Origin of the sequence: Serinicoccus marinus DSM 15273 (assembly GCF_008386315.1) — a bacterium.
GTDB classification, from domain to species: Bacteria; Actinomycetota; Actinomycetes; order Actinomycetales; family Dermatophilaceae; genus Ornithinicoccus; species Ornithinicoccus marinus.
Window position 1 is genome coordinate 618418 of record NZ_CP043808.1, and the last position, 57422, is coordinate 675839.

The following is a 57422-nucleotide window of genomic DNA, read 5'->3' on the forward strand; positions in this document are numbered from 1 at the left end:
GTGCAGGCTCAGCCACGCGCACGCATCTCCTTGGGCATCCCGGACCATCTCGTGCCGGTGCGTGCTCGCCCCGCGTCCGCTGACCTCGGCCCGGACGGTGTCGCTCTGCGCGCCCGGCCAGCCGCGGGCCTCGCGCTCGTGCCGCCGGAGCAGCCGCACCAGGTCGTCGAGATCCTCCTCGCCCGGGGTCGACGCCGTCAGGCCGTCCGGGAGAGCGACGGGGCCGGTGGCGGTCCCGCTCATGCGCGACCGGAGAAGGCCTCGTCGTGCAGGGCTGCCTGCTCGACGGCGTGCACCTTGGCCGACCCGGTGGCCGGGGAGGCCGAGGCCGGGCGGCTGACGACGCGCAGCGGGCGGTCCTCGCCGTGCTGCTGCAGCGCCTCGGTCAGGTTGAGCGCCATGAACGGCCAGGCGCCCTGGTTCTTCGGCTCGTTCTGCACCCACACCAGCTCGGCCTCGGGGTACTGCGAGGTGAGATCGGCGAGCTGCTTGCCGGGCACCGGGTAGAGCTGCTCCACCCGCAGGATCGCGGTCCGCTCGTCCTCGCGCTTGGTGCGCTCGTCCTCGAGGTCGTAGACGAGCTTGCTCGAGGCGAGCAGCACCCGCTCGACCTTGCTCTTGTCCAGCTCCACGCGGTCGGGCAGCACCGGCTCGAAGGTGCCCTCGGTGAAGTCCTGCACCGAGCTGGCGGCGGCCTTGAGCCGCAGCATCGCCTTCGGGGTGAAGACGATGAGCGGGCGCCGCGGCCGTGCCATCGAGTGGGCGCGCAGCAGGTGGAAGTAGGACGCCGGGGTGGAGGGGTAGGCCACCTTCATGTTGTCCTCGGCGCACTGCTGCAGGAAGCGCTCGATCCGGGCCGAGGAGTGGTCCGGCCCCTGACCCTCGTAGCCGTGCGGCAGCAGCAGGACCACCGAGCTGCGCTGGTCCCACTTCTGCTCCGAGGTGCTGATGAACTCGTCGACGACGACCTGTGCGCCGTTGACGAAGTCGCCGAACTGCGCCTCCCACAGCACCAGGGCGTCGGTCTTCTCCACCGAGTAGCCGTACTCGAAGCCCATGGCCGCGAACTCCGAGAGCAGCGAGTCGTAGACCTCGAAGGTGGCCTGGTCCTCCGCGAGGGAGTGCAGCGGTGTCCAGGTCGAGGCGGTGTCGTTGGCGGTGAGGACGGCGTGCCGCTGCACGAAGGTGCCGCGGCGGCTGTCCTGCCCGGCGAGCCGGACCGGCGTCCCGTCCAGGACCAGGGAGCCGAAGGCCAGCAGCTCGGCCATGCCCCAGTCGATCCCACCCTCGCGGGTCATCTCCTGGCGCGAGGTCAGCAGCTTGGCCAGCTTGGGGTGGACCGTGAAGCCCTCCGGTGGGCTGCCGAAGGCGTCGCCGATGGCCTCGACCGTGCTCTTCTCGATCGCGGTCGGGCGCTGCGGTGCCGCCTGGTCGCCCTCGTCCTGCGCGTGCGGGCGCTCCAGGCCCCCGCCGCCCTCGTCCTCCTTGAGCGCCTTCTTGGTCTCGGTGAAGACGTTCTCGAGCTGCTTCTGGTAGTCGCGCAGCGCCGCCTCGGCCTCGTCGACCGTGATGTCGCCACGACCGATGAGCGACTCGGTGTAGAGCTTGCGGACCGAGCGCTTGGCCTCGATGAGGTCGTACATCAACGGCTGGGTCATCGAGGGGTCGTCGCCCTCGTTGTGGCCCCGGCGGCGGTAGCAGACGAGGTCGATCACGACGTCGATGCCGAACTCCTGGCGGAACTCGTAGGCCAGCTCCGCGACCCGCACCACGGCCTCGGGGTCGTCCCCGTTGACGTGGAAGATCGGGGCCTGCACGGTCCGCGCGAGGTCGGTGCAGTAGACCGAGGAGCGGGAGTGCTGCGGCGCCGTGGTGAACCCGACCTGGTTGTTGATGACCACGTGCAGGGTCCCACCGGTCCGGTATGCCGGGAGCTGGGACATCTGCATCGTCTCCAGCACCACGCCCTGGCCGGCGAAGGCGGCGTCCCCGTGCATGAGCACCGGCATCACCGTGCTGGGGTCCGCGCCGGTCCCCCGGCTGAGGCGGTCCTGCTTGGCCCGGGTGATGCCCTCCAGGACGGGGTTGACCGCCTCCAGGTGGGAGGGGTTGGCCGCGAGGTAGACCCGGGTGGTCTTGCCGTCCTCGGTGGTGAACTCGCCCTCGGTGCCGAGGTGGTACTTCACGTCACCGGAGCCCTGCACCGAGCCGGGGGACTGCTTGCCCTCGAACTCGCGGAAGATCTGGCCGTAGGACTTGCCGGCGAGGTTGGCGAGCACATTGAGGCGGCCGCGGTGGGGCATACCGATCGTCACCTCGGTCAGCCCGTCGTCCGCGGCGCGGTTGAGCACCTTGTCGAGCAGCGCGATCACCGACTCGCCACCCTCGAGGCTGAACCGCTTCTGACCGACGAACTTGGTCTGCAGGAAGGTCTCGAAGGCCTCCGCCGCGTTGAGTCGGCGCAGGATCCGCAGCTGCTCGGCCGGAGCCGGCTTCTCGAAGGGCACCTCGAGCTTCTTCTGGAACCACCGGCGCTGGTCGGGGTCCTGGATGTGCATGTACTCCACGCCGACGGTGCGGCAGTAGGTGTCGCGCAGGATGCCCAGGATGCGCCGCAGGCTGAGCCGCGGCTTGCCGCCGAAGCCGCCGGTCGGCACCTCGCGGTCCAGGTCCCAGAGCGTGAGCCCGTGGTTCTCGATCGCCAGGTCCGGGTGGCGGCGCTGGCGGTACTCCAGCGGGTCGGTGTCGGCCATGAGGTGGCCGCGGACCCGGTAGGCGTGGATGAGCTCCTGGATGCGGCTCGGCTTGGAGATGTCGTCGTCGTGCGTGGCCGCGATGTCGGGGTTCCAGCGGATCGGCTCGTAGGGGATCCGCAACGAGGTGAAGATGTCGTCGTAGAAGCCGTCCTGCCCCAGCAGGAGCTGGTGCATGATCTTGAGGAACTCACCGGACTGCGCACCCTGGATGATGCGGTGGTCGTAGGTCGAGGTCAGGGTGAGGATCTTGCTCACGGCGTTGGCGACGATCCGCTCGCTCGCCGCGCCCTGCCACTCCGCGGGGTAGTCCAGCGACCCGACGCCGATGATGGCGCCCTGCCCCTTCATGAGCCGGGGCACGGAGTGCAGCGTGCCGATGCCGCCGGGGTTGGTGAGGCTGATCGTCGTGCCCTGGAAGTCCTCGATGGTGAGCTTGCCGTCGCGCGCCTTGCGCACGACGTTCTCGTAGGCGCTCCAGAAGTCGTAGAAGCTCATCGCCTCCGCGCTCTTGATGCTCGGCACGAGCAGCTGGCGGGTGCCGTCGGACTTGGGCACGTCGATGGCCAGGCCGAGGTTGACGTGCGCGGGCTCGACGAGGGTCGGCTTGCCGTTCTCCACGGAGAAGCCGTTGTTCATCGCCGGCATCGACTTCAGCGCCCGGACCATGGCGTAGCCGATGAGGTGGGTGAAGCTGACCTTGCCGCCGCGGCTGCGCGCGAGGTGGTTGTTGATGACCGTGCGGTTGTCGATGAGCAGCTTGGCGGGCAGGTTGCGCGCGCTCGTGGCGGTCGGACCTCCAGCGAGCTGTCCATGTTGGACACCACCCGCGCCGCCGCCCCGCGCAGCGGGACGAGGGTGACGTCCTCCTGCGGGCCGCTCTTCTTCGGGGCCGGGGCCTCGCGAGCCATCGGTGCCTTCGCCGCCTTCTCCTTCGTGCCGGACGTCTCGGACGACTGCGCGTCCTTTGCCGACGCCGGCTTCTCGTCCTTCTTCTCCTGCGTCGTCTTCGTCTGGGCCGTGCCCGCGCTGCTCTGCTGCGGGGTGGTCGTGTCGGAGGACTGCGTCGCCGCGCTCTCCTTCGCCGACGTCTTCTCCTGGGGCGCCGGCGCGTCGGAGGCCTGCTTCTGACTCGCCTCGCGGGGCGGGGCAGGGGCGACCTTGGGACCGCTGGCGGGCGCTGTCCGCGGCGCGGCTGCGCCGTCACGGTCAGCGGTGCTGGAGGGCGAGGGCGCCGCGGCCTGCGGGGCGGAGCCGTTGCTCGCCGACGAGCCGTTCTCGAAGTACCGACGCCAGGCCGGGTCGACCGACGCTGGATCCTGGTCGAACTGCTCCCGCATGTCCTCCACGAGCCACTCGTTGGCTCCGAAGTCGACGGTGGTGTCGCTGCTCTGCGGGTTGGCCACGGGGTCTGCGCCTCATCTCACGTCCGGGGACTGCCGCACGCGCGCCGACAAGCGCACGCGCCGCCCTCAGCCTATCTCCTGCGTCACGGAAACGCAGGAGGTGGTCCGAGGGCGGCGCGGGCGCGTCAGGCGACGTCGCGACGGGTGGTGACGACCCACCCGATCACCGTCATGACCAGCGCGTAGCCGAGCAGCACCAGCGCGGCCACCCACCAGGTGAGCAGATCACCGCCGCCGAAGATGTCGGCGGCCTCGGCGTCCACCCCGGCATACAGGTCGAGGGCAGCCGTCGTGGCCTGGCTCGGGAAGTAGCGCGCGGCCTCGGCCACGGGGTCGAGGAACTGGATGAGGAAGCTCAGCAGCGGCTCGACGAGCAGGGCGATGGCGATGCCCGCGAAGAGGGCTATGACCTGGTTGGTGATGAGCACGCCGAGCCCGAACCCGATGAGGCCCCAGAGCACGAGGACGAGGAGCAGCCGCAGCAGCGTCAGCACCAGACCGCCTGCGTCGGGGAAGAGGGCGACGTCGCCGGAGAGCAGGATGAGCCCGCCGCCCACGAGGCTGCCCGCGATGAAGGCCAGCCCGTTGAGGGTGACGACGACCGCCAGGGCGAGCAGCTTGCCCAGGATGAGCCGGCCCCGCCGCGGGGTGCTCAGCAGCGTGCCGGTGATCGTCTGGTGCCGGAACTCCCCGCTCATCGACAGGATGCCGAGGACGAGGGCCAGCAGGTAGCCGAACTGGAAGCCGCCGGTGTAGACGAGCCGCGCGATCGCGGTCTCGCCGAAGGCCTCGACCGGGGCGATCGTCTGCCCGTCCGGCCCCGGGATCTCGCCGAAGCTCACGAGGGCGAAGCCCTGCAGCGCGGCGAAGAGACCACCGACGAGGAACATCGCCACCGGCATGGTCCAGGAGATGCGGGTGGTGCTGGTCTTGCGCAGCTCGGCGCGCACGAGCGTCATCATCAGGCGGCCTCCGTCCCGGTCGAGCGGTTGCGGTTGCGGTGCTCGGGCGACTCGGTCAGCTCCAGGAAGAGCCGCTCGAGGTCGGTCCGCAGCGGTCTGAGCTCGTGCACCGGCTGCCCCGCCGCCAGCGCGACGTCGCCCACGGCGGTCAGGTCGCCGGTGTGGACCCGCAGCGCGCCCTCGCCCTGGTCGGGCGCGAGCTCGACCTGCAGCCCGGCCTGCTCCAGGGCGTGGCCCAGGGTACCCGGATCGGCGGTGCGCGCCAGCACGGCCGGCTCGCCGTGCAGCTCGTCCATGGTGCCGCGGCGCACCAGCCGGCCGTTGGCGATGATGACGACGTCCTCGACGGTCTGCTCGACCTCCCCGAGGAGGTGGGAGCTGACGAGCACGGTCTTGCCCTGCTCCGCGGCCAGGTGGCGCATGAAGCCGCGCATCCACCGGATGCCCTCGGGGTCCAGGCCGTTGGCCGGCTCGTCGAGCAGCAGCACGTCGGGGTCCCCGAGCAGCGCCGCCGCGAGACCGAGCCGCTGGCGCATCCCCATCGAGTAGCCACCGGCCTTCTTGCGGGCGGCCGCCGGGATGCCGACCAGGTCGAGCAGCTCGTCGACCCGGGAGTCGGGGATGCCGTGCGTCGCGGCGAGGACCCGCAGGTGGTTGCGCCCGGTGCGCCCGGGGTGGAACCCGGTCGCCTCCAGGGCCGCCCCGACCGTGGTCATCGGCCGCGGCAGGTCGGCATACCGCCGCCCGCCGATCAGCGCCTCACCCGCCGTGGGGGAGATCAGCCCGAGCAGCATCCGCAGGGTCGTCGTCTTGCCGGCGCCGTTGGGTCCGAGGAAGCCGGTCACCCGCCCGGGGGCGACCTCGAAGGTCAGGTCGTCCACGGCGGTGAAGCTGCCGAAGCGTTTGGTCAGTCCCCGGACGCTGATCCCCGTCCCTGGCGCCTGCTGCGCATCTGGTGTCGTCATGCGTGCAGTCAACCAGCGCGCGGGGAGGTCGGGCATCAGACCCCGGTCGGATATCGGGCGGGCCCGCGTCCTCCCTGAGTCGGAGTCGGTCGGGCCCTCAGTCGATCAGGACCGCGACGGTCTTGGTCCGGGTGAAGCCGGCGAGCGCCTCGATCCCCTTCTCCCGGCCGTAGCCCGAGGCCTTGACCCCGCCGAAGGGCAGCTCCACCCCGCCTCCGGCGCCGAAGGTGTTGACGAAGACCTGGCCGGCCTCCAGCGCTCCCGCGAGGCGGTGCGCCCGGGACAGGTCGCGGGTCCACAGCGCCGCGATGAGCCCGTATGCCGTGCCGTTCGCGAGCGCCAGCGCCTGCGCCTCGTCCTCGAAGGGCGTGGTGACCAGCACCGGCCCGAAGACCTCCTCCTGGGCGATGGGCTCGCGCGGGTCGACGCCGTCGATGAGGGTCGGGAGCCAGAAGGCGCCCTGCGTCGCCCCGTCCGGGGCCGACCCGCCGACGACGAGCTCGCCGCTGCGGGCGCCCTCGACGTAGCCGCGGACCCGCTCCTGCTGCCGCAGCGAGACGAGCGGGCCGAGGTCCGGGTCGTCCAGCCCGCGGCCCAGCGTGGTGGCGCGGAAGCGCTCGGCGACGGCGTCGACGAGGTCGCGCCGGACCGAGGAGTGGACGACGAGCCGGGAGCCGGCCGAGCAGGTCTGTCCGGCGTTCTGCAGGATGCTGCGGGTGATGGCGTCGGCCGCCGCCTCGAGGTCGGCGTCGGCGAAGACGACGTGGGCGGACTTGCCGCCCAGCTCGAGCACGGCCGGCACCACCCGCTCGGCGGCGGCCCGGGCGACCGCGCGGCCGGTCTCCGTGGAGCCGACGAAGCCCAGGTGGGCCACCTGCGGGTGGGCGGTGAGGGCGGCCCGGCCTCCGCGCCCAGCCCCGGCACGACGCCCACGACACCGTCCGGCACGCCGGCCTCCGCCGCGAGCGCGGCGAGCGCGAGGGCGGTCCGGGGCGTCTCGTCCGCGGGCTTGAGGACGACGGCGTTGCCGGTCGCGGCGGCAGCCGCCATGGAGCGGGAGGCCAGCTGCAGCGGGTAGTTCCAGGCGACGACGCTACCCACGACGCCGTAGGGCTCGCGCCGGGTGTAGGCGTGCAGCTCCGGCCCCAGGGGGATCGCGTCGCCGTAGAAGGCCTCGACGACCCGGCCGTAGTAGCGCAGGTAGCGCGCCGCCACCGTCGCGTCGGCGCGGGCCTGGGACAGCGGCTTGCCGGTGTCCTCGGACTCGGTGCGGGCCAGCTGCTCCCGGTCGCGGTCGACCAGCGCGGCCCAGCGGGTCAGAGCGTCGGCGCGGTGCTCGGGGGAGGTCGCCGCCCACGCCGGCTGGGCCCGCGCCGCGGCCCGCACCGCCCGGTCGACCTCGTCCGGACCGGACCGCGCGACCTGCCCCAGGACCGAGCCGTCGGCGGGGTCGATGTTGTCGTAGGTCTGCGCGACCGAGAGCTCGGTGCCGTCGACGAGGGGGAGCGCGGTGGGCATACCGGTCACGGTAGGGCCCGGACCGGGTGGGCCCGAGCGGGCTCACCGCAGGTGCAGGGTCGGGCCTCCCCCCGCGGCCGGCACGGTCCGGCCGATCAGGGTGCCGACGCCGTCCGGCACCTCGCCGACGAGCAGCAGGCCGCCGCTGGTCTGGGCGTCGGCGAGGAGGAGCAGGTCGTCCTCATCGACGCCGGCGCCGGTCTCGAGGTGGGGCCGCACCCAGTCCAGGTTGCGCCGGCTCCCGCCGGGCAGGTAGCCCGCCGTCAGGCTCTCCCGCGCGCCGGGGATCGTGGGCACGGCGGCGACGTCGATCTCGGCCGCGACGCCGGAGGCGCGGCACAACTTCCACAGGTGCCCCAGCAGCCCGAACCCGGTGACGTCCGTGCCGGCGCGCACCCCCGCGCCGACGGCGTCGGCCGAGGCCTCCCGGTTGAGGGCCGTCATGGTCGCCACCGCCTCGGGAAGACCTCGCCGGTCCGGCCGTGGCGGTTGCTGAGGATGCCGGTGCCGAGCGGCTTGGTGAGCGTGACGGGCAGACCGGGGTCCGCGGGCGTCGTTGCGGATCAGCGCGTCGGCGCGGGCGGTCCCGGTCACGGCGAGTCCGTAGAGCGGCTCGGGGGAGGTGACGGAGTGACCGCCGGCGAGCGGAAAGCCCGCGAGGGCGGCGACCTCGGCGCCGCCGCGGAGCACCTCGCGGGCGAGGTCGTCGTCGAGGTCCGCGGGCCAGCCGAGCAGGTTGATCGCCAGCACCGGGGTGCCGCCCATGGCGTAGACGTCGGAGAGCGCGTTGGCGGCCGCGATCCGGCCCCAGTCGGGGGGTCGTCGACGACGGGGGTGAAGAAGTCGGCGGTCGACAGCACCGCGGTCCTGCCGTCCAGCCGCACGGCGGCCGCGTCGTCGCCGTGCTCCAGCCCGACGAGCAGCCGGTCGGCGACGTCACCGCCCGGGGTCGGCAGCCCGTCGACAAGCCGTTCCAGACGCCCGGCCGGGATCTTGCAGGCGCAGCCGCCGCCGGCAGCCAGCGCGGTGAGTCGCGGGGCGGTCGAGGGATCTGCGGTCGTGCGCTCGGGCATACCGGGACTCTAGGAGACGTGGACACAGCCTTCTGGGGCGCGGCGCCCAGATCGCCATGTCCACCCTGCGCAGCGGATCAGGTGAGCAGCGTGCGGGTGCCCTCCGGGTCGCGTCGGGTATGCCCGCGCGCGTCCAGGTGCTCGAGCAGCGCGATCGTCACCCGCCGGCTGACCCCGAGGGCTTCGCGCGCCGTGCTCGTCGTCCATGGCTGCGGCAGGTCGGCGAGCGCCCTCAGGGCCCGGGCCGGGGCGTCCGGGCCGAGCAGCACCTCGCCCGGCAGCCGGAGCAGCGCACCGCGCGCGCTCGCGGTCGCGATCTCCCGCCGTCCCACGCCCAGGACCTCGATCTCGGGCCGGGTGGGGGCGTCCAACGGGTCGTCGGCGAGCCGCCCCAGGAGCGCGGCCAGGCCCGGCGGGTCGCCTGGGAGCGCCCCCGAGGTCGTCGTGGGTCCGGGGCTGCTGCCGGGCGAGGGCCCCACGCGGTCGTCGCGGACCACCAGGCTCGCGCGTGCCGCGACCGCCTCCAGCACGAGCCGGTCGGGCACCCCGACCTGGCGGCGCAGGGTCGCCACGGTGGTGCCGAGCGGCAGCCAGGGGTCGAGCGGGTCCGCGGCCGCCCGGTCAGCCACCAGCGTGGTCAGCGCCCCCACCCACAGGTCGGCGGTCGCCGCAGCGACGCGGCGGCCGCCCAGCTCCACGCCGGTGACTGCGCTCGTCGCCACGGCGTCCGTCCCCCCCTTCGGCGCGCGGTCCGCACCCCGTGCTGCCCCGCCCGACGTGTCCTCGCCGGGATCCCCACGCAGAGCCGCCGCCCGCTTCCGGGCGGCGCCGCTGCGCCGCAGCGGCGGGGCCACCGGGTCGAGCACCTCCGCCCCGACGATCGCCCCCTCGCGGCCCGGGTCCCGCAGGATGAGGCGGTCGCCCAGCACGAGCGGCAGCGGGAGCTCGGTGTGCAGCCGGGCGTGGTGCCCGTCGAGGGTGCGCAGCCTGCCGGGCACGGAGACCGTCCCGGCGTGCACCGTCACCTGGGCGGGCAGGGCATCGACGCCGTCGTCGAGCAGCACGTCGCTGGTGTCCGTGCGCCACCACGGCCGCTCCGCGCCCAGCAGGGCCTGTCCCCGACCGACGTCGGACAGGTCCACCCCGCGCAGGTTGAGCGCGACCCGCGCCGCGCCCTCCACGCGCCCGACGTCCTCACCCAGGGTCTGGACCCCGCGCACCACCACCTCGCGGGGCCGCGACCCGTCGGGCGGGGTCAGCAGCAACCGGTCCTGCGCCGCGACCGTCCCCGCGGGCAGGGTCCCCGTGACGACGGTGCCGGCGCCGCGGACGGTGAAGGCACGGTCGATCCAGAGCCGGACCGGCGCGTCGGCGGGCGGAGCGGGCATCCCCGCGGCGCAGGAGTCCAGCAGCTCGCGCAGCTCGACCAGACCGGCGCCGGTGCGGGCCGACACGGAGGTCGCCGGGATGCCCGCGAGGCTCGTCCCCACGAGCCGCTCCCGCGCCTGCCCCAGCGCGGCGGTCGGGTCGGCGAGATCCGCACGGGTCGCCGCGAGCACCCCGTGCCGCAGCCGCAGCGCGTGCGCGGCACGCAGGTGCTCCTCCGACTGCGCGCTCCAGCCGCCGTCGGCGGCGACGACGAGCAGGACCGCGGCCACCGGCCCCAGACCGCTGAGCATGTTGCCGATGAAGCGGCGGTGACCGGGCACGTCGACGAAGGCCAGGGCGCCGGAGCGGGGGAGCGTGGTCCAGGCATACCCGAGGTCGAGGGTGAGCCCGCGGCGCCGTTCCGCCTCCCAGCGGTCCGGCTCCATGCCGGTCAGCGCGCGGACCAGGGTCGACTTGCCGTGGTCGACATGACCCGCGGTGGCGACGACGGTCATCGCCCGGGCTGCGCCGCGCGGGCGGCGGCGACCACGGCCCGCACGAGCACGTCGTCCTGCTCGGTCGGCACGCACCGCGGGTCGAGGAGGCAGGCCCCGTCGTGCACCCGCGGGAGCACCGCCGGACGGCCGGCCCGCAGCGGGGCCGCCAGCGGCTCGGGCACGGCGACCGCCCAGCCGGCCAACGGTATGCCTGGCGCGCCACCACCGCCCACGCGCCCGTCGTGCGGGACCACCTCGGCGGTGATCCCGTGGTCGCGCAGCGCGGCGGCGAGACGGTCGGCACGCTCGCGCAGCTGCCCGTCCCGGGCCCGCCGGGCCAGCGTCACCGGCGTGGTGGCACGCCCACGCACCGTCGCGGTGAGCGCGGCGAGCGTGAGCTTGTCGACACGCAGCGCGCGCGCCATCGGGTGGCGGCGCAACCGGGCCACCAGGTCGGCCCGGCCCAGGACGACCCCGGCCTGCGGGCCGCCGAGAAGCTTGTCGGCGCTCGCGGTGACCAGCCCGGCCCCGGCGCGCAGCGTGGTGCGGGCATCCGGCTCCTCGGGCAGGTCGACGTCCGGCTCGAGCAGGCCGCTGCCGAGGTCCACGACCAGCGGCCGCTGCCGGGCGTCGGCGAGCCCGGCCAGGTCGGCCACGGGGACGCTGCTCACGAAGCCCTCCACCCGGAAGTTGCTGGGGTGCACCTTGAGCAGCGCGCCGACGTCCGCGCCGGTCCGGTCCAGGGCCTGCTCGTAGTCGCGCAGGTGGGTGCGGTTGGTGGTGCCGACCTCGCGCAGCCGTGCCCCGCCGGACTCGACGAGGTCGGGCAGCCGGAAGCCGTCGCCGATCTCGATCATCTCGCCCCGGCTCACGACCACCTCGCGACCGGCGGCGAGCGCGGTGGTGGCCAGCAGCAGCGCGGCCGCGCCGTTGCCCACGACGAGCGCGTCCTGCGCCTCGGGCACCGCGGCGAGCAGCGCCTCGAGAGTCCCTGCCCCTCGCCGCCCGCGGGCGCCGGTGGTGAGGTCGAGCTCGACGTCGGTGTAGCCCGCCGCGTCGACGAGGGCCCCCCGGGCCGCCTCGCTCAGCGGTGCACGACCGAGGTTGGTGTGCACGACGACACCGGTGGCGTTGAGGACCGGCCGCGTCCCCGGGCCGGGGTCGAGTGCCGCCAGCTGCGCCGCGACGGTCCGCACGACCGCGCCCGGGTCGAGGTCACCGGCCCGGGCACGTCGCTGCGCGTCGGCGACGAGCGGCACCGCCCTGTCCCGTCCCACCTCGGCCACGTGCGGGGAGACGGCGAGGTCGCGCAGCACCGCGTCGGTGGAGGGTATGCCGCGGCGCGGGTCGACCACCCGCCTCACCCCGCCAGCGTCCGCCGCAGGTGGCGGTACCACTCGCTGGTGAAGACGTCGTCCGGGTCGTGCTCGTGCTTCTTCTCCAGGAAGGCGGGCAGCCGCGGGTGGGCGGCGAGCAGCTGCTCCCGGGTCGCCCAGCGGTGGTAGGTGAGGTAGAACGACCCGCCGCGCTCCAGCGCCCGGTCGATGATGCGGCGGAAGTCGTCGGCGGCCTTGGTGATCCCCGCCTCGTCGTGCTGGACGTGCAGGTTGACGATGATGCAGGCGCGCAGCCCCTGCGCCCACGGCAGGAAGCTCTCCTCGTCGGGCTCGATGAGCCGCACGGTGCCGTAGATGCACTCGACCTCGTGCGCCCGGAAGTCCTCGCGGCAGGCCCGCATGAACGAGCCCAGCTCGGTGCGTGGCACGTAGACCTCGGTGATCATCTCGCTGGCCGGCGGGCCGTCGAGCGAGTCGTGGTAGCCGTCGACGTAGACCCCGAGCTGCTGCCGGTCGGAGCGGTAGACCTGTCCGTCGGTGCCCAGGTAGTGCTCGGAGTAGAGGTCGAAGGCCCGGGCCTTGTCGGTGTGCGCGAGGGTCAGCAGCTGCTGCCACCGCTGCGCCGTGAGCTCGCGAGGGTCCGCGGTGAGCGGGACGTCGTCGGGCACGGGGGCATACGCCGCGAGCACCCCGCGGTCCAGGAAGCCCGGGGCGGCCGGGTCGGTCATGAACTGGAAGTCGCCGTAGGTGTAGCCGCGACCGAGGCGCTCCTCGAAGGAGGACTCGATCTCCTGCAGGTCGACGACCTCGACGTCCCGGCGCAGGTGCTGGCGCGGCACGAGCCGCAGCGTCACCTCGGTGATCACCCCGAAGAGGCCGTAGCCGCCGATGGCCAGCGCGAACAGGTCGTGGTCCTCCTCCCGCGAGCAGTGCCGCACCTCGCCGTCGGCGTCCACGAGGACGAAGGACTCGACGTCGTCGACGAAGGGGCGGAAGCGCAGGCCGCGACCGTGCACGTTGGCCGACAGCGCCCCACCGAGGCTCAGCCGGTCGGCACCGGTCTGTTTCTGCCGGAAGGTCAACGGCGTCTCCAGCCCCGCCGACCGGCGCTCCAGCTCGGCCACCAGCGCGGGCCACTGGATCCCGGCCCCGACCGTCAGCAGGCGGCGCTCCGGGTCGAAGGAGTGCACCCCGGTGAGCCGGGACAGGTCGAGCTGCACGGCGTCGGCGCCGAACTGCTGGCCACCCATGGCGTGCCGCCCGCCGCACACCGAGACCGGCAGGCATCGGTCCCGGGCCGCGCGCACGGCGCCGACCACCTCGGCGGTCGAGGTCGGCTCCAGCAGGGTGCGTACCCGGGTGGCGTTGAGCCGGGAGTGCAGGTCGTTGAGGGTCACGGGCTGGTCCGGCACCGGCATACGGCTTCTCCTTCCGCGAGGTCCCCCTCGAGCCCGAGCGGGTCGAGGTAGCGCGTGCGCAGGTCGGCGGCGTCGAGGATCTCCTCGACCTCCAGCCCGAGCGGGGCGGCGAAGCCGGGGACCGCGTCGACGGGCAGTCCCCAGGTGAAGGGCTCGTGCTGGCGGTCCAGCCAGGTGTCGACCCACCCACCGGCGCGGTGGAAGCGCAGCCGACCGGCGTCGTCCGGGTGCACGAAGGTCCAGAGCACCTGCGAACCGGTCGGGAGCTGCGCGCAGGCGCCCAGGATGTCCCGCACCGCCTCCTCGGTGAGATACATGCTCACGCCCTCGAGCACGACGACGGTGCGCAGCCCCCGGTCGAGCTCGTCGACGTCCCGCAGCGAGCGGGTGGACAGGTCGACCGGGAGCAGCCGGAGGTTCTCCGGTATGCCCTCGCCCAGCGCCCGCCGCTTGACCGCCTGGGTGGCCGGGTGGTCCACCTCGACGCACCGGACGTGGGGGAGGTCGCGGGCGACCCGGGTGGCGAGCGTGTCCAGCCCGGCGCCGAGGACGAGGAGCTGCTCGGCCCCCTCGGCGACGGCGGTCCGGGCCGCCTCCTCGATGGCCCGCTTGCGGGCGGCGTAGTGCCGCTGGATGCCGGGCAGGAGGGAGCGCTCGAGCAGGCGCACGAGGTGGTGCAGCGGCGGACGCGAGAGCGCCCCCACGAGCCGCGTCCGGCCCGGTGCGACGGCCCCCAGGAGGGTCTCGGTCTGCTCCGCCGCGCCGGCGGGGAGCAGGTCGCGCTCGCGCGGTCGGCGGGAGAGGAAGACGGTGCTGAGCGCCACGAGGAGGGCGGTGCTGCTGGTGCGACCCTGCTGCACGGCCACCACCCTCTCGCGGCGTCGATGTCGCGGGGCAGCCTAGCAAGGCGGGAGGAGCGGAGGCGGACAGGAATCGAACCTGCCAACGACGACGAGTCGCCGTTCCGCGGGTTTGAAACCCGGGGGGCCCACCAGGAACCCTGACACCTCCCTCGCAGACCTGTTGCCTGCGCACCCTCGGTGAGGAGGGGAGCGCCCCCGGCAGGATTCGAACCTGCGCACCCGCCTCCGGAGGGCGGTGCTCTATCCCCTGAGCTACGGGGGCAACAGCCGACAACTCTAGCAGCGCCCGCAGGGTGGCCGAAATCCCGGTTCGGGCCCGGCATACCGCGCCCCTAGACTGGTGCGGGTGACCCCTGAACAGCTCGCTGCAGCGATCCATGCCGTGCTGACCGAGGCCGCCGGCACCGGCGACCTGGCCCTCGCCGAGGCCGACCTGCCGGCCGTCGGGGAGCTGCGCGTGGAGCGGCCGCGCAGCCGCGAGCACGGGGACTGGGCGAGCAACGTCGCGATGCAACTGGCCAAGCGCGCGGGTATGCCCCCGCGCCGGCTCGCCGAGGTCGTCGCCGGGCGGCTGCAGCGCGTCGACGGGGTCGCGGCGGTCGATGTCGCCGGGCCGGGCTTCCTCAACATCACGCTGGACGCCGCGAGCGCGGGTGAGCTGGCCCGAGGCATCGTCGAGGCGGGTGAGGCCTACGGACGGGGAGAGACCTTCGCGGGGGAGCGCATCAACCTGGAGTTCGTGTCCGCCAACCCGACCGGGCCGATCCACCTCGGAGGCACCCGGTGGGCCGCGGTCGGGGACGCGCTCGGCCGGGTGCTGGAGGCCAGCGGCGCGGACGTGATGCGGGAGTACTACTTCAACGACCACGGCGCGCAGATCGACCGTTTCGCCCGGTCCCTCCTCGCCGCGGCCCGGAAGGAGCAGGCCCCCGAGGACGGCTACGCCGGTGCCTACATCGACGACATCGCCGCCGAGGTCGTCCGGCAGCACCCTGAGGTGCTCGAGCAGGACGAGGCGCAGGCCCAGGAGACCTTCCGGCAGGCCGGCGTCGCGCTGATGTTCGACGAGATCAAGGCCTCGCTGGAGCACTTCGGGGTGCGCTTCGACGTCTTCTTCCACGAGAACTCGCTGCACGAGTCCGGCGCGGTCGAGCGGGCCGTCCAGCGGCTGCAGCAGCAGGGGGAGATGTTCGAGCGGGACGGCGCCCTGTGGTTGCGCACGACCGCGCACGGTGACGACAAGGACCGGGTCGTCATCAAGAGCGACGGACGACCCGCCTACATCTCCGGGGATCTCGCCTACTACCTCGACAAGCGGGAGCGCGGCTTCGACCGCGCCATCATCATGCTCGGCGCCGACCACCACGGCTACGTCCAGCGGATGATGGCGATGTGCGCGGCCTTCGGCGACGAGCCGGGGGTCAACCTCGAGATCCTCATCGGCCAGCTGGTCAACCTCGTCAAGGACGGGCGGCCCGTCCGGATGTCCAAGCGTGCGGGCACCGTCGTCGTCCTCGAGGACCTCGTCGGGGCGGTCGGCGTGGACGCCGCGCGCTACGCGCTGACCCGGAGCTCGTCGGACACCAGCATCGACATCGACCTGGACCTGCTGGCCCGCCGGACCAATGACAACCCCGTCTTCTACGTGCAGTACGCCCACGCCCGCACCTGCAACGTCGCCCGGCTCGCCGGCGAGGACGGGGTGTGTCGCGAGGACGGCTTCGACCCGGCGCTGCTGGGCCACCCGACCGAGTCGGCGCTGCTCGCCGCGCTCGGGGACTTCCCCCGGGTCGTGGCGCAGGCGGCCCAGCTGCGCGAGCCGCACCGGGTGGCGCGCTACCTCGAGGACCTCGCGGGCCACTTCCACAAGTGGTACGACGAGTGCCGGGTCCGGCCGATGAGCGCCGACGAGGAGATCACCGACCTGCACCGCACCCGCCTGTGGCTGAACGACGCCACCCGGCAGGTGCTGGCCAACGGCCTGGGCCTGCTCGGCGTCACCGCACCCGAGCGCATGTGAGCGCCGGGGCACCCCGCCCCCGCCCGGCACCTCCCCGCCCCGACCCCCTGGAGCCGCCCGTGTCCTCGTCCACCTCGACCTCCGCGACCTCTTCAGGGTCCTTGCCGCTGCGCGTCGCCCTGCTCGGTGGCGGGACCGTCGGCGCGGCCGTCGCCCGCGCCCTGCTGCAGCACCCCGACCGGTATGCCGCCCGCCTGGGCCGCCCGGTGGAGCTGCTGGGCGTCGCGGTGCGCGACACCCGGCGGGAGCGGGAGGGCATACCCTCAGCGCTGCTGACCGACGACCCCGGCACCCTGGCCGAGCGGGCCGACGTGGTCGTGGAGGTCATGGGTGGCCTGGAGCCCGCCGGTGAGCTGATGGGTGGCGCGCTGCGCCGCGGCGTCCAGGTGGTCACGGCCAACAAACAGCTCATCGCACGTGAGGGCGAGGAGCTGCACGCGCTGGCGCAGCAGCACGGCGGCGGGCTGCACCTCGAGGCGGCGGTCATGGCCGCGGTGCCGGTGATGTCGGTGGTGCGTGAGGCCCTGGCGGGGGACGAGATCACCCGCATCCGGGGCATCGTCAACGGCTCGACCAACTACGTCCTCGACCTCGTCGCCCGGGAGGGGTCCCCTTCGCCGACGCCGTGCGCCAGGCCGGTGAGCTGGGCTACCTCGAGGCCGACCCCACCGAGGACCTGGAGGGACTCGACGCCGCGGCCAAGATCGCCATCCTCGCCCGGACCGCCTGGGGTGTGCCCGCGCCGCTGGACGAGGTCGACGTCACCGGGATCTCGGGGCTGACCGACGCCGACTTCGCCGCGGCCGCGGAGCAGGGCGGGGTGCTCAAGCTGGTCGCGACCGCCGAGCGGGTCCCGGGGGGCCGGGTGCGCACCACGGTGCGCCCCGAGGTGCTCCCGGCCGCCGACCCGCTCGCCCAGGCCCGCGGCGGCACCAACGTCGTCGAGCTGGACGCCGCCCTGGCCGGACCGGTGCGGCTCGTCGGGGCCGGAGCCGGCGGGGACGAGACCGCCTCCGCCGTGCTCGCGGACATCGTGCGGGCCGGCCTCGCGGTCGCGGGCTCGTAACCGGCCGGTCCGGTATGGATCGGCGCGCCGTGCGTGTTATCTTGAGGGCGTCTCGTGACACACGCCGACCGGTTCTGGCCGGCTCCGAGGCATCTCACACGCACGGGCCTTGCGACCATCAGTGACGTGTCCTGATCCGTAGGCCGCACTCCGGTCCAACCCCGTGCGAGACCGACCGTGGTGCCGTCCACGCGCACCACGACACCTCAGACCCCGACACGGCAGAGGCCGAGGGGGAAGGAATCCCACGTGACTGAGATCACCGACGCCGGCGCGACCCGCACGGGCGCGCTGAGCACCCTGCGCCTGGCCGAGCTGCAGCAGCTCGCGTCCGGCATGGGCATCACCGTGAACCCCAAGATGCGCAAGGCCGACCTCGTGTCCGCCATCCGGGAGCAGCGTGGGGGTGCTGCCTCCAGCAACGGTGCGGCGCGTCCGGAGGCCGGCCAGGACCGGTCCGCCGACGACACCCGTCCGTCGCAGGAGCGGCCGGCCGTGCAGGACGGCGGCGTCACGGGTCTGGAGGCCGCGCTCGACCGCGCCCAGGCCGAGCGGGAGGAGACCGGCGCCGCGGGCGGCGGGTCCCGCACCCGCCGCAGCCGCCGGGGTGGGTCGTCCGCGGGTGCGCCGCGCTCGGCGCAGGAGCGCGGGCAGGAGCAGGCCCAGGACCAGGTTGGCGCCACGCAGGCCGAGGAGCGCGGCGACCAGCGCCGTGACGACCGCGCCGGCGGGTCGGCAGACCGCCAGGACGAGCAGCGCGACCGGCAGCAGGGTCAGCGCGACCGCCAGGGCGACGGCGGCCAGCAGTCCCGCCAGGGGGACCAGGGCGACCAGGGCGGGCAGTCCCGCCGCGACCAGGGCGACCAGGGCGGGCAGTCCCGCCGCGACCAGGGGCAGCAGGGCGACAGCCAGGGCCAGCGGGCCCAGGGCGAGAACGACCGTGACGGCTGGGACGACGACGAGGGCGGCCGCCGCGGGCGCCGTCGCAACCGCAACCGCAACCGCGACCGCAAGCGGGGGCGCGGCGGTCAGCAGGGTGGTGGCGGCGGAGGCCAGCAGGAGGCCGAGAGCTACACCGAGGAGGACGTGCTCGTCCCCGTCGGCGGTGTCGTCGACCTGCTCGACAGCTACGCCTTCATCCGCACCACCGGCTACCTGCCCGGCCCGACCGACATCTACGTGCCGATGGGCATGGTCAAGCGCCACGGTCTGCGCAAGGGTGACGCCGTCACCGGAGCGATCAAGGCACCGCAGGAGGGCAGCGACGCCGGGCAGCACACCGTGTCCTCGACCGGCAACAAGCGGGACAAGGGCAAGTTCAGCGCGCTGGTGCGGCTGGACAGCATCAACGGCCAGGAGGCGGAGCAGGCGCGCCGCCGGCCGGAGTTCTCCAGCCTCACCCCGCTCTACCCGCAGCAGCGGCTGCGGCTCGAGACCGAGCAGAAGAACCTCACCACCCGGATCATCGACCTGGTCGCCCCCATCGGCAAGGGCCAGCGCGGACTGCTGGTGGCGCCGGCCAAGGCGGGCAAGACCCTGATCCTGCAGGCCATCGCCAACGCGATCACCACGAACAACCCTGAGGTCCACCTCATGGTCGTCCTCGTGGACGAGCGCCCGGAGGAGGTCACGGACATGCAGCGTGCGGTCAAGGGCGAGGTCATCTCCTCGACCTTCGACCGCCCGGCCAGCGACCACACGACGGTCGCCGAGCTGGCGATCGAGCGGGCCAAGCGCCTGGTCGAGATGGGGGGCGACGTGGTGGTGCTCCTGGACTCCATCACTCGCCTGGGCCGGGCTTACAACCTGGCGGCCCCGGCCTCGGGCCGGATCCTGTCCGGTGGTGTCGACTCCGCCGCGCTCTACCCGCCGAAGAAGTTCTTCGGCGCCGCGCGCAACATCGAGAACGGCGGCTCCCTGACGATCCTGGCGACCGCTCTGGTGGAGACCGGCTCCAAGATGGACGAGGTCATCTTCGAGGAGTTCAAGGGCACCGGCAACATGGAGCTCAAGCTCGACCGCCAGCTCGCCAACCGCCGATCTTCCGGCGGTCGACATCAACGCCTCCGGCACGCGGCGCGAGGAGATCCTCATGAGCTCGGAGGAGCTGAAGATCATGTGGAAGCTCCGCCGGGTCCTGGCGGCGCTCGACCAGCAGCAGGGAATCGAACTGCTCATCGACCGGTTGAAGAAGACGAAGCACAACTACGAGTTCCTCACCCAGGTCCAGCAGACCAGCTCGGTCCGGCTGGACGACGAGGACTGAGCGGTCCGCCGGACCGTCCAGATCACGTAGACTGATCCGCTGGCCCACCGGTTCACGTCCGCGCAGTCGCGCGGGCGACCCGGGGACACACGCCATCCCGAGGAGAGACATGCAGAAGGACATCCACCCGGAGTACGTCGAGACCCAGGTCACCTGCACCTGCGGCGCGTCGTTCACCACCCGGAGCACCGCCACGTCCGGCCGCATCAGCGCCGACGTCTGCTCCAACTGCCACCCGTTCTACACGGGCAAGCAGAAGATCCTGGACACCGGTGGGCGTGTGGCCCGCTTCCAGGAGCGCTACGGCAAGAAGGCCGCCAGCTAGGACCCGTGCAACGCCGGTCCCGCGAGATGCTCGCGGGGCCGGCGTTCGCCGTCCCACGCGCCGGTCACGTCCGGTGCCGGACCAGACAGCGCCGGTCCCACCGGCCCGCGGTGATCGAAGGAGGTCACGGTGTTCGACACGGTGTTCAACTCCGCGCTCCCGCTGCTCGAGGAGCACGCGGACATCGAGCGGCAGCTCGCCGACCCCGCGGTGCACGGAAACCCCTCGGCGCTGCGGCGGCTCAACAAGAGGTATGCCGCCCTCGGGCCGGTCGTCGCGGCATACCGGTCCTGGGAGGCGGCGACCGGTGACCTCGAGGCTGCGCGCGAGCTGGCGCAGGAGGACCCGGCCTTCGCGGCCGAGCTGCCCGACCTGGAGCAGGCGGCCGGCGACGCGGCGGAGCACCTGCGGCGCCAGCTCGTGCCGCGCGACCCGGACGACGACCGCGACGTGATCCTCGAGGTCAAGGCCGGGGAGGGCGGCGAGGAGTCGGCACTCTTCGCCGGGGACCTCATGCGGATGTACCTGCGCTACGCCGAGCGGCGGGGCTGGCGGACCGAGATGCTCGACGCCACCCCCTCGGACCTCGGTGGCTACAAGGAGGCCCGGGTGTCGGTGGCGGCGCCGGGCACGCCGCAGCCGGGGGACGCGCCGTGGGCCCGGCTGAAGTACGAGGGCGGCGTCCACCGGGTGCAGCGGGTGCCGGTCACCGAGAGCCAGGGCCGGGTGCACACCTCGGCGGCCGGGGTGCTCGTCATGCCCGAGATCGAGGACCCGGCCGAGGTCGACCTCGACCCGCACGACCTCAAGATCGACGTCTTCCGCTCCTCCGGACCCGGCGGGCAGTCGGTCAACACCACCGACTCGGCCGTCCGGATCACGCACCTGCCGACCGGTCTGGTCGTCTCCTGCCAGAACGAGAAGAGCCAGCTGCAGAACAAGGAGTCGGCCCTGCGCGTGCTCCGCGCGCGCCTGCACCAGATCGCGGTGGAGGAGGCCGAGGCGGCGGCCAGCCAGGCCCGGCGTAGTCAGGTGCGGACCGTGGACCGCAGCGAGCGCATCCGCACCTACAACTTCGGCGAGAACCGGATCGCAGACCACCGCACCGGCTTCAAGGCCTACAACCTGGACCAGGTGCTCGACGGCGACCTCGACCCCGTGGTCCAGTCGGCCGTGGACGCGGACGAGGCCGCACGGCTGGACGCCGTGGGCCGGCAGTGACCGTCGACGAGCTGGTCCGCGCCGCCACCCGGCGGCTGGCCGGCGCGGGGGTGCCGAGCCCGGGGGTCGACGCCGAGCTGCTGCTCGCGCACGCCCTCGGTCAGGACGTCTCCCAGGTGCGGCGGGGCCGGGTGCTGCGCGAGAGCGTCGGGGCGCAGGCGCACGCCCGCTTCCTCGAGCTGGTGGTCCGCCGCGCGGGGCGCGAGCCGCTGCAGCACCTCACCGGCACCGCGCACTTCCACGGGCTGGACCTGAACGTGGGGCCGGGGGTCTTCGTCCCGCGTCCCGAGACCGAGACGCTGGTCGACCTCGCGCTGCGGCACCTGGCGCCGCTGCGGGAGCCGGTCGTCGTCGACCTGTGCACCGGCAGCGGGGCGGTCGCGCTCGCGATCGCCGTGGCCCGACCGGACGCCCGGGTGGGCGCCGTGGAGCTGTCTCGCGAGGCATACCGGTATGCCCGCGCCAACGTCGCCGCGCTCGGTGCCGACGTCGACCTGCGGCTGGGGGAGGCGCAGGAGGCCTTCGCCGACCTGCTGGGCCGGATCGACGTCGTGGTGTGCAACCCGCCCTACATCCCGCCGGACGCCGTCCCGGTTGACGTCGAGGTGCGCGAGCACGACCCGGGGCTCGCGCTCTACGGCGGCGGCGCCGACGGGCTGCGGGTCCCGGCCGAGGTGGCCGGGCGCGCGTGCGAGCTGCTCCGCCCCGGCGGGGTGCTGCTCATGGAGCACGCGGACGTGCAGGGCGAGGCGATCGTGGAGCTGCTCGTCACCGCGGGCTGGGTGGACGTCGTCGACCACGAGGACCTCACCGGGCGCCCCCGGGTGGTGGCGGCGACGCGGCCCGCCCGCTGAGGCACACCCCCTTGCATGAATTCGACCTTGGGTTCCGTCGCCATGGCGACGAAAACCAAGGTCGAATTCCGGTGGGTCAAAAACTGACGATCAGAAGATGAAGATCAGCAGGGCGATGATGAGCAGGATGCCCACGATGGTCCAGATGAGGTTGCTTCCACGCATACGGTCCACGTCCTTGAGGTCGGGCGGGCGCCGGGTGGCGCCCGCGTCGGGAATGCTCCAGCCAACTGCCGCCCGCTGACCCCTGCAAGTCGAAGCGCCCCGGCCCGGTCGTGGGAAGATGGTTCGGCTCCACGTCCCTGCCCGATCCCGGAGGCCCCATGTCCGCCACGCCGCTGCAGGACCGCCTGCTCGACTGCACGGAGGAGAACCAGCGCGAGTCCTCGCTCGCCCGTGCCGCGGAGGTGGTCCGCGAGGGCAAGGTGGTGGTCCTGCCGACCGACACGGTCTACGGCGTGGGTGCCGACGCCTTCGACGTCGTCGCGGTGGCGATGGTCCTCGCGGCCAAGCACCGCGGGCGCGAGATGCCTCCGCCCGTGCTGGTGCCGAACCCGCGGACCGTCGACGGCCTGGCGACCGACCTGCCGATGTATGCCCGGATGCTCATGCGCCACTTCTGGCCCGGGCCGCTCACGCTCGTGCTGCGGGCCCAGCCCTCGCTGCAGTGGGACCTGGGTGAGACGAACGGCACCGTCGCGCTACGCATGCCGGACGACGAGATCGCCCTGAGCCTGCTGGCCGAGGTCGGGCCGCTGGCCGTGACCAGCGCCAACGTCACCGGTCAGCCGACCGCGACGACGGCGCAGGAGGCCTTGGACCAGCTCGGCGGAGCGGTCGCCGCCTATCTCGACGGTGGTCCGCGGACCGGCGGGGACCCGTCGACCATCATCGACTGCACGGGGGAAGAGCCGGTCGTGCTGCGCCCCGGTGCGCTCAGCGCCGAGGACATCCGGGCGGTGCTGGGGACGACCGTCCTGCACGACTCGCCCTCGGACGCCGAGCCCGCCGCTGAGGGTGGGGAGCACGACGGCATACCCGAGGAGCCGGACGCCGACGAGGACGAGGGAGCCCAGGACGACCGGGCGACGCTCGTCGGGTCGGTGCGACCGAGCGGGGTCCCGGCGGCCTCGGGATCGATGCGCACCATCCCCGCGACCTCCTCCGCGGGGGAGCCGAGCACCCCCTAGAGTGAGGGCCATGACGACCCGCGTGAGTCCGGACACCTACTACGGCCCCTCCTTCTCCGCGCTGCTGGAGCAGGATCCGGACATCGCCGGGCTCCTCGTCTCCGAGCTGGACCGGCAGCGGGCCGGTATCCAGCTCATCGCGAGCGAGAACCAGACGAGCCCGGCGGTCCTCGCCGCCCTCGGGTCCACGCTGTCCAACAAGTACGCCGAGGGCTACCCGGACGCCCGCTACTACGGCGGGTGCGCCGAGGTCGACAAGGTGGAGAAGCTCGCCATCGAGCGGGCCAAGGAGCTCTTCGGCGCCGACCACGCCAACGTGCAGCCGCACTCCGGGGCGAGCGCCAACCAGGCGGTCTACGGCGCCTTCGCCTCCCCGGGGGACACCATCCTGGCCATGTCCCTGGACCACGGCGGGCACCTCACGCACGGCTTCAAGGTGAGCTTCTCGGGCAAGTGGTTCAACGCCGTGCACTACGGCGTCGCCCAGGACACCGAGGACATCGACTACGACCAGGTCGAGGCGCTGGCCAAGGAGCACCGGCCCAAGATCATCCTCGCGGGCGGCTCGGCGATCCCGCGGCTCATCGACTTCGAGCGCTTCCGCGCGATCGCCGACGAGGTCGGCGCGATCTTCTGGGTGGACGCCGCCCACTTCATCGGGCTGGTCGCCGGCAAGGTCATCCCGTCGCCGGTGCCGCACGCCGACATCGTGTCGTTCACGACGCACAAGGTGCTGCGCGGTCCGCGCGGCGGGGCGATCGTCTGCAAGGTGGAGCACGCCAAGAAGATCGACCGCGCGGTCTTCCCATGATGCAGGGCGGCCCGCTCATGCACGGTGTCGCCGGCAAGGCGGTCAACTTCGCCGAGTGCATGACCCCGGCCTACCAGGCCTATGCCCAGCAGGTGCTCGACAACGCCGCCGCGCTGGCGGGTGCGCTCGACGCCCGCGACATCCGTCCCATCACGGGAGGGACCGACACCCACCTGTCCCTGCACGACCTGCGCGGCGTCGGGGTCACCGGCAGGGACGCCGAGGCCCGCTGCGACGCCGCGGGGATCGTGCTCAACAAGAACGCCATCCCGTTCGACCCGGAGAAGCCCAACGTGGCCTCGGGCATCAGGGTGGGCAGCCCCTCGGTCACCACCCAGGGCATGGGCACCGAGCAGATGGGCACCATCGCCGACCTCATCCACCGGGCCGTCACCGAGACCGACGGCGACCCGGAGCACCCGGTGGCCCGGGAGATCCGGGCCCAGGTCGGCGAGCTCGTGACGTCCTACCCCGCCTACCCCGAGCCCGCCGCGGGTTGACTCGGGACGGGGCCGCGCGGCATACCGCCGTCGCGAGCCGCCGAGAGGGGAGAGGCGCCGGTGCGCGAGTTCATGATGGTGCTGCTGACAGCAGCGATCGTGACCTACCTGGCCACCCCCTGGTCCGCCGCCTCGCCCTGCGCCTGGGCGCCATCACGGCGGTGCGCGACCGCGACGTCCACTCGGTGCCGATCCCTCGGCTCGGCGGAGTCGCCATGCTGCTGGGCTTCGCGGCGGCGGTGCTGCTCGGCTCCCAGCTGCCCTACCACGGGCAGCTCTTCGACGCGACGCCCCGACTCTTCGGCGTGCTGGCGGCCGCGGTCCTCATCACCGCGCTCGGGGCCATGGACGACATCCGCGAGCTGGACTGGCTGACCAAGCTGGCCGGGCAGGTGCTCGCCGGCGGGATCATGGCGTTCTACGGCGTGCAGCTGGAGTCGCTGCCGATCCTGGGCGTGACTGTGCTTCCTGAACCGGTGATGGTCACCCTGACCATCCTCGTCGTCGTCATCTCCACCAACGCGGTGAACTTCATCGACGGGCTGGACGGGCTCGCGGCGGGCGTGGTGCTCATCGCGGCAGGGGCGTTCTTCGGCTGGACCTACCTGGTCAGCCGCAACTTCGACCCGCCCAACGTCTTCTCCGAGGCCACCTTCATCAGCGCCGCCCTCATCGGGGTATGCCTGGGCTTCCTGCCGCACAACTTCCACCCGGCGCGGCTGTTCATGGGGGACGCCGGGGCGCTGCTGCTCGGCCTGCTGCTCGCGGCGGCGACCATCTCGATGACGGGGTCGGTGGACCCGAACTCCTCGGTCGCCAGCGCCTCCGCGGCGACGGCCTTACTGCTCCCGATCCTCATCCCGCTCGCCATCCTCGCCCTGCCCTTCCTCGACATGGTGCTGGCCATCGCCCGGCGGACCAGGGCGGGTCAGCTGCCCTGGAAGCCGGACCGCGGCCACCTGCACCACCGGATGCTCGACATCGGGCACAGCCACCGGCGGGCGGTGGTGCTCCTCTACCTCTGGGCCCTGCTCATCGCGGCGGGGAGCGTGTCCTTCGCCTACCTGCCCTTCTGGGTCTCGCTGACCGGCATCCTCGGGCTACTCGTCCTGGCCGTGGGGCTGACCTGGCGTGCCGAGCCGGCGCGGGCCTCCGACGCCACCTCGACGTAGGCCTGTGACCAGCGGGTTCGTGGCATACCTCGTGCTTGTGATAACTTTCACAAGCGCGTCGCCCTGAGATGCCAGACCACCACACACGACCCGGGACGGAACGAGCCGACATGTCCGAGCGCCACGTGACAGAAGATGTCGCGGCTCGCATGGTGCGGCGTGCCTCCGTGGGCACCCTGGTGGGTCTCGCTGCCGCGGTGCTCCTCACCGGTCTGCTCCGCTCCTGGAGCGCGGCCGGGTCCGTCGTCCTCGCCGGGATCGTCGTCGTCGGGGCCCTCACCGCGGGGCTCGTCGCCGTCCGGTGGCTGCTGCGGCAGCACGAGGCGGTCGTCCTGCCCGGGGCCTTCATGATCCTGCTGGTGGTGGTCGTGCTGCTGGCCTCGGTCGCTCTGGTCCTGCGGGGCGAGCCGTGGCTCGAGCGCGGGCCCTTCGCCCTCTCCGCCCTGCTCAGCGCGGTGCTCTACCAGGTGTTCCTCGTGCAGGCCTACCTCACCGGGCGCCAGCCGGCGCTGGACGTGTCCCTGCCGGGTGAGGGAGGGGCGCGATGAGGTACTCGCTGTTCGGTCACACCCCGAAGCGCGACGACGGGCTCCCGCCCCGGGACGACCGGGACGAGGGCGGTCAGAGCCCGGAGACCTCGATGGGCACCAGCGTCATCTCCTACCTGCTCGCCGGCCCCATCCTCTTCGGCGGGATCGCCTTGCTCGTGGGCCGGTGGATCGGCCAGGACTGGGTGGTCGCCGTCGGCATCCTCGCGGGAATGGCTCTGTCCATCTACATCATCTGGGTCAGGTACGGTACTCAATGACATCCCTGCTGGCCCCCGATCACGTTGCGAAGGAGTTCGCGTGACCAGTGTGACCCTGGGACGACCACTAGTCCTGGCGGACGAGTCCGGTTTCCACGCCCCGTCCCCGGCCGACTTCTGGCAGCCCTACTTCGGGCCGGAGGGCTGGGAGATCACCCGCCCGATGTTCGTCATGACGCTCGTCACCATCGGCCTCGTGGCGCTGCTCACGCTGGGCACCAAGAACCTCCGGCTCGTCCCCGGCAAGGGCCAGTTCCTCTTCGAGACGGTCTACGGCTTTGTCCGCAACGACATCTCGCGCGACCTCATCGGCAGCAAGCACTACAAGAGGTATGTCCCCTTCCTGCTGGCCATCTTCCTCTTCGTGCTCGCCAACAACCTCATGGGCATCACCCCCTTCGTGATGCTGGCGCCGACGGCCGTCATCGGGGTGCCCATCGCGCTCACCGCGGTGGTGTACGTCGTCTACCACCTGGCCGGCTTCCGGCAGCAGGGCTTCATCGGCTACTTCAAGCACATGGTCCCCGAGGGCGTGCCGATGGTCATCGCGCCCGTCGTGCTGCTCCTGGAGATCTTCAGCTACTTCGTCACCCGGCCCCTCACGCTGGCCCTGCGACTCTTCGGCAACATGTTCGCCGGTCACATGATCCTCACCCTCTTCGTCGCCGGCGGCTGGTTCCTGGTGCAGCAGGGTGCGCTCATGGCGATCGCCGGTGCCGGATCCTTCCTCATGGCCTTCCTCATGACCTTCTTCGAGCTGCTCATCCAGGTCGTCCAGGCCTACGTCTTCACGCTGCTCGCGGCCTCCTACATCGGCGACGGACTCGCCGAGGGCCACTGATCCCTAACCGAATACCGAGACCGCACGATCGACCGGCTGCCACCAGCCGGTGACACCACACAGAAAGAGACACAATGGAAGCCCTTGCTCCCGCCATCGCCCTGGTCGGCTACGGCCTGTCCACCATCGGCCCGGCTATCGGTGTCGGCCTCATCTTCGCCGCCTACCTCAACGGTGTGGCCCGCCAGCCCGAGGCCCGCGGCGCGCTGACGCCGTTCACCATCCTCGGCTTCGCCGTCGCCGAGGCCCTGGCCATCCTGGGCTTCGTCCTCTTCTTCCTCGTCTAAAGAAGTCGCGTCGGCCTACCGGGCGCCGCCCGCTCATCTTGCTGAAGGAGACACCGTGTCGCTACAGACGCTGGTCGTGAGGACCGCGGAGGGGACCGAGGAGCGACGATCCCCGATCTTCCCGCACACGCCGGAGCTGGTCTGGGGCCTGCTCATGTTCGGCGTGATCTTCCTGGTCGTCTGGAAGGTCGCCTGGCCCCGCCTCGAGGGCATCGTGACCGCCCGCCAGGACGCCATCGAGGGCGGCATGGAGCGTGCCGAGAAGGCGGAGGCCGAGGCCGCCGCCGCCAAGCGGAAGTACGAGGAGCAGCTCGGCGACGCCCGGGCCGAGGCCGCGCACATCCGTGAGAAGGCCAAGGAGCAGGGCGCGCAGATCATCGCCGAGATGCGCGAGCAGGCCAATGTCGAGGCCAACCGCATCACCGAGACCGCGCACAAGCAGATCGAGGCCGAGCGTCAGCAGGCCATGGTCCAGCTGCGCGGCGAGGTGGGGCAGATCTCCACCGCGCTGGCCAGCAAGATCGTCGGGGAGTCCCTCGACGACGAGGCGCGGCAGCGTGGGATCGTCGACCGTTTCCTCGCCGACCTCGACTCCGGAGCCATCACCCCGGAGAAGCTCGGCGCGGGCGACGAGGGCCGCTGACATGGACAGCGCCTACCGCCGGTCCTACCACGAGGCCCGTCAGGGATTGGAGCAGGTGCTCCAGCACGAGGGCGGGTCGGTCGACCCCGGTCGTGTCGGCGAGGAGCTCTGGGCCGTGGCCCGGCTCGTCGACGGCAACAAGGTGCTCGCCCGCACCCTGGCCGACCCCTCGCGTGAGGGGGCCGACCGGGCGGCGCTGGCGCAGCGGCTGCTCGCCGGCAAGGTCGGCGACGGGGCGCTCCACGCCGTGAAGGCCGTGGTGGCTCAGCGGTGGCCCGGGACCGGCGGTGTCACCACCGCCCTGGAGCGGCTCTCCGTCGAGGCCCACCTCGTGCACGCCCACCGTCACGACCGGCTCGCCCAGGTCGAGGACGAGCTGTTCCGGTTCGCCCGGATCATCGAGTCCACCCCCGAGCTGCAGTCGGCCCTGGCCGACCGGCGTGCGCCGGCCTCGGCCAAGCGCGCCCTGGTCGAGCGGCTGCTCTCGGTGAAGTCCGCGCCCGAGACGGTCAGCTTGGCCAGCCAGGCTGCGGTCGGGATCCGCGGCACCCGCGTCGAGCGCACGCTCGCGGCATACCTCGAGCAGGCCGCCGACGTCCAGGACCAGGTGACGGCGATCGTCACCACCGCGGTCCCGCTGTCCGCCCAGCAGGAGGACGCCCTGCGCGCCACCCTGAGCACGCAGTACGGCCGCACCGTGCACACCAATGTCGTCGTCGACCCGCAGGTCGTCGGTGGCATCCGGGTGGAGATCGGCGACGAGGTCATCGACGGCACCGTCAGCCACCGACTGGACCAGGCTGCCCGCCTCATGGCCAGCTGAACGAGAACCACCACCTACCCCACAGCACCGGCCCACCCACAAGCCCGGGCCACGACGAGGAGAAGACACATGACGGAGCTTTCGATCCGTCCGGAGGAGATCCGGGACGCGCTGGACCAGTTCGTCCAGTCCTACGAGCCGGGCACGGCCTCTCGCGAAGAGGTCGGCCGCGTGGTCGACGCCGGTGACGGCATCGCCCACGTCGAGGGCCTGCCCTCGGTGATGACCAACGAGCTGCTCGAGTTCGCCGACGGCACGCTGGGCCTGGCCCTGAACCTCGACGTGCACGAGGTCGGTGTGATCGTGCTGGGTGACTTCTCCGGCCTGGAGGAGGGCCAGGAGGTCCGCCGGACCGGCGAGGTCCTCTCGGTCCCGGTCGGCGACGGCTACCTCGGTCGCGTCGTCAACCCGCTCGGCCGGCCGATCGACGGGCTCGGCGACGTGGAGACCGACGGTCGTCGCGCCCTGGAGCTCCAGGCTCCCGGCGTCATGGCCCGCAAGTCGGTGCACGAGCCGCTGCAGACCGGCATCAAGGCCATCGACTCGATGATCCCGATCGGCCGCGGGCAGCGCCAGCTCATCATCGGCGACCGCCAGACCGGCAAGACCACGGTGGCCATCGACACGATCCTCAACCAGAAGGCCAACTGGGACTCCGGTGACCCGGACAAGCAGGTGCGCTGCATCTATGTCGCGATCGGCCAGAAGGGCTCCACCATCGCCTCGGTCCGGAGCACCCTGGAGGAGAACGGCGCGCTGGACTACACCACGATCGTCGCCGCCCCCGCCTCCGACGCCGCCGGCTTCAAGTACCTCGCCCCCTACACCGGGTCGGCCATCGGCCAGCACTGGATGTACCAGGGCAAGCACGTCCTCATCGTCTTCGACGACCTGTCCAAGCAGGCCGAGGCCTACCGCGCCGTGTCGCTGCTGCTGCGTCGTCCGCCGGGCCGCGAGGCCTACCCGGGTGACGTCTTCTACCTGCACTCGCGGCTGCTCGAGCGTTGCGCCAAGCTCTCTGACGAGATGGGCGCCGGGTCGATGACCGGGCTGCCGATCATCGAGACCAAGGCGGGTGACGTCTCGGCCTACATCCCGACCAACGTCATCTCCATCACTGACGGGCAGATCTACCTGCAGGCGGACCTGTTCAACTCCAACGTCCGTCCCGCGATCGACGTGGGTGTGTCGGTCTCCCGCGTGGGTGGTGCGGCGCAGATCAAGGCGATGAAGTCGGTCTCCGGACGGCTCAAGGTCGACCTCGCGCAGTTCCGCGAGATGGAGGCCTTCGCGATGTTCGCCTCCGACCTGGACGACGCCTCGAAGGCCCAGCTGGCCCGCGGTGCGCGCATGGTCGAGATCCTCAAGCAGCCCCAGTCCTCCCCGGTCTCGGTCGAGGACCAGGTCGCGGTCATCTGGGCGGGCACCAACGGGCACATCGACGAGGTGCCGGTGAGCGACGTCCGTCGCTTCGAGACCGAGTGGGTCGAGTTCCTGCACCGCGAGCACGACGGCCTGCTGGACGGCATCCGCGAGAGCGGCAAGCTCGGGGATGACACCGATCAGGCCCTGGGCGACGCGATGAGCGCCTTCCAGTCCGAGTTCACCCCGGACGACAGCGCCGAGGTCGGCGTCGGCTCCGCCGAGGAGGACCCGGCCGAGGCCATGGGCGATGACGAGGTCGACCAGGAACAGCTGACCGTCCAGCGCAGCTGACGCGCCGGGCATACCAGCTGACCGAACGACCACCAGCGAAGACGAGAGAGGCGAGATATGGGAGCGCAGCAGCGGGAGTACCGCCAGCGCAGCCGGTCCGTCCAGTCGACGAAGAAGATCACCCGCGCGATGGAGCTCATCGCCGCGTCCCGGGTGGTCAAGGCGCGGCAGCGGGTCGCGGAGACGACGCCGTACGCCCGGGCGATCACCCGGGCGGCGTCGGCGGTCGCCACCCACGCGCACGTCGACCACCCGCTCACCACGAAGCGGGACGAGCAGAAGCGGGCCGGGGTGCTCATCATCACCTCCGACCGCGGGCTCGCCGGGGCCTACGCGGCCAACGTGCTCAAGCGCAGCGAGCAGCTGCGTGAGCTCGTCCAGGACTCCGGGATGGAGTTCGTCCCCTACCTGACCGGGCGCAAGGCGGAGTCGTACTACAACTTCCGCAACCGGGACTACGCGGACTCCTGGAGCGGCTTCTCGGACTCCCCGACCTTCGACGTCGCGCAGGAGATCTCCAAGCGGCTCATCGGCGAGTTCACCCGGGGCAGCGACGGCGCCGAGGGCGGGGTCGATGAGATCCACCTCGTCTACACGCGCTTCGTCAACATGGTGACCCAGGAGGTGCAGGTCACCCGCCTGCTGCCGCTGGAGGTCGTCGAGGACGCGGCGCCCAAGACCCCGGAGAACGGTTTCCCGCTCTACGAGTTCGAGCCGGACGCCGCCGAGGTGCTGGACGCCCTGCTGCCGCGCTACATCACCTCCCGGATCTGGAACGCCCTGCTCCAGTCCGCCGCCTCCGAGCTGGCCGCGCGCCAGCGGGCCATGAAGTCGGCGACGGACAACGCCGAGGAGCTCATCAAGACGTACACCCGTCTTGCCAACCAGGCCCGCCAGGCCGAGATCACCCAAGAGATCAGCGAAATCGTGGGCGGCGCGAGCGCCCTCGCCGACGCCAAGTAGTGAGAGGAAGCACGTAGCCATGACTGCTACCACCGAGGCTCCCAGCACGGAGCAGACCCAGGGCGCCGTGGGTCGGCTGGCCCGGATCATCGGCCCCGTCGTCGACGTCGAGTTCCCCCCGGGACAGATGCCGGCGCTCTACAACCTGCTGACGACGCAGGTCGAGGTGGGCGGGGACACCAAGACCGTCAACCTCGAGGTCGCGCAGGACATCGGCGACAACATGGTGCGCGCCATCTCCCTGCAGCCGACCGACGGCCTGGTCCGCGGCGCGCAGGTGCAGGACACCGGCGGCCCCATCACCGTCCCCGTCGGTGACGTGACCCTCGGGCACGTCTTCAACGCCACGGGTGACGTGCTCGACCTGCCCGAGGGGGAGACCCTCGAGGTCAACGAGCGCTGGGGCATCCACCGTCAGGCGCCGCCCTTCGACCAGCTGGAGTCCAAGACCCAGATGTTCGAGACCGGCATCAAGGTCATCGACCTGCTGACCCCCTACGTGCAGGGCGGCAAGATCGGCCTGTTCGGCGGTGCCGGTGTGGGCAAGACGGTGCTCATCCAGGAGATGATCGCCCGTGTCGCCCGCGACCACGGCGGTGTGTCCGTCTTCGCCGGCGTGGGTGAGCGCACCCGTGAGGGCAACGACCTCATCGTCGAGATGGAGGAGGCCGGCGTCCTCGGCCAGACCGCCCTGGTCTTCGGTCAGATGGACGAGCCGCCGGGCACCCGGCTGCGGGTCGCGCTGTCCGCGCTGACGATGGCGGAGTACTTCCGCGACGTGCAGAAGCAGGACGTGCTGCTCTTCATCGACAACATCTTCCGCTTCACCCAGGCCGGGTCCGAGGTGTCGACGCTGCTGGGCCGTATGCCCTCGGCCGTCGGCTACCAGCCGAACCTCGCCGACGAGATGGGCACCCTCCAGGAGCGGATCACCTCGACACGCGGTCACTCGATCACCTCGATGCAGGCGATCTACGTCCCTGCCGACGACTACACCGACCCGGCCCCGGCCACCACCTTCGCCCACCTCGACGCGACCACCGAGCTCTCCCGCCCGATCGCCTCGATGGGCATCTACCCGGCGGTGGACCCGTTGACCTCGACGAGCCGGATCCTGGACCCGCGCTACATCAGCCGGGAGCACTACGACACCGCCGTCCGGATCAAGTCGATCCTGCAGCGCTACAAGGAGCTGCAGGACATCATCGCGATCCTCGGTATCGACGAGCTCTCCGAGGAGGACAAGATCCTCGTCGGCCGCGCCCGTCGCATCCAGCGGTTCCTGTCGCAGAACACCTACGTCGCCAAGCAGTTCACCGGCATCGAGGGTTCGACCGTGCCGCTGAGCGAGACCATCGAGGCCTTCACCAAGGTCGCCGACGGTGACTACGACCACCTGCCGGAGCAGGCCTTCTTCATGTGCGGTGGCCTCGAGGACGTCGAGCGCCAGGCGGCCGAGCTGGAGAAGAACAGCTGACCGCTCCCCGCGACCGAACAGGCCTTGTGTCCCGCGACCGCGGGACACAAGGCCTGTTCGGTGCGAGGCGCAGGCGGACCGGAGGCCTGTCCGGTCGGGACGAAGGGAAGAGGGATGCGCTGGACCGTTCACGGTGACGGCCGCCGGATCGCGCCGGGCGAGGTCGTCGGGCCCGGGGAGCGGCTGGCGTGGCTGCCGACGGTCGGGATCGGCATGCAGCACGTGGTGGCGATGTTCGGCGCCACCTTCCTCGTCCCGCTCATCACCGGCTTCCCGCCGAGCACGACGCTGCTCTTCAGCGGCCTCGGCACGGCGCTGTTCCTGCTCGTCACGGCGGGCCAGGTGCCGTCCTACCTCGGCTCCAGCTTCGCCTTCCTCGCGCCGATCGCCGCCGCGCAGGCGGAGCACGGGCCGGCCGGTGCCCTCGGCGGGGTGGTGCTGGCCGGAATCGGCCTCGCGGCCGTCGGGATGGTCGTGCAGCTCGTCGGGCACCACTGGATCGCCCGCCTCATGCCGCCGGTGGTCACCGGCACCATCGTCGCGCTCATCGGGCTCAACCTCGCGCCCGCCGCGTGGGGCAACGTCCAGGAGGCCCCGGTCACGGCGCTGGCCACCCTCGTCGCGATCCTGCTCTGCACCGTCCTCTTCCGCGGTCTGCTCGGCCGCCTGTCGATCCTGCTCGGCGTCCTCGTGGGGTATGCCGTCGCGCTGCTCCGCGGCGAGGTCGACACCTCCGTGCTCGCCGACGCCGGCTGGCTGGGTGCGCCGCCGCTCATGGCCCCGGAGTTCCACCTCGGGGTGGTGGGGCTCTTCCTGCCGGTCGTCCTCGTCCTCGTGGCCGAGAACGTCGGGCACGTGAAGTCGGTGGCGCAGATGACCGGTGACTCGGCCGACGCGCTCGACCACATGCTGGGGCACACCCTGCTCTCCGACGGTCTGGCGACCACCCTCGCCGGGGCCGGCGGTGGTTCGGGGACCACCACCTACGCCGAGAACATCGGCGTCATGGCGGCGACGCGGGTCTACTCCACGGCGGCCTACTGGGTGGCGGCCCTCACCGCGGTCGCCCTGGCCTTCCTGCCGAAGTTCGGGGCGCTCATCCAGACCGTGCCCGCCGGCGTGCTCGGCGGCGCCGCCACGGTGCTCTACGGCATGATCGGGATCCTCGGCGTGCGCATCTGGGTGGAGAACCGCGTCGACTTCGGCAACCCGATCAACCTCTCGACCGCGGCGGTCGCCCTCGTCGTCGGGATCGCGAACTACACCTGGGCCACCGGTGCGCTGACCTTCGAGGGCATCGCGCTCGGCACGGCCGCCGCCCTGCTCGTCTTCCACGGGATGCGGGCGATCAACCGGGTGACCGGGGCGGTCGACCCCCGACCCGCGCCGGGTGCCGCCCCGCGGGAGCGGGCCGGTAGACTGGAGGACCGAACCACCCACCCGAAGGGACATCACTCGTGAGTGCACTGCAGGTCGAGCTCGTCGCAGCGGACCGCAAGGTCTGGGAGGGCGAGGCGTCGATGGTGAGCGCCCGCAGCATCGAGGGCGACCTCGGCATCATGCCGGGCCACACCCCCGTGCTCGCGGTCCTGGTCCAGGGTCAGGTGCGCATCACCGCCGGAGGCTCGGCGCAGGAGGTCACCATCGACGGGGGCTTCCTCTCCGTCGACGAGGACAAGGTGGTCATCGTCGCCGAGCGGGTCGACGCCGGCTCGCTGGCCACGAGCTGACCCTCCCCTCCCGCACATGACCGGCTCCCTCGTCCTGGTGCTCATGGCCGTCGTCGGCGGCCTGGTCATCCTGGGACTGGGGCTGTTCACCTTCCACCTGGCCGGGCAGCGGGGCAGCACCTGCCCGTCGATGCCCGCCGCCTACCGCTCCGACGACGCCGAGGCGTGGCGTCGCGGCACCCTGTGCTTCACCGAGGACCGCCTCGCCCTCCGGGGACGGGGCGGTCTGTCCGTCGGCCCGTGGATGCGCGGCAACCTCGACCTCGGCGTGGCCGGCGCGCTGGATCCGCAGGACGCCGCGGACCTGGGTGGCGCCCAGCTCATCCAGGTGCCGGTGCGCTACGGCACGGCACGCTTCGAGCTCGCGCTCGGCGAGCAGCACTACACCGCGCTGCGGTCCTGGGTCGAGGCCGTCCCCCCGGGCTGGAACTCCCAGGTCGCCTAGGCCTGCTCCCGCCCGCCGCCGGGCTGCCACAGGACCTCGCCATCGCCGGCCCGCGCCGCGACCCGGGCCAGGATGAAGAGCAGGTCGGAGAGCCGGTTGAGATAGGTCGCGGTGAGGGGGTTGACCCCGCCCTCGCCCTTCTCCGCGCCCTCGCCCGAGGGCTGGTCGCCGTACTCCGCGAGGGCTGCCCAGGTGGACCGCTCGGCGCGTCGGGCGACGGTGCGCGCCTGGTGGAGCAGGGCCGCCCCGGCCGAACCACCGGGCAGGACGAACGAGCGCAGCGTCGGCAGGTCGGCGTTGTAGCGGTCGCAGTCGGCCTCCAGCTCCTCGACCCACTCGGCCCGGACGCGCAGCGGCTCCCAGGGATAGCTCGCCCGCAGCGGCATGCACAGGTCGGCCCCCACGTCGAAGAGGTCGTTCTGGACGCGGGCGAGGGTGCTCCGGATCTCCTCCGGAAGGTCACCGCAGGCCAGCGCGACCCCGATCACCGAGTTGGTCTCGTCAGTGTCCGCGTAGGCCGCCAGCCGCACGTCGGTCTTGGACGTCCGGCCGTTGTCGCCCAGCGCGGTGCTGCCGTCGTCGCCGGTGCGGGTGTAGATGCGCGTCAGGTTGACCATGACCGCATGCTGTCACGCCCCGCTCCGCGTGGCTCAGGTGACCAGGGTCGCCGCGACCCGACGGTCGTCCGCCGCCGCCGTGAGCGCGCCGTCCGGCGCACGGAGGGCGGCGCCGACCCCGCCGAAGTACATCGAGCTCGGCGGGTGCTCGAACCGGGTCAGCCCGGCGGCGTCGAGGTTGGCGGCGATCTCCTTGTCGCTCTCGTGGTCGATCCGGGTGCTACCGTCCTGCATTCGGCGCGGGTGCATCCGGGGGCGATCCACCGCCGTCTGGAGGTCCTCGCCGTGCCGGGCCATGTGGGTGAGCACCTGGGCCAGCGCCGTCGTGATCCGGTCGGCGCCGGGGGTGCCGATGGCCAGGACCGCGCCGTCGTCGCGCCGGGCGGTCGTCGGGGCCATGTTGGAGGCGAGCCGGGTGCCGGGTGTCAGCGCGTGCAGGCCGAGCCGGTTGAGCTCCAGCTCGCCCAGGGAGTTGTTGGCGACCAGGCCGGTGCCCTGGATCGTCATGCCCGAGCCGTAGCCCGCCGACGCGGTGAGCGCGCACGCCATACCGTCGCCGTCCACCACCGACACGTGCGCGGTCGAGGGCGAGGTCGGCAGCCCGGTCGCCCCGATCTGGTGCAGCGTCTGCAGCAGCTCGGCGCCGGCGGCCTCGAGGTCCTCGGCGGTGTCGATGCGGTCCAGCCGGATGTCGAGCACCTCCTTCATCACCAGCGCGGCCTGGGCCGGCTCGATCTCGCCACTGGTCGCCCCCAGCAGCCGCAGCAGCGCGGTGAGCACCGGGCCGCCGATCGACGGCGGAGGGTTGCAGCCGAGGTCCCACGAGCCGAGGCGGCTGCGCAGGGCGGTCCGGACCACCGGTTGGTATGCCTCGAGGTCGGCGAGCGAGAGCAGGCCGCCGCGCTCGCGCATGTCGGCGTCGATCGCCCGGGCGATGTCCCCGCGGTAGGCCGTGGCGGCACCCTCGGCGCCGAGGTGCTCCAGGGTGTCGGCGAGCACCGGGTCGGCGACGTGGTGCCCGACCGGCGGTGGTCCGCCGTCCACGGTGAGCAGCGCGCGGGTCGCCGGGTCCCAGGCCAGGATCGTGTCGGTCACGAGGACGAGGTAGGACTGCGCGGTGCGGCTCAGCGGGTAGCCGCGGCGCGCGACGTCGGCCGCGGGCTGCATGAGCTCGGACCAGGGCGCGGCACCGAAGCGCTGGTGCGCCCAACCCATGGCCGCGAGCATCCCCGGGGTGGCGACCGAGCCGGGCCCGACGTAGGTGACCATGCCGCCGCCGTAGTCGGAGGCGGCCTCGATGAGCCCGGCCCCGCGGACGTCGGCGCTCATGCCGCGGCCGGGCATCTCGACGTTGCCGTCGACGACCACCGGGTCCGCGCCGTCGGCCCACACGTTGATGAAGCACCCGCCGAGCGTGGAAATGACGCCCGGCTCGGTCACCGTGGCGGTCATCATCGCCGCCACCGCGGCGTCCACCGCGGTGCCGCCGGAGTCCAGGGCGTGCCGGGCGGCCTCGGTGGCGTAGGTGTTGGGGGCGGCGATCGCGGCGGGACGGGTCACGGTCCGATTGTGCCGCAGGGCGAGGGTGCTCCCGCCGGAGGCACTCCGAGCCCGGGCCGGCGGCTCTGGCAGGGTGTGCGGCGTGACGACTGCTCCCGCGCGGCCCGTGGACGGGGCCACCCCGTCCCGCGTCGGCAGGGTGGCGGTCGTGGTGGCCGTGCTCGCGGCCGGCTGTGGCTGGGCGCTCGTGCTCCGCCACGGCTTCCCGCACGGCGACGACGTCCTGCACGCGATGGCCGGGCAGCAGCCGGGCGACGTGCGGACGGTGTCCGGCTGGCTGGCGTCGTGGCGCTTCGACTACTCCTGGCGCAACGGCCGCGCCGCCGACGCGGTGGCCCGTCTGATCCTGCTCGGGGGCCGCCCCGGGGCCGCCGTGGTCGGGGCGCTCGTCATGGTGTTCATGGGGCTGGCCACCTGGCCCTGGCTGCGGATGGCCGGCGGGTCCCGGCGCCTCGTCGCGTCCTGGGCGGCCCTCGGGCTGGCGCTGCCCTTCCTGGCCGTCCAGGCGCACTCCTGGCTGACCGGCGAGGGCCTGCTGTGGGTGTCCGGCCTGGCCAACTACCCGCTCGCGACGCTGTCCTTCCTCGTCGCCGCCGCGGCCGTCAGCGGCGCGCTGGGCGGGCGGGGCGCCTGGCTGGCGCTCCCCGTGGTCCTGTATGCCCACATCGGCCACGAGGTGTCGGCCGTCGCGACCCTCGTGGCCACCCTGCTGGCGCTCGCGCTGCGCCGGCCCGGCCGTGGGCAGCGGGGCACCTGGGCCGCGGTGGTCGTCTCCCTCGCCGGCTTCGCCGTCCTGGCCACCGCCCCCGGGCTGTGGCGTCGGACCACCGAGGAGGACCTCGTGCTGCCGCTGTTGCAGGCGCTGGCGCGCACCACGCTGATGTTCGCCTCCCTCACCCTCGGCTGGTGGCTGGTCCTCGGGACCCTGGCGGTGGTCGGCGCCGTGCTCGCCGGGCGCGGCACCCGCTGGGTCGCCGTCGTGGCCGGCCTGGCCGCCTGGGTCGCGCTGTGGCTCGTCCGCCGCCGGTGGCCCCGGCTCGCCGACCTCTGCGCCGACGCCGACACCGCCGTCCCGGCGACCGCCCTCGCCGTGCTCACCATCGGCGCCGCCGCGGTGCTCGTGGTGAGCGTGCTGGACCTGACCGTCCACGCGTGGGGGGCGCGGGCGGCATACCCCGTCCTGGCGCTGACCGGTGCGGCCGTGGTGGCGGCCGGCGTGCCGATCGTGGCGTCGGTGTGCGGGCAGCGCGCGTTCTTCCTGCCCACCACGGCGCTGGTGCTGGCCGCCGGTTGCGCGCTGCGGCTCGTCCTCGGTGCGCTGGCGGACCGCGGGGTCCGTGGGGAGCGTGCCGCCCGCTCGCTGCTCGTGCTCGGCGTGCTCGGCGCGGTCGTCTCGGCGGGCGCCTACGTCGCGGTCACCTCCTCCCGGGCGGCCCGCAACGCCGCGGCCTACGACGCCTTCGTGACCGAGGTCGAGGCGGCGCGGTCCGCCGGCTCCGGGGAGGTCGTCGTGCCCGAGCTGCCGGAGGAGGGGTATGCCTACCGCCGCGCCTTCTACCTCGCGCGCTACGCCTGCGACCTCCGCCACTTCCACGACCTGCCCGACGGGGTCCTGCTGACCGACCCCGAGCGCCGCGAGGACCGCGCGACCACCCGGACGACCGGCTGCGAGACGACCTGGCAGCGCACCCTCAGCCGGGCGGGGCAGCGGGCTGCTCCCGACCAGCCGTGAGGACGTAGCGGGTCAGGACGAAGGTCAGGGGCACCGCGGCGATGCCCATGATCAGGGTGGCGTAGCGCTCGTCCACGCCGGCGGCCTCGACCAGCAGCACCGAGCCCACCGTCGTGAACGTCAGGTTGACCACGGTCGTGAGGGGGTAGGCGAGGAAGCGGCGCCAGGTGGGGCGCACCCGAAGGTGAACAGGCTGTTGGCGAAGAAGGAGAAGACCACCGCCCCGGACCAGCCGAGCAGGTGCGCCGGGACATAGGGCATACCCAGCAGGAGCAGGCGGTAGAGCAGGTAGTAGACCGCCGTGTTGGCGACCCCCACCAGCACGAAGCGCAGCAGCGACCTCATCCGACCCCGCCGGTGCCGTCGTCACTGCCGCCGTCCTCGTGCCGGATGACCTCGTGCACGAGGTAGCTCGGACGGGCCTTGACCTCCTGGTAGATCCGGCCGACGTACTCGCCCATGACGCCCACGGCGAGCAGCTGGACGCCGGACAGACCGGTGATGACCGCGATCGTCGTGATGTAGCCGGGCTGGGTGACGCCGTGCAGCAGGTAACCGACGAGCAGCCAGACGAGGTAGGCCACGGCCGCCAGGACGGCCCAGCCGCCGAGGTGCATGAGCAGGCGCAGCGGACGGGTGTTGAAGGCCAGCGCCCCGTCGATCCCGTAGTTGAGCAGCGAGCGCAGCGTCCAGGCCGACCGGCCCTCGCCCCGCGAGACGTTGCGGTAGCTCACCGTCGCGGTGGGGAAGCCGACCCAGGAGAAGAGCCCCTTGGAGAAGCGGTTGCGCTCGGGCAGCGCGAGCAGCGCGTCGAGGAACGCCCTGCTCATGACCCGGAAGTCGCCTACGCCGTCCTGGATGCGGACGGTCTCGATGAGGCCGTTGACCAGCCGGTAGTAGAGCCGGGACAGCACCGAGCGCACGAAGGGGTCCTCGGCGCGGTCGCGGCGGGCCACGACCTGCTCGGCGTCGGTCGTCGTGAGCAGGGTGTACATCGAGGCCAGCAGCTCCGGCGGGTGCTGCAGGTCGCCGTCCAGGAGCGCGACCGCGTCCCCGGTGGCCGCCCGCAGCCCCGCGAGCATCGCGGCCTCCTTGCCGAAGTTGCGCGACAGCCGCAGCACCACGGTGGAGGGGTCGGCGTCGGCGAGCCCGCGGGCGAGGTCCAGCGTGGCGTCGGTCGAGCCGTCGTCGACGAGCACCACCTCGAGCCCTCCCGGGCCCAGGCCCAGGCCCGCGGCGACCTCGTGCAGCCGGCCGTGCAGCTCGACCAGGGTGCCCTCCTCGTTGAGGCACGGGACCACGACGGACAGGGCAGGCATGCCGCTCACGCTAGCTCAGAAGAGACGGGCCTCGGCGTCGTCCAGACCGCGCAGCGCCTCGTAGTCGAGGGTGACGCACCGGATGCCGCGGTCGCCCGCGAGCACCCGCGCCTGCGGCTTGATGAGCTGGGCCGCGAAGACCCCCTCGACCGGGGCCAGGTGGGGGTCCCGGTTGAGCAGCTCGAGGTAGCGGGTGAGCTGCTCGACCCCGTCGATGTCGCCGCGACGCTTGATCTCGACGGCGATCGTGGCGCCGTCGGCGTCCCGGCACAGGATGTCGACCGGCCCGATGGCCGTCGGGTACTCCCGCCGCAGCAGCGTGTAGCCGTCGCCGAGGGTGCCGATGTGCTCGGCGAGCAGCGCCTGCAGCTGGGCCTCCACGCCGTCCTTGACCAGGCCCGGGTCGATGCCCAGGTCGTGGCTGGTGTCGGAGAGCACCTCGTGGATCTTCACCCGCAGCGTGTCCTCGCGCTTGGCGTGCGAGACCTGCCAGACCTGCTCCACGCCCTGCTCGGCCTCGACCTCGTCCGGCTCGGTCGTGGCCATCGCGCACGGCGGCGCCATCCAGTTGAGCGGCTTGTAGGACCCGCCGTCGGAGTGGATGAGGACCGACCCGTCGGCCTTGACCATGAGCAGCCGGGTGGCCAGCGGCAGATGGGCCTCGAGGGCCCCGTGGTAGTCCACCGAGCACCGGGCGATGACGACGCGCACGGGCCTCACCCTAGCCGTCGGGACGCGTGACATGATCGCCGTATGCGTCAGATCACCACGGTCGGGGTCATCGGGCTGGGCACCATGGGTGCGGGCATCGTCGAGGTCTTCGCGAGAGGGGGGCTGGAGGTCGTCGGGGTGGAGACCACCGAGGAGCTCGCCGAGCGCGGGCGGGGGATCCTGCAGGCCTCGACCGACCGGGCGGTGGCCAAGGGCAGGCTCGACGAGGCCGGGCAGAGCGAGATCCTGGGGCGCGTCACGATCACCACCCGGATGGAGGACCTCGCCCCGGCCGACCTGGTCATGGAGGCGGTGCCCGAGGTCATGGACCTCAAGCACCAGGTGTTCTCCACCCTCGACGGCATCGTCGCGCAGGACGCCGTCCTGGCCTCCAACACCTCCAGCCTGTCCATCACCGCGATCGCGGCGGGCACGGCCCACCCCGAGCGGGTCGTCGGTATGCACTTCTTCAACCCCGCGCCGGTGCTCAAGCTGGTCGAGGTCATCACGACCGTGCGCACCGAGGACTCGGTGCGGGACGGGGTGGTCGAGCTCTCCGAGCGGATCGGCAAGCGACCGGTGGTGGTCGCCGACCGCGCCGGCTTCGTCGCCAACTACCTCCTGTTCGGCTACTTCGTCTCCGCGCTGCGGATGCTGGAGCAGGGGCACGTGTCGCGCCAGGACCTCGACACCGCGATGCGGGTCGGGGCCGGTCTGCCGATGGGCCCGTGCACCCTCATGGACCTCGTCGGGCTGGACGTCTGCCACCACATCGGCGACGTCATCTACGCGCACAGCCGCAGCCCCATGCACGCGCCGAGCGCGATGCTGGAGCGGATGGTCACCGCCGGCCTGCTCGGCCGCAAGAGCGGAGCGGGCTTCTACACCTACGCCAAGCCCGGCAGCGGGCAGGTCGTGCCCGACACCGACGACGGCTCTGCGCCGGCAACAGCCGCGGTCTCGGCGGTCGGCGTGGTCGGCGCCGGGGAGATCGCCGATGAGCTGGTCTCCCGGCTGCGCGACGGAGGGTATGCCGTGACCCAGGTCTCCGACCCGCAGGACACCGAGGAGCTGCGGGGTCTGGCGCACGTCGGGGTCGTCGTGGAGGCGCACCAGATCGAGGCCGCCGGGTCGCTGGACGAGGAGGAGACCGGGTCGGCGCCCGCGCCGGTGCCGGGGCAAGAGCTCTGGGAGGTCCTGGGCGAGATCTGCGGCCCGGAGACCGTGCTGACCACCGTCAACGAGGACCTCGCCGTGGCCGTCGGTGCGCTGTCCGGGCGACCCGAGAAGGCCGCGGTGCTGCGCATCCACGCGCCCACCGGCAACGGCCAGGCGGTGGAGATCGGGCGCTCGAGCGCGACCGACGACGCCACGGTCGCCACGTTGTGCGCCCTGGTCACGAGCATCGGTGCCGAGCCGGTCGTCTGCCGGGACCGCCCGGGCCTGGTGGTGGACGCCCTCCTCATGCCGCACCTCATGGACGCCGTCCGGATGCTCGACGAGGGCTATGCCGGCGTGGCCGACATCGACACCGCGCTGCAGCACGGGCTGGGCTACCCCGTCGGGCCGTTCGCGATGATCGACCAGATCGGGGCCGAGGAGGTCCTCACCGTGTGCGAGGAGCTCACCGAGGCTGGAGGACTGCCCCGCGAGTCGGTCGAGCCCTCCCCGCTGCTCATCGAGCACGTGCTGCTCGACCGCCCGTTCACGGGCTGAGCGTGCCCCGGTCCAACCGGCCGCGCCGCGGGGGCAGACCCCGGCGCCCGGCCGGGGCGAGCGGCGGGGGAGGTGGCCCGCCGCCGCGCCGCGGGCCGGAGGAGGTCCGCTACGCCGGGCAGGTCTGGGCGGTGCGCCAGGTCCGCCCCAACGACAGCGGCCGGAGCTACCGCTGCCCGGGCTGCCAGCAGGAGGTCGGCGCCGGCGTCGCGCATACCGTCGCCTGGCCGGTCGACGGGATGCAGCAGGCGGAGAACCGGCGGCACTGGCACACCGTCTGCTGGTCCGCCCGCGAGCGCCGCCGCCCCGGCGGCTCCTTCGCCTAGACACATCCCCCACCGAGCGTCGCGAATGGTTGCCCTCGGTCGGGCTGGAGGCGATGGGTCAGAGGTGCTCCTGGCGCGGGATCAGGACCTCTTCGTAGACGAGCAGCAGGCCGGCGGCGACCGGGATGGCGATGAGCGCGCCGAGCACCCCGAGCAGGGTGCCGCCGGCGAGCACCGCGACGACCGTGACCGCACCGGGCACCGACACCGTGCGCTTCATGATGCGCGGGACGATCCAGTAGTTCTCGAGCTGCTGGTAGATGACGTAGTAGACGAGCACGACGAGCGCCAGCGTCGGGGACACGGTGAGCGCCGAGAGCGCCACGATGACCGCGCCGAGGGTGGCGCCGATGAGCGGGATGAGGCCGAGCAGACCGACCGAGACGGCCAGGATCGCGGCGTAGGGGATGCCCAGGACCTGCATCATCAGCCACGAGCAGACCGCGTTGATCGTCGCGACGGTGGCCTGGCCGAGGGCATACCCCCCGACGCGGCGCATGATCTCCTCCGCCAGCCGCACGACACCGGGGCGACGGCTGGCGGGCACGAGGCGGTATGCCCCGTCCTTGACCGCGGGCAGCGTCGCCAGGAGGTAGAGCGTGAGGATCGCCGAGGTGAGGACGCCCACCAGGCTGCCGGCGACCCAGCCGGCGGCGCCGAGGACGCCGCCGAAGAGCGTGGTCCACGTGCCGCGCTCGGTGAGCAGCCGGTCCAGTTCGGTGGTGGCGCGCTCGCTCACCGCGTAGCGCGCGTCGAGCTCGACCAGCCAGGGTGAGCCGGCCAGCTCCTCGACCACCTGCGGCGCGCGTTCGACCAGGGTGACGGCCTGGGCCACCACGCCGGGGAGCAGCGTCACCGCGCTCACCGCGCTCACCGTGACGAAACCCATGAAGACGACGAAGACGCTGCTCGGGCGGCTCACGCCGCGCCGGGTCAGCCCCTCGACCAGCGGGTTCAGCGCCAGCGTGAGGAAGACCGCGATGAGCAGGTAGGTGAGGACCGAGGACAGCCGGGTGAGGTTCTGCACGAGCAGCCAGGCCAGCAGCACCCCGAGCGCCCCGGTGAAGCCGATCGAGAAGGGGGAGGCCCAGAGCATCGGCTGCCGCGAGCGACCTGCGATCTCCTCGCCACGCCGGCCTGCTGGCCCGACGGAGGGCTCGCGCCCTGCCGGACCGATCGCCGGTGCCGCATCGGGGGCCGTCGCGGCAGGGGCACCGGCATGGATCTGCGCAAACAGCTCGGACTGGAGCCGGTTGCTCTCGTCGAGCAGCTCGCGCTGGCGCACCCGGAAGGCCTGCCAGCGCTGGACGGCGCGGACGCCGGCGCGGGGCGCGGCGGCCGGGTTGACCGCCCGGGCCGCCCGGCGCAAGCGGGCCGCCCGTCCCGCGGAAGTGGTCTCGTCGGGCTCGGTCGTCCCGCCCGGAGGCGCCTCCGTGCCCACCTCGCGAGGGCGGATGGGCTCGTCCTGCCCGCGCCGACGCGTCCCGCCCTCGCGCGTCGGGTGCGGGCGACGTGGTGCGTGCTGGGTCGTCACGAGGCGTGGGCGCGGGCGGGGACCTGGGCAGCGACCAGGGGGAGGGCCCAGTCGTCGGCCGAGGCGTGGACCGGCCTGCGGGCGTGACGAACGGGGCTCATGTGACCACCGTAGGGTGCCTGTCCGCCAGCCTCCCGCAGCCGCCCCGGTATGTCGCACTAGCATCCCCGCCATGAGCGATCTGCTGCTGCGCGACGTCCGGGTGGTCGCGATCGACGACGACGCCGCGGCCCCGACCGAGCCGGTGGACGTCCTCGTCCGCGACGGCGTGATCGCCGAGGTGGGTCCCGGCATCACCGGAGCCGAGGAGGTGCCGGTCCTGGACGGCGGGGGTCGCCACGTCGTGCCCGGGCTGTGGGACACGCACGTGCACATGGTGCAGTGGGCGCTGGGCCAGACCCGTCTCGACACCGCGGGCACGGCGAGCCCGTCGGAGGTGCTGGCGCGCGTCGTGGACCGCTTGACCTGGGGTTTCGACAGCCCCACCGGCGTGCTCGTCGGCTGGGGCCACCGGACCGGCAGGTGGCTGGAGCAGCCCACGGTCGCCGCGCTGGACGCCGTCACCGGCGAGGTCCCGGTGGCGCTCATCAGCGGGGACGGGCACCACGGCTGGCTCAACACCCCCGCGCTGCGCCTGCTCGGCAGCCCGCCGGTGGACGGGGTCGTCGCCGAGTCCGAGTGGTTCCCGCTCTACGACCGGCTGCAGCGGCTGCAGGGGCGCACGAGGAGTCGGAGTATGCCGTCACCCGCGCGATCCATGCCGCCCACACCCTCGGGGTGGTCGGGATCGTCGACCTGGAGTTCGGTCGCCCGTGGGAGCAGTGGCGCGAGCGCACCGCCGAGGGCATGCCGCCGCTGCGCGCCCGCACCGGGGTCTACCCCGAGGGCCTGGAGGACGCCATCGCCGCCGGGTTGCGCACCGGCGCCCCCATCCGGGCCACCGACGGCCTGGTCACCATGGGCCCGCTGAAGATCATCACCGACGGCTCGCTCAACACCCGCACCGCCTGGTGCTGCGACCCGTATGCCGACGGCCACCTCCTGCGCGACCCGCCGGGGCGGCGAACTACCCGGTGGAGGAGCTCACCGAGCTGCTGCACCGCGCGAAGGGGGCGGGTCTGGAGGCGGCGCTGCACGCCATCGGGGACGCCGCGGTGGGTGCGGTGCTCGACGCCTTCGCGGCCAGCGGCGCCGTGGGCTCGGTGGAGCACGCCCAGCTCGTCGACCCGGCCGACGTGCGCCGGTGGGCCGCCCTGCCGCAGCGGGTCGTGGCCAGCGTGCAGCCGGCGCACCTGCTCGACGACCGCTCGGTCACCGAGCAGTGCTGGCCGGACCGCACCGACCGCACCTTCACCCTGCGCAGCTTCCTCGACGCCGGGATCGAGCTGACGCTGGGCTCGGACGCGCCGGTGTCACCGCTCGATCCCTGGCAGGCGATGGCGGCCGCGGTGCACCGCGGGCCGGAGGACGGCGAGAGCTGGCACCCCGAGCAGGAGATCACGCCGGGGAGGCGCTCGCGGCCTCCGTCGACGGGCAGCGCGTCCGCGTGGGAGACCGGGGCGACCTGGTGCTGCTCGAGCAGGACCCGCTCCTGTCCTCCGGGACCAGCGCGGAGCGCGCGCGGCGGTTCCGCTACACCCTCGTGAGCGCGACCGTGCTCGACGGCCAGCTGGTGCATGGAGGCTGACCCGGGGTCAGCCGCGGCGCGCGGTTACAGTGGCGAGCCAGGCATACCTGTCACGCACCGCCGGAGGAGTCGCCCCCATGTCCGAGACCGCCATGTCCGAGACCAGCACGCCCGACACCACGTCCGTCCTCGTCGCCGGGGCGCGCACCCCGATGGGGCGGCTGCTCGGGTCGCTCTCCGGCCTGTCCGGTGCCGAGCTCGGCGGCCACGCGATCGCCGGGGCGCTGCAGCGGGCCGGCATCGCCGGCGACCAGGTCGACTACGTGATCATGGGCCAGGTCCTGACCGCCGGCGCGGGCCAGATCCCGGCCCGTCAGGCGGCGGTGGCGGGCGGCATCCCCATGGCCGTCCCGGCCCTCACGATCAACAAGGTCTGCCTGTCCGGCATCGACGCGATCGCGCTCGCCGACCAGCTCGTCCGGGCCGGCGAGGTCGAGGTCGTCGTCGCCGGGGGGCAGGAGTCGATGAGCGCGGCGCCCCACCTGCTGGAGAAGTCGCGCTCGGGCTTCAAGTACGGCGACGTGACGATGCGCGACCACATGGCCCACGACGGCCTGTGGGACGCCTTCACCGACCAGGCGATGGGCGGGCTCACTGAGGCCGCCAACAGCGCCGACGAGCAGGGCCGCTTCACCCGCGAGGAGCAGGACGCCTTCTCCGCTCGCAGCCACCAGCGGGCGGCCGCGGCCCAGGAGAAGGGGCTCTTCGACGATGAGGTGGTGCCGGTCGAGATCCCGCAGCGCAAGGGTGACCCGGTCACGGTGAGCACCGACGAGGGCATCCGGGCGGACACCACCACCGAGTCGCTGGGTCGGCTGCGGCCGGCCTTCGCCAAGGACGGCACGATCACCGCCGGCTCGGCCTCGCAGATCTCCGACGGCGCCTGCGCGGTCGTGGTGATGAGCAAGGCGAAGGCGACCGAGCTCGGTCTGGATTGGATCGCCGAGATCGGGGCGCACGGCATGGTGGCCGGGCCGGACTCGACGCTGCAGAGCCAGCCGGCGCGCGCCATCGCCGCCGCCTGCGCCAAGCAGGGCATCGAGCCGGCCGACCTGGACCTGGTGGAGATCAACGAGGCCTTCGCCGCGGTCGGCCTGGCCTCGACCGCCGAGCTCGGCCTCGACGAGGAGCGGGTCAACGTCAACGGCGGGGCGATCGCGCTGGGCCACCCGATCGGGATGTCCGGGGCTCGCATCCTGCTGCACCTCGCGCTGGAGCTGCAGCGGCGCGGCGGCGGCACCGGTGCGGCGGCGCTCTGCGGCGGCGGCGGGCAGGGTGACGCGCTCATCGTCACCGTGCCGCAGCGGTGAGCGACCCGGCCGACGACGACGGGCGCGTCCCGCAGGAGCAGGGCCGCGCCGATCAGGAGGCCAGGAAGGCCGACGCGCGGTCCGGCTCCTGGGAGATCCGCGAGCCGCGGCCGGGTGACCCGGAGTCGTTCGCGCGCCTGCACGCCCGGGTCTGGCGGGAGACCTACCGCGGCATCATGTCCGACGAGGTGGTCGACGCCCTCGACCCCGAGCAGTTCCGGCCGCTGTGGGAGCAGGTCGCCACGGCATACGCCGAGGATCGGGTCGCCGACGACGGGCGCGGGTTCCTCGTGGCCCTCGTCGAGGGCGAGCCGGCGGGCTTCTGCATGCACGGGCCGTCGCGTGACGAGGACCCGCCCGTGCCGCACCAGGTCTGGTCGCTCAACGTCGCCCCCGAGCACCAGGGCACCGGCCTGGCGCAGGAGCTGCTCCGCCGCGCCCTCGGCGAGCAGGCGACATACCTCTGGGTGGCGCAGGGCAACCACCGGGCCGTCCGCTTCTACGAGCGGCAGGGCTTCGCCCTCGACGGTGCGCAGAACCTCGACGGCCACGAAGGCGTCGTCGAGCTGCGCATGGTGCGCCCTTCCTGAGCAGAAAGGCGCACCCCACCCTCGCCTGAGCAGAGAAGCCTGCCCTCCCCGGGGCCTGAGCAGAGAAGCCTGCCCTCCCCGGGGCCTGAGCAGAGAAAGGTGCCCGAGGCAGGCGCTGCAACCCCTGCGTCGGGCCTGCTTCTCTGCTCAGGCGGACGCGAGCGCTACGGTCGGAGGGTGAACGAGCGACGCACCTTCTACCCCGAGATCGAGCCCTACCGGACCGAGATGCTGGACGTCGGCGACGGGCACGAGGTCTACGTCGAGGAGTCCGGCAACCCCCAGGGCAAGCCGGTGATCTTCGTCCACGGCGGACCCGGCAGCGGCACCAGCCCGAAGCAGCGACGGGTCTTCGACCCCGCGCGCTACCGCATCGTGCTCTTCGACCAGCGGATGGCGGGCCGGTCCACCCCGCACGCCTCGACCACGGTCGACCCGGCGCTGTGGGCGACCAACACCACCGCCCACCTCGTCGCCGACATGGAGCGCATCCGGGAGCACCTGGGGGTCGACCGGTGGCAGGTCTTCGGCGGGTCCTGGGGCTCGTGCCTGTCGCTGGCGTATGCCCAGGCGCACCCGGACCGGGTGACCGAGCTGGTGCTGCGGGGCATCTTCACGCTGCGCCCGGCCGAGCTGTCGTGGATGTACGAGCGGGGCCACCTCGAGCACGTCTACCCCGACCACTGGGCCGAGTTCGTCGCCCCGGTGGCCCCGGAGCGCCGGCACGAGATGCAGCTGGCCTACCACGAGCTGCTCTTCGACCCGGATCCCTCGGTGCACGTCCCCGCGGGTCAGGCGTGGAGCGGCTGGGAGTCCCGGGTCATCTCGGTCCTGCCGGACGAGGAGGGCTACCGCAAGGCGACGGAGCCGGCTCAGGCGGTGGCCTTCGCCCGGATCGAGAACCATTACTTCGTGCACGGCGGCTTCCTGCGCGAGGGGGCGCTGCTGGACCAGGCGCATACGTTGCGGCACATCCCGACGGTCATCGTCCAGGGCCGGCTCGACATGTGCACGCCCGCCCGCACCGCCTTCGACCTCGCCGCCCGGCTCCCGCACGCCGAGCTCGAGGTGGTATCTGACGCGGGGCACGCCTTCTCTGAGCCGGGCAACCTCGACGCGCTCATCCGCGCGACGGACAGGTTCGCGACCTAGAGGAGGCAGCGGCGATGGGTGAGTTCTTCGACGTGGCGACCGGCGGCCCGCTCCGGCTCGAGCTGCGCAGCGTGGACGGGCGCGACTTCACCCTGCTGCGGTCGATCGGCTACACCACGCAGGAGTATGCCGACGCCTTCGTCGTCCCCGACGGCTTCGTCACCGACTTCGCCTCGGTCCCGCACCTGTTCACCTGGTTGGTGCCCAAGAGCGGTGACTTCCTGCCGGCGGCGGTGCTGCACGACGCGCTCGTACGCCCCGGGAGCCACCAGGGCCCGCAGGTCGAGCGGCACGAGGCGGACCGGGTCTTCCGTGCCGCGATGGTCGCGCTGGGGACCGGGCGGGTGCGGGCCTGGCTGATGTGGGCGGCGGTGACCATCGGCACCCTGTGGGCCAGCCGCGACCTGGCCAAGCGGGTCCAGCTGATCGGCCTGGTCGGCCTCGTGGCGCTGCTCGGCACCGCGGCGACGCTCGACTTCCTCGACGTCGTCGAGGTGGTGCCCTGGATGGGGGAGCGTCCCTGGGCGGCGGAGCTGGCGATGGGTGCGCTCTTCGCCGTCCTCGTCCCCACCGTGCTGGCCGTGTCCTGGGGGCGCTACTGGCTGGCCGGCGTCATCGTCGGCGTCGCGCTCGCGCTGCTGCTGCACGTCACCGCGGCGCTGCTCGGCATCTACGGGCTCTACCTCGTGCTGGAGCGGCTGGTGAGCGGCCCCGCGGACGGCGACGGGGTGCGCGTGCGGGACCGGCAGGAGGCCGACGCGGAGACCTCCCTGGGAGATCGCTGATTTCCCCCGGCGTGACCGCGATGTTTACCATATCGTTATGAAGTTCTCCAGGATCACCGCCGCCGCCACGCTGAGCTCGGCCCTCGTCCTTGCCGCGTGCTCCGGCGACGACACGGCCGGCGAGCCGACCGAGTCCGCCGACCAGGGCGCGACCGCCGCCCCCACCGACGACGCCACGACCGCCACCGACGACGCCGCCGAGAGCACCACCGTCGAGATGACCACGGAGGCGCAGGCGGGCGCAGTCTCGCTGGAGGACGCCGAGGAGGCCGCCACCGAGGTGCTCACCCAGCGGGTCCGCGCCGACCAGGGCGACGGCGAGGACGTCGAGGAGGCCCAGGAGGCCTCGATGGCCGGCACCGCGCTGCGGGCGCACCGCGCCGCCGACCGGCTGGAGGGCGTCGAGGGCGAGCCGGCCGAGGTCGACCTCGAGGAGAACCCGGTCGAGCCCACCGTGCTGGCCATCAGCCGGGACGACGAGGAGACCCCCGCCTACCTGCTCGTGCAGACCGTGCCCGAGGAGGGTGCGCCGCGCCTGCACCTGATGACCAGCGACAGCGGCGAGACCGAGGACTTCCGGATCACCTGGGAGGCCTCGATGCTCCCGGGCACGCAGGTCCCGACCTTCGACGGTCGCGCATCGGGCAGCCCGGTGCTGCGCGAGGGCCAGGGCGAGCTGACGATGCCGCCGCGCGACCTGCTCAAGTCGGTCGGTGCCTACACCGAGTGGCCGCAGCCGGAGGAGACCCCCGACTACCGCACCCACGGGTATGCCCCGGCCGTCCGCGACGCGGCGCAGACCCAGGCCGCCGAGCTCGACGGCCAGGCGGAGCTGCGGGAGAAGAACTGGCTCGTCTCGGACGACGTCACCACCCTGCTCTTCGAGGACGGCACCGGCTTCGTCATGGGTTCGCTGCTGCGCGACACCCAGTTCGTCGTCAACCCCGGCACCGAGCTGACCACGTCTGACGCCTTCCGCGCCTTCCAGGACACCGAGGTGCTGACCTCGCAGGCCACGTTGCGCACGTCGGTCTTCATCGCGATGCGCGCACCCTCGGAGGACGTCGAGTTCAAGCCCGAGATGATCGCCGCGACCGAGCAGCTGGTGGACGCCTCCGGCGAGTGAGCGTCCCCCGGCCGTGTCGGGTCGGGCCCCGCGCACGGCATACCCTGGGAGCATGACCGAGCAGCCCTTCTCCACCGCCGCCCTGCGCGGAGCCGTCGACCTGTCCCAGCTCTCCCCGCGCCCGGGCGCACCTTCGGGCGGCGCGGCCTCGCAGGCCGCCTCCGACGGCAGCGGGGGCGGTGTGCCGGGCCGCAGCGGCGCGCTGGTCCAGGTGACCGACGAGACCTTCGAGTCCGTCGTCAACGCCAGCCTCAAGACGCCCGTGGTGCTGGTCCTGTGGAGCCCGCAGCTGCCCGAGTCGCTGACGCACCTGCGGGAGCTGGCCGAGCGCGCCCGCACGTCCGGGGGCCGCTTCCAGGTCGCCGGTGTCGACGTCGCCGGGAGCCCCGGCATCCTGCAGGCGCTGACCCCCGTGCTGCAGCAGGTCTTCGGGCAGGTCTCCTCCCTGCCGGTCGTCATGGGCCTGCTCAGCGGCCAGCCGATGCCGTTCTACCTCGGCGTGCAGCCGATGGAGCAGGTCGACCAGCTCCTCGAGAAGTTCCTCGAGGCCGCGGTGACCAACGCCGTCACGGGCCGGGTCGAGGTCGGCGACGACGAGGGTGTGCCGGGGGAGCAGCCGGACGAGGGCGAGCAGACCCCCGAGCTGCCGCCGCTGCACCAGGAGGCCTACGACGCCATCGACCGCGGCGACTGGGCCGGCGCGATCGCGGCCTACGAGAAGGCTCTCGAGCAGGACCCGGCCGACGAGCTGGCCCGTCTCGGGCTGGGGCAGGTGCGCCTGCTCGAGCGCACCTCCACCATGGACCTCACCGCGGTCCGACAGGCCGCGGCGGAGCGACCCGACGACGTCCAGGCGCAGATCGACGCCGCCGACGTGGACCTCGTCGGCGGGCACGTCGAGGACGGCTTCGGCCGCCTCGTCGAGGCAGTGCGCCGCAGCAGCGGCGAGGACCGCGACCGCGCCCGCAACCACCTGCTCGGGCTCTTCGACGTCATCGGCAGCCAGGACGAGCGGGTCGGCAAGGCCCGCCGGGCGCTGATGAGCGCGCTCTACTGAGCCAGCGCCGCGTCCACGACCTGCTGCGCCTCCGCCTGCACCTGCGCCAGGTGCTCGGTCCCGCGGAAGCTCTCGGCGTAGATCTTGTAGACGTCCTCGGTCCCTGAGGGGCGGGCCGCGAACCAGGCGTTCTCGGTGGTCACCTTGACCCCGCCGATCGCGGCCCCGTTGCCGGGGGCCTCGGTCAGCACGGCGGTGATCGGCTCGCCGGCCAGCTCGGTGGCGCTGATGTCGTCGGCGGAGAGCTTCTTCAGCCGGTCCTTCTGCTCCCGGCCCGCGGGGGCGTCGATCCGCGCGTAGGCCGGCGTCTGCCCACCGCCCACCTCGGTGACGAGCTCGGCATACCGCTGCGAAGGGGAGCGGCCGGTGCGGGCGATGATCTCCGAGGCGAGCAGCGCCAGGATGATGCCGTCCTTGTCGGTGGACCACACCGAGCCGTCGCGGCAGAGGAAGGAGGCGCCGGCCGACTCCTCGCCGCCGAAGGCGATGGAGCCGTCCATGAGCCCGGGGACGAACCACTTGAACCCGACCGGGACCTCGGTGAGCTCGCGTCCCCGCGCCTGCGCGACCCGGTCGATCATCGACGAGCTGACCAGCGTCTTGCCGATCGCGGTGCCCTGCGGCCAGTCCGGCCGGGCGCCGCCGTAGAGGTAGTCGATGGCGACCGCGAGGTAGTGGTTGGGGTTGAGCAGGCCGCCGTCGGGGGTGACGACCCCGTGCCGGTCGGCGTCGGCGTCGTTGCCGGTGGCGACGTCGTAGCTGCCACCGCCCTCGCCGGACATGATGTCGATGAGCGAGGCCATCGCGTCGGGGGAAGAGCAGTCCATCCGGATCGTGCCGTCCCAGTCCAGCGTCATGAACGACCAGGTGGGGTCGACGTCCGGGTTGACCACGGTGAGGTCGAGCCCGTGCGCGTCGGCGATCGCCTGCCAGTAGGCCACGGCCGCCCCGCCGAGCGGGTCGGCGCCGATGCGCACACCCGCCTCCCGGATGGCCTCCACGTCGACGACCCGGGGCAGGGCGCGGACGTACTCACCCATGAAGTCGTAGACCTGCACCGCGGCCAGGGCCTCCTCGGCGGGAACCCGCCGGAGCTCGGCCAGCCCGCCGCGGAGCAGGTCGTTGGCGCGGTCGGCGATCCAGCCGGTGGCGTCGGTGTCGGCCGGTCCCCCGTGCGGCGGGTTGTACTTGAAGCCGCCGTCCCGGGGCGGGTTGTGGGAGGGCGTGACGACGATGCCGTCGGCCTCGGGTCGCGGCGCCTCGCCCTCCGACCCGGCCTCCAGGTTGTGCGCGATGATCGCCCGCGAGACCGCCGGGGTGGGGGTGAACTCGTCCTCGGAGCCCTCGGTCCACACGTCCACGCCGTTCGCGACGAGCACCTCGAGCGCGCTGTGCCAGGCGGGGACCGACAGCGCGTGCGTGTCCTTGCCGAGGAAGAGCGGGCCCTCGGTGCCCTGCTCCGCCCGGTAGTCGCAGATCGCCTGCGTGGTCGCCAGGATGTGCTGCTCGTTGAACGTGCCGTCCAGCGCGCTGCCCCGGTGCCCCGAGGTCCCGAAGGCGACCTGCTGGTCGATGTCGTCGGGGTCGGGGACGATCTCGGTGTATGCCCGCAGCAGGGCCTCCACGTCGATCAGGTCCTGCGCGGTCGCCCTCGTGCCGGCGCGGTCGTGTCGTGCCATGGCGCTCTCCCTCTCAGTCGTTGCCGGTGTCTGCTCCTGGTGCAGGGGCGCCGTCCTCCCGACGTCGCACGCCGAAGCGTGAGAAGTCCGTCCGGTCCGCCCCCGTGTCGCCCTCGCCGTCGTCCAGGGTCGCGACCGTGGTGCGCTCCTCGTGGTCGATCGGCTGGCCGCCCTCGGTGACGAAGGGGTGGTCGGCGGGCAGCTCGTCGTGCGCCAGCTCCTCGGTCGAGCCGTCACCCAGCTCGCCGGTGCCGGCGTCGTCATCGGTGCGGCTCGCGCCGTCCGCGTGGGACGAGCCGTCGTCGGGCCCGTCCTCGTCGACACCGTCTTCGTCGACCCGGTCCTCGTCGACCGGGTCCGCGGCGTCGGTCGCCGAGGCCGGTCGCCCGTCGCTCCCGGTCGCCTCGGCCTCGTCCGAGACGACCGCCTCGTCACCCGCAGCTGCTGCCACGCGCTGCTGCTCGTCCCGCTCCGCCTGCTCCTCCTCGGTCAACGGGTCGGGCACCAGCCAGACGGCGCCCAGGGGCGGCACGGTGACCAGCGCGGAGAAGGGCTGGCCCTGGTGCGGCTCGTCGACCGCCTCGACCGCGCCGAGGTTGCCCTCTCCCGACCCGCCGTAGGTCTGCGCGTCGGTGTTGAGCACCTCGCGCCACCGGCCGGAGTAGGGCAGGCCGATGTGCACCTGGTGGTGCGGGACCCCGCTGAAGTTGACCACGCAGGCGACGACCGGCCGCAGCCCGTCCGGCCCCTCGTTGCCCCAGCGCAGGTAGGAGTACTGGTTGCGGCCGGCGTCGTTGGCGTCCAGCCAGCTGAAGCCGTGCTCGTGGTGGTCGATCTCCCACAGGGCCGGCAGCTCGGCGTAGAGCCGGTTGAGGTCGGCGACCAGCGACTGCACGCCGGCGTGCTCCGGGCGCTCGACCAGCTCCCAGTCCAGGCTCCCGTCGTCGGCCCACTCCCGGGCCTGGGCGAACTCGCTGCCCATGAAGAGCAGCTGCTTGCCGGGGTGGCTCCACTGATAGGCCAGGAAGGCCCGCGTGGTCGCGAACTTCTGCCACGCGTCGCCGGACATCTTGCGCACCAGCGACCCCTTGCCGTGCACGACCTCGTCGTGGCTGATCGGCAGGATGTACTTCTCGCTGAAGGCGTACACCAGCGAGAAGGTCAGCGTGTGGTGGCTGTGCGCCCGGCTGAACGGCGAGGCGCCGACGTAGCCGAGCGTGTCGTGCATCCAGCCCATGTTCCACTTGAAGCCGAAGCCGAGCCCACCCTCGTCGGTGGCGCGGTGACGCCGGGCCAGGAGGTGCTCTCCTCGGCGATCATCACGACGCCGGGGGAGCGGCGGTATGCCGTGGCGTTGGCCTCCTGCAGCAGCGCGACGGCCTCGAGGTTCTCCCGGCCGCCGTGCCGGTTCGGGATCCACTGGCCGTCGTCGCGCGAGTAGTCGAGATAGAGCATCGAGGCGACGCCGTCGACGCGCAGCCCGTCGGCGTGGAACTCCTCCAGCCAGTAGGTCGCGTTGGCGACCAGGAAGTTGCGGACCTCCGGGCGGCCGAAGTCGAAGATGTAGGACCCCCACTCCGGGTGCCAGCCCTTGCGCGGGTCCGGGTGCTCGTAGATCGGGGTGCCGTCGAAGCGGGCGAGGGCCCACGGGTCGGTGGCGAAGTGCCCGGGCACCCAGTCGAGGATGACCCCGACCCCGGCCTGGTGCAGGCGGTCGATGAGGTAGCGCAGGCCGTCCTCGTGGCCGAACCGGCTGTCCGCGGCGTAGTACCCGGTCACGTGGTAGCCCCACGACCCGCCGTAGGGGTGGTGCATGACCGGCATGAGCTCGACGTGGGTGAAGCCCATCCGCGCGACGTAGGGGACGAGCTGGTCGGCGATCTCGGTGTAGCCCAGCCCCTTGCGCCAGCTGCCGAGGTGCACCTCGTAGACGCTCATCGGGCCGTGGTGGATGTCGCCGGCCGCGCGGGCCGCCATCCACTCCGCGTCCCCCCAGCGGTGCGTGCTGACGGTGACCACCGAGTTGGTGAACGGGGGGACCTCGCTGGCGCGCGCCATGGGGTCGGCCTTGGCGCGCCGGACGCCGTCCGGGCCGGTGATGTCGTACTTGTAGTGGGCGCCCTCGCGGACGCCGGGGACGAACAGCTCCCAGACGCCGACCTCGTCGTGGGCGCGCAGCGCGTGCGTCGCGCCGTTCCAGCCGTTGAAGTCGCCGACGACGTGGACGGCCGAGGCGTGCGGGGCCCAGACGGCGAACCGGGTGCCGGTGACCTCGCCGAGCTCGTCGCGCACCGTCATGACCCGGGACCCCAGGGCCCGCCACAGCTCCTCGTGACGGCCCTCGCCGATGAGGTGCAGGTCGGTCTGACCCAGGCTGGGTCCGTGCCGGTAGGCCTCGTCGACGAGGTGCGCGCCGCGCCCGGTGTCGACCTTGAGCCGGTATGCCGGGACGGTCGCGGTCGGCAGCACCGCCACCCAGATGCCGCCGGTCTCGTGCGTCATCGGCACCCTGACCCCGTCCGCCAGCACGATCTCGACGAGCTGCGCCTCGGGCTGGAGGGTGCGGACGGTGACGTGGTCGTCGAAGACGTGCGCGCCGAGGAGGGCGTGCGGGTTGCGGTGCAGCCCCTCGACGACGTCGGTCGCCTCGTCCAGGTCCAGCGGGAGGGTATGCGGTCCGGCCGGCTCCGCCGGCTCGCTCAGGGAGCGCCGCGGCCCCGTCGGGCGGGCCGTGACGACGCCCTCGCTGGCGTCCTCCCACGCGGTGGCGCGCAGCACCTCTGGGTCGCCCTGCGGCTGCCCGGACCACCCGCTGGCGGCGGCCGGGGGGCGGGGGGCGAGCTCGACGTCCTCACCGGTCCGCCGGCCGGGGGGCACCGTCTCGATGACCATGTCCTCGGGCGGGGGGATGGGGGCGTGCGGGTAGCCGCCGCTCGCGCCCCGGCCCGAGGCCGACGCCGGGGCGGAGCCGCTGGCCGCGCGCCGGTCGCCGGTCGGCGGGTGGGAGAGCGGACCGTCGTGCCGCTCGACCTCGATGAGCGAGGCGCCGTAGTCGTCGCCGGTGCCGTCCTGCTCGGAGCGGACATCCTGTGCGTCCGACTCGGGCCGGGCAGAGGGGGTGTCCGGCCCGGACGTGGCCTCGTCGGTGACACCCGAGGTGGGGGCAGGGGGCGTGTCGTTCGTGCTCACGGGGGTCTCCTTCG

Annotated in this window: 46 protein-coding genes, 2 tRNA genes and 6 pseudogenes (2 of these 54 only partly in view); 32 read left to right on the forward strand and 22 right to left on the reverse strand. The window is 72.9% G+C overall.

Translation table 11 applies throughout. The features are described 5' to 3' along the window. The 12 genes and pseudogenes from FU792_RS03085 to FU792_RS03140 form a co-directional block, all read right to left on the reverse strand. Positions 1-243, reverse strand: the 5' portion of a protein-coding gene (locus FU792_RS03085) for a GNAT family N-acetyltransferase (protein WP_022924417.1). 810 nt of this gene lie to the left of the window's left edge; the window shows 243 of its 1053 coding nt (coding positions 1-243); its start codon is at positions 241-243; its stop codon lies beyond the left edge, outside the window. Continuing rightward, positions 240-4093 (reverse strand): annotated as a pseudogene (locus FU792_RS03090) (multifunctional oxoglutarate decarboxylase/oxoglutarate dehydrogenase thiamine pyrophosphate-binding subunit/dihydrolipoyllysine-residue succinyltransferase subunit). The gene FU792_RS03085 and the pseudogene FU792_RS03090 overlap by 4 nt, the downstream one beginning before the upstream one ends. Before the next feature lie 191 nt (positions 4094-4284). Next, on the reverse strand, positions 4285-5121 hold the full coding sequence (locus FU792_RS03095) for an ABC transporter permease subunit (RefSeq protein WP_022924415.1): 837 nt from the start codon (positions 5119-5121) through the stop codon (positions 4285-4287). Further along, positions 5121-6086: an ABC transporter ATP-binding protein gene (locus tag FU792_RS03100; RefSeq protein ID WP_022924414.1), complete on the reverse strand. Its 966-nt coding sequence runs from the start codon at positions 6084-6086 to the stop codon at positions 5121-5123. Before FU792_RS03100 ends, FU792_RS03095 begins: the two co-directional genes overlap by 1 nt. Before the next feature lie 97 nt (positions 6087-6183). Next, a pseudogene (locus FU792_RS19095) lies at positions 6184-7604 on the reverse strand (aldehyde dehydrogenase family protein). 42 nt (positions 7605-7646) lie between these two features. Beyond that, positions 7647-8369, reverse strand: a complete 723-nt coding sequence (gene selD, locus FU792_RS03110; RefSeq protein ID WP_238706036.1) for a selenide, water dikinase SelD — start codon at positions 8367-8369, stop codon at positions 7647-7649. A gap of 385 nt (positions 8370-8754) precedes the next feature. Then, on the reverse strand, positions 8755-10560 hold the full coding sequence (locus FU792_RS03115) for a selenocysteine-specific translation elongation factor (protein ID WP_022924411.1): 1806 nt from the start codon (positions 10558-10560) through the stop codon (positions 8755-8757). Then, the gene (gene selA / locus FU792_RS03120; RefSeq protein ID WP_237739998.1) at positions 10557-11906 is read right to left on the reverse strand and encodes an L-seryl-tRNA(Sec) selenium transferase; all 1350 of its coding nucleotides are present in this window, start codon (positions 11904-11906) and stop codon (positions 10557-10559) included. The genes FU792_RS03115 and selA overlap by 4 nt, the downstream gene beginning before the upstream one ends. Beyond that, positions 11903-13297 (reverse strand): FAD-binding oxidoreductase, encoded by a 1395-nt coding sequence (locus FU792_RS03125; protein WP_022924409.1) that lies wholly within the window; start codon positions 13295-13297, stop codon positions 11903-11905. Before FU792_RS03125 ends, selA begins: the two co-directional genes overlap by 4 nt. After that, on the reverse strand, positions 13273-14157 hold the full coding sequence (locus FU792_RS03130; protein ID WP_161600189.1) for a class I SAM-dependent methyltransferase: 885 nt from the start codon (positions 14155-14157) through the stop codon (positions 13273-13275). Before FU792_RS03130 ends, FU792_RS03125 begins: the two co-directional genes overlap by 25 nt. Positions 14158-14214: 57 nt before the next feature. Next, positions 14215-14308, reverse strand: a tRNA-Sec gene (locus FU792_RS03135). 42 nt (positions 14309-14350) lie between these two features. Then, positions 14351-14422: transfer RNA gene (locus FU792_RS03140), tRNA-Arg, on the reverse strand. Between the two features lie 84 nt (positions 14423-14506). Between FU792_RS03140 and argS the strand changes: the two genes are divergently transcribed. The 21 genes and pseudogenes from argS (at position 14507) to FU792_RS03250 (ending at position 35318) form a co-directional block, all read left to right on the forward strand. Next, positions 14507-16180 (forward strand): arginine--tRNA ligase, encoded by a 1674-nt coding sequence (argS, locus tag FU792_RS03145; protein WP_022924408.1) that lies wholly within the window; start codon positions 14507-14509, stop codon positions 16178-16180. Positions 16181-16239: 59 nt separating this feature from the next. After that, positions 16240-17246, forward strand: a pseudogene (locus FU792_RS03150) (homoserine dehydrogenase). Between the two features lie 249 nt (positions 17247-17495). Further along, positions 17496-19512 (forward strand): annotated as a pseudogene (gene rho / locus FU792_RS03160) (transcription termination factor Rho). A 109-nt stretch (positions 19513-19621) separates the two neighbouring features. Beyond that, positions 19622-19837 carry a 50S ribosomal protein L31 gene (rpmE, locus tag FU792_RS03165; RefSeq protein ID WP_022924405.1) on the forward strand — a complete coding sequence of 72 codons (216 nt, stop codon included), beginning with the start codon at positions 19622-19624 and terminating at the stop codon, positions 19835-19837. A 141-nt stretch (positions 19838-19978) separates the two neighbouring features. Further along, complete coding sequence (gene prfA, locus FU792_RS03170) at positions 19979-21058, forward strand: peptide chain release factor 1 (RefSeq protein WP_028130910.1); 1080 nt, start codon at positions 19979-19981, stop codon at positions 21056-21058. Beyond that, entirely contained in the window at positions 21055-21912 is an 858-nt protein-coding gene (gene prmC / locus FU792_RS03175; protein WP_022924403.1) for a peptide chain release factor N(5)-glutamine methyltransferase, read from the forward strand. Before prfA ends, prmC begins: the two co-directional genes overlap by 4 nt. A gap of 323 nt (positions 21913-22235) precedes the next feature. Beyond that, positions 22236-23102, forward strand: a complete 867-nt coding sequence (locus FU792_RS03180) for an L-threonylcarbamoyladenylate synthase (RefSeq protein ID WP_028130909.1) — start codon at positions 22236-22238, stop codon at positions 23100-23102. 10 nt (positions 23103-23112) lie between these two features. Continuing rightward, positions 23113-24413: pseudogene (locus tag FU792_RS03185) on the forward strand (serine hydroxymethyltransferase). A gap of 161 nt (positions 24414-24574) precedes the next feature. Beyond that, positions 24575-25585, forward strand: a complete 1011-nt coding sequence (locus FU792_RS03190; RefSeq protein WP_338101150.1) for an MraY family glycosyltransferase — start codon at positions 24575-24577, stop codon at positions 25583-25585. 110 nt (positions 25586-25695) lie between these two features. Further along, a complete protein-coding gene (locus FU792_RS03195; RefSeq protein ID WP_149814543.1) occupies positions 25696-26133 on the forward strand; it encodes a hypothetical protein in 438 nt (145 codons plus the stop codon). Then, complete coding sequence (locus FU792_RS03200; RefSeq protein ID WP_022924398.1) at positions 26130-26393, forward strand: hypothetical protein; 264 nt, start codon at positions 26130-26132, stop codon at positions 26391-26393. Before FU792_RS03195 ends, FU792_RS03200 begins: the two co-directional genes overlap by 4 nt. 40 nt (positions 26394-26433) lie before the next feature. Further along, a complete protein-coding gene (gene atpB, locus FU792_RS03205) occupies positions 26434-27234 on the forward strand; it encodes a F0F1 ATP synthase subunit A (RefSeq protein WP_237739997.1) in 801 nt (266 codons plus the stop codon). A 74-nt stretch (positions 27235-27308) separates the two neighbouring features. Further along, positions 27309-27521 (forward strand): ATP synthase F0 subunit C, encoded by a 213-nt coding sequence (locus tag FU792_RS03210; protein WP_010149162.1) that lies wholly within the window; start codon positions 27309-27311, stop codon positions 27519-27521. A 55-nt stretch (positions 27522-27576) separates the two neighbouring features. Beyond that, positions 27577-28164 (forward strand): F0F1 ATP synthase subunit B, encoded by a 588-nt coding sequence (locus tag FU792_RS03215; protein WP_149814544.1) that lies wholly within the window; start codon positions 27577-27579, stop codon positions 28162-28164. A gap of 1 nt (position 28165) precedes the next feature. Next, positions 28166-28987: a F0F1 ATP synthase subunit delta gene (locus FU792_RS03220; protein ID WP_022924395.1), complete on the forward strand. Its 822-nt coding sequence runs from the start codon at positions 28166-28168 to the stop codon at positions 28985-28987. Between the two features lie 69 nt (positions 28988-29056). After that, entirely contained in the window at positions 29057-30703 is a 1647-nt protein-coding gene (gene atpA / locus FU792_RS03225; RefSeq protein WP_022924394.1) for a F0F1 ATP synthase subunit alpha, read from the forward strand. A gap of 57 nt (positions 30704-30760) precedes the next feature. Further along, positions 30761-31666 (forward strand): F0F1 ATP synthase subunit gamma, encoded by a 906-nt coding sequence (locus FU792_RS03230; RefSeq protein ID WP_022924393.1) that lies wholly within the window; start codon positions 30761-30763, stop codon positions 31664-31666. 19 nt (positions 31667-31685) lie between these two features. Next, the gene (gene atpD, locus FU792_RS03235) at positions 31686-33143 is read left to right on the forward strand and encodes a F0F1 ATP synthase subunit beta (RefSeq protein ID WP_022924392.1); all 1458 of its coding nucleotides are present in this window, start codon (positions 31686-31688) and stop codon (positions 33141-33143) included. Positions 33144-33257: 114 nt separating this feature from the next. Beyond that, positions 33258-34604, forward strand: coding sequence for a uracil-xanthine permease family protein (locus FU792_RS03240; RefSeq protein ID WP_022924391.1), 1347 nt, complete (start codon positions 33258-33260; stop codon positions 34602-34604). Next, positions 34601-34873: a F0F1 ATP synthase subunit epsilon gene (locus tag FU792_RS03245; protein ID WP_022924390.1), complete on the forward strand. Its 273-nt coding sequence runs from the start codon at positions 34601-34603 to the stop codon at positions 34871-34873. The genes FU792_RS03240 and FU792_RS03245 overlap by 4 nt, the downstream gene beginning before the upstream one ends. 16 nt (positions 34874-34889) lie before the next feature. Further along, positions 34890-35318 (forward strand): DUF2550 family protein, encoded by a 429-nt coding sequence (locus FU792_RS03250; protein WP_022924389.1) that lies wholly within the window; start codon positions 34890-34892, stop codon positions 35316-35318. Here the strand turns inward: FU792_RS03250 and FU792_RS03255 are convergent. Next, positions 35315-35935, reverse strand: a complete 621-nt coding sequence (locus FU792_RS03255) for a cob(I)yrinic acid a,c-diamide adenosyltransferase (RefSeq protein ID WP_022924388.1) — start codon at positions 35933-35935, stop codon at positions 35315-35317. The two genes, FU792_RS03250 and FU792_RS03255, sit on opposite strands and share 4 nt — an antisense overlap. Positions 35936-35968: 33 nt before the next feature. Beyond that, a complete protein-coding gene (locus FU792_RS03260) occupies positions 35969-37495 on the reverse strand; it encodes a gamma-glutamyltransferase (protein WP_022924387.1) in 1527 nt (508 codons plus the stop codon). A gap of 82 nt (positions 37496-37577) precedes the next feature. On the opposite strand from FU792_RS03260, the gene FU792_RS03265 reads away from it, so the two are divergent. Further along, complete coding sequence (locus tag FU792_RS03265) at positions 37578-39227, forward strand: DUF6056 family protein (protein ID WP_149814545.1); 1650 nt, start codon at positions 37578-37580, stop codon at positions 39225-39227. Here FU792_RS03265 and FU792_RS17265 read toward each other — a convergent pair. The 4 genes from FU792_RS17265 to nucS are packed head-to-tail and all read right to left on the reverse strand — an operon-like array spanning position 39187 to position 41257. Beyond that, positions 39187-39360, reverse strand: coding sequence for a hypothetical protein (locus tag FU792_RS17265; protein WP_202980398.1), 174 nt, complete (start codon positions 39358-39360; stop codon positions 39187-39189). The two genes, FU792_RS03265 and FU792_RS17265, sit on opposite strands and share 41 nt — an antisense overlap. Beyond that, positions 39348-39572 carry a GtrA family protein gene (locus FU792_RS17270; protein WP_202980399.1) on the reverse strand — a complete coding sequence of 75 codons (225 nt, stop codon included), beginning with the start codon at positions 39570-39572 and terminating at the stop codon, positions 39348-39350. The genes FU792_RS17265 and FU792_RS17270 overlap by 13 nt, the downstream gene beginning before the upstream one ends. Continuing rightward, positions 39569-40546 carry a glycosyltransferase family 2 protein gene (locus FU792_RS03275; protein ID WP_028130906.1) on the reverse strand — a complete coding sequence of 326 codons (978 nt, stop codon included), beginning with the start codon at positions 40544-40546 and terminating at the stop codon, positions 39569-39571. The genes FU792_RS17270 and FU792_RS03275 overlap by 4 nt, the downstream gene beginning before the upstream one ends. Positions 40547-40561: 15 nt before the next feature. Continuing rightward, positions 40562-41257 (reverse strand): endonuclease NucS, encoded by a 696-nt coding sequence (gene nucS / locus FU792_RS03280; RefSeq protein WP_022924383.1) that lies wholly within the window; start codon positions 41255-41257, stop codon positions 40562-40564. Between the two features lie 42 nt (positions 41258-41299). Here nucS and FU792_RS03285 point away from each other — a divergent pair, with 42 nt between their 5' ends. Both FU792_RS03285 and FU792_RS03290 read left to right on the forward strand, forming a co-directional pair. Beyond that, positions 41300-42973: a 3-hydroxyacyl-CoA dehydrogenase family protein gene (locus FU792_RS03285; RefSeq protein WP_022924382.1), complete on the forward strand. Its 1674-nt coding sequence runs from the start codon at positions 41300-41302 to the stop codon at positions 42971-42973. 2 nt (positions 42974-42975) lie between these two features. Next, positions 42976-43299, forward strand: coding sequence for a hypothetical protein (locus FU792_RS03290; RefSeq protein WP_084485094.1), 324 nt, complete (start codon positions 42976-42978; stop codon positions 43297-43299). Between the two features lie 58 nt (positions 43300-43357). Here FU792_RS03290 and FU792_RS03295 read toward each other — a convergent pair whose 3' ends face one another. Further along, positions 43358-44833, reverse strand: a complete 1476-nt coding sequence (locus tag FU792_RS03295; protein WP_237739996.1) for an AI-2E family transporter — start codon at positions 44831-44833, stop codon at positions 43358-43360. A gap of 172 nt (positions 44834-45005) precedes the next feature. Between FU792_RS03295 and FU792_RS17665 the strand changes: the two genes are divergently transcribed. The 8 genes from FU792_RS17665 to FU792_RS03330 all read left to right on the forward strand — a co-directional run bounded on the left by FU792_RS17665 (position 45006) and on the right by FU792_RS03330 (position 52540). Beyond that, a complete protein-coding gene (locus tag FU792_RS17665; protein ID WP_238706037.1) occupies positions 45006-45803 on the forward strand; it encodes an amidohydrolase family protein in 798 nt (265 codons plus the stop codon). Positions 45804-45906: 103 nt separating this feature from the next. After that, complete coding sequence (locus tag FU792_RS17670; protein ID WP_238706038.1) at positions 45907-46479, forward strand: amidohydrolase family protein; 573 nt, start codon at positions 45907-45909, stop codon at positions 46477-46479. A gap of 118 nt (positions 46480-46597) precedes the next feature. Further along, complete coding sequence (locus FU792_RS03305) at positions 46598-47830, forward strand: acetyl-CoA C-acetyltransferase (RefSeq protein ID WP_022924378.1); 1233 nt, start codon at positions 46598-46600, stop codon at positions 47828-47830. After that, complete coding sequence (locus tag FU792_RS03310) at positions 47827-48420, forward strand: GNAT family N-acetyltransferase (RefSeq protein ID WP_022924377.1); 594 nt, start codon at positions 47827-47829, stop codon at positions 48418-48420. Before FU792_RS03305 ends, FU792_RS03310 begins: the two co-directional genes overlap by 4 nt. A 177-nt stretch (positions 48421-48597) precedes the next feature. Then, entirely contained in the window at positions 48598-49572 is a 975-nt protein-coding gene (gene pip, locus FU792_RS03315; protein ID WP_022924375.1) for a prolyl aminopeptidase, read from the forward strand. A gap of 14 nt (positions 49573-49586) precedes the next feature. Further along, positions 49587-50357 carry a DUF1353 domain-containing protein gene (locus FU792_RS03320; protein WP_022924374.1) on the forward strand — a complete coding sequence of 257 codons (771 nt, stop codon included), beginning with the start codon at positions 49587-49589 and terminating at the stop codon, positions 50355-50357. 37 nt (positions 50358-50394) lie between these two features. Further along, positions 50395-51483 (forward strand): hypothetical protein, encoded by a 1089-nt coding sequence (locus tag FU792_RS03325; RefSeq protein ID WP_022924373.1) that lies wholly within the window; start codon positions 50395-50397, stop codon positions 51481-51483. Between the two features lie 52 nt (positions 51484-51535). Then, on the forward strand, positions 51536-52540 hold the full coding sequence (locus FU792_RS03330) for a tetratricopeptide repeat protein (RefSeq protein WP_022924372.1): 1005 nt from the start codon (positions 51536-51538) through the stop codon (positions 52538-52540). On the opposite strand, the gene pgm is transcribed toward FU792_RS03330, so the two are convergent. The 3 genes and pseudogenes from pgm to FU792_RS03345 form a co-directional block, all read right to left on the reverse strand. Next, entirely contained in the window at positions 52534-54219 is a 1686-nt protein-coding gene (gene pgm, locus FU792_RS03335) for a phosphoglucomutase (alpha-D-glucose-1,6-bisphosphate-dependent) (RefSeq protein ID WP_022924371.1), read from the reverse strand. The genes FU792_RS03330 and pgm overlap by 7 nt on opposite strands. Positions 54220-54715: 496 nt before the next feature. After that, a pseudogene (glgB, locus tag FU792_RS03340) lies at positions 54716-56922 on the reverse strand (1,4-alpha-glucan branching protein GlgB); the annotation flags it as partial. Between the two features lie 148 nt (positions 56923-57070). Beyond that, positions 57071-57422, reverse strand: partial view of a maltokinase N-terminal cap-like domain-containing protein gene (locus FU792_RS03345; protein WP_238706039.1) — the end only. It continues 1499 nt past the right edge of the window; the window shows 352 of its 1851 coding nt (coding positions 1500-1851); its start codon lies off the right edge, out of view; the stop codon is at positions 57071-57073.

Excerpts from the sequence above, each read along its gene's own strand:
- FU792_RS03095 (WP_022924415.1), bottom strand. The coding sequence starts at position 5,121 with ATGATGACGCTCGTGCGCGCCGAGCTGCGCAAGACCAGCACCACCCGC.
- FU792_RS03100 (WP_022924414.1), bottom strand. The coding sequence starts at position 6,086 with ATGACGACACCAGATGCGCAGCAGGCGCCAGGGACGGGGATCAGCGTC.
- selD (WP_238706036.1), bottom strand. The coding sequence starts at position 8,369 with ATGGGCGGCACCCCGGTGCTGGCGATCAACCTGCTCGGCTGGCCCGCG.
- FU792_RS03115 (WP_022924411.1), bottom strand. The coding sequence starts at position 10,560 with ATGACCGTCGTCGCCACCGCGGGTCATGTCGACCACGGCAAGTCGACC.
- FU792_RS03125 (WP_022924409.1), bottom strand. The coding sequence starts at position 13,297 with ATGCCGGTGCCGGACCAGCCCGTGACCCTCAACGACCTGCACTCCCGG.
- rpmE (WP_022924405.1), top strand. The coding sequence starts at position 19,622 with ATGCAGAAGGACATCCACCCGGAGTACGTCGAGACCCAGGTCACCTGC.
- FU792_RS03180 (WP_028130909.1), top strand. The coding sequence starts at position 22,236 with ATGTCCGCCACGCCGCTGCAGGACCGCCTGCTCGACTGCACGGAGGAG.
- FU792_RS03195 (WP_149814543.1), top strand. The coding sequence starts at position 25,696 with ATGTCCGAGCGCCACGTGACAGAAGATGTCGCGGCTCGCATGGTGCGG.
- FU792_RS03200 (WP_022924398.1), top strand. The coding sequence starts at position 26,130 with ATGAGGTACTCGCTGTTCGGTCACACCCCGAAGCGCGACGACGGGCTC.
- FU792_RS03210 (WP_010149162.1), top strand. The coding sequence starts at position 27,309 with ATGGAAGCCCTTGCTCCCGCCATCGCCCTGGTCGGCTACGGCCTGTCC.
- FU792_RS03220 (WP_022924395.1), top strand. The coding sequence starts at position 28,166 with ATGGACAGCGCCTACCGCCGGTCCTACCACGAGGCCCGTCAGGGATTG.
- atpA (WP_022924394.1), top strand. The coding sequence starts at position 29,057 with ATGACGGAGCTTTCGATCCGTCCGGAGGAGATCCGGGACGCGCTGGAC.
- FU792_RS03230 (WP_022924393.1), top strand. The coding sequence starts at position 30,761 with ATGGGAGCGCAGCAGCGGGAGTACCGCCAGCGCAGCCGGTCCGTCCAG.
- atpD (WP_022924392.1), top strand. The coding sequence starts at position 31,686 with ATGACTGCTACCACCGAGGCTCCCAGCACGGAGCAGACCCAGGGCGCC.
- FU792_RS03240 (WP_022924391.1), top strand. The coding sequence starts at position 33,258 with ATGCGCTGGACCGTTCACGGTGACGGCCGCCGGATCGCGCCGGGCGAG.
- FU792_RS03250 (WP_022924389.1), top strand. The coding sequence starts at position 34,890 with ATGACCGGCTCCCTCGTCCTGGTGCTCATGGCCGTCGTCGGCGGCCTG.
- FU792_RS03255 (WP_022924388.1), bottom strand. The coding sequence starts at position 35,935 with ATGGTCAACCTGACGCGCATCTACACCCGCACCGGCGACGACGGCAGC.
- FU792_RS17270 (WP_202980399.1), bottom strand. The coding sequence starts at position 39,572 with ATGAGGTCGCTGCTGCGCTTCGTGCTGGTGGGGGTCGCCAACACGGCG.
- FU792_RS03275 (WP_028130906.1), bottom strand. The coding sequence starts at position 40,546 with ATGCCTGCCCTGTCCGTCGTGGTCCCGTGCCTCAACGAGGAGGGCACC.
- FU792_RS03285 (WP_022924382.1), top strand. The coding sequence starts at position 41,300 with ATGCGTCAGATCACCACGGTCGGGGTCATCGGGCTGGGCACCATGGGT.
- FU792_RS17665 (WP_238706037.1), top strand. The coding sequence starts at position 45,006 with ATGAGCGATCTGCTGCTGCGCGACGTCCGGGTGGTCGCGATCGACGAC.
- FU792_RS03305 (WP_022924378.1), top strand. The coding sequence starts at position 46,598 with ATGTCCGAGACCGCCATGTCCGAGACCAGCACGCCCGACACCACGTCC.
- FU792_RS03320 (WP_022924374.1), top strand. The coding sequence starts at position 49,587 with ATGGGTGAGTTCTTCGACGTGGCGACCGGCGGCCCGCTCCGGCTCGAG.
- FU792_RS03325 (WP_022924373.1), top strand. The coding sequence starts at position 50,395 with ATGAAGTTCTCCAGGATCACCGCCGCCGCCACGCTGAGCTCGGCCCTC.
- FU792_RS03330 (WP_022924372.1), top strand. The coding sequence starts at position 51,536 with ATGACCGAGCAGCCCTTCTCCACCGCCGCCCTGCGCGGAGCCGTCGAC.
- pgm (WP_022924371.1), bottom strand. The coding sequence starts at position 54,219 with ATGGCACGACACGACCGCGCCGGCACGAGGGCGACCGCGCAGGACCTG.